This window comes from Amaricoccus tamworthensis (assembly GCF_049800875.1).
In the GTDB taxonomy this organism is placed as follows: domain Bacteria; phylum Pseudomonadota; class Alphaproteobacteria; order Rhodobacterales; family Rhodobacteraceae; genus Amaricoccus; species Amaricoccus tamworthensis.
Genome location: NZ_JBNAFV010000002.1, coordinates 463,947 through 520,063, shown reverse-complemented (window position 1 = coordinate 520,063; position 56,117 = coordinate 463,947). Strand labels below are relative to the sequence as shown.

General features: G+C 61.8%; 54 protein-coding genes and 1 tRNA gene (2 of these 55 cut by a window edge). 21 read left to right on the top strand and 34 right to left on the bottom strand.

The genetic code is table 11. The annotated features are described in order from the left end of the window. Positions 1-929 carry the 3' portion of an extracellular catalytic domain type 2 short-chain-length polyhydroxyalkanoate depolymerase gene (locus ACP15P_RS06840; RefSeq protein ID WP_424927760.1) on the top strand. It extends 85 nt beyond the left edge of the window, so 929 of the gene's 1,014 nt are visible here — the last part of the coding sequence; its start codon lies off the left edge, out of view; its stop codon occupies positions 927-929. Positions 930-932: 3 nt separating this feature from the next. Here ACP15P_RS06840 and ACP15P_RS06835 read toward each other — a convergent pair whose 3' ends face one another. Then, positions 933-3,821, bottom strand: coding sequence for an adenosylcobalamin-dependent ribonucleoside-diphosphate reductase (locus tag ACP15P_RS06835; RefSeq protein ID WP_424927759.1), 2,889 nt, complete (start codon positions 3,819-3,821; stop codon positions 933-935). A gap of 153 nt (positions 3,822-3,974) precedes the next feature. On the opposite strand from ACP15P_RS06835, the gene ACP15P_RS06830 reads away from it, so the two are divergent. Together ACP15P_RS06830 and ACP15P_RS06825 are read left to right on the top strand one after the other, a co-directional pair. Further along, a complete protein-coding gene (locus ACP15P_RS06830; RefSeq protein WP_424927758.1) occupies positions 3,975-4,415 on the top strand; it encodes a DUF1489 family protein in 441 nt (146 codons plus the stop codon). 1 nt (position 4,416) lies between these two features. Continuing rightward, positions 4,417-4,881 carry a hypothetical protein gene (locus ACP15P_RS06825; RefSeq protein WP_424927757.1) on the top strand — a complete coding sequence of 155 codons (465 nt, stop codon included), beginning with the start codon at positions 4,417-4,419 and terminating at the stop codon, positions 4,879-4,881. Positions 4,882-4,941: 60 nt separating this feature from the next. Here the strand turns inward: ACP15P_RS06825 and hisG are convergent, their stop codons facing one another. The 5 genes from hisG to ACP15P_RS06800 all read right to left on the bottom strand — a co-directional run bounded on the left by hisG (position 4,942) and on the right by ACP15P_RS06800 (position 9,441). Then, positions 4,942-5,658 (bottom strand): ATP phosphoribosyltransferase, encoded by a 717-nt coding sequence (gene hisG, locus ACP15P_RS06820; protein ID WP_424927756.1) that lies wholly within the window; start codon positions 5,656-5,658, stop codon positions 4,942-4,944. Then, positions 5,655-6,800, bottom strand: a complete 1,146-nt coding sequence (locus ACP15P_RS06815; protein ID WP_424927755.1) for an ATP phosphoribosyltransferase regulatory subunit — start codon at positions 6,798-6,800, stop codon at positions 5,655-5,657. The genes hisG and ACP15P_RS06815 overlap by 4 nt, the downstream gene beginning before the upstream one ends. 3 nt (positions 6,801-6,803) lie before the next feature. Beyond that, positions 6,804-8,300: a histidine--tRNA ligase gene (hisS, locus tag ACP15P_RS06810; RefSeq protein ID WP_424927754.1), complete on the bottom strand. Its 1,497-nt coding sequence runs from the start codon at positions 8,298-8,300 to the stop codon at positions 6,804-6,806. 121 nt (positions 8,301-8,421) lie between these two features. Next, the gene (locus ACP15P_RS06805; RefSeq protein WP_424927753.1) at positions 8,422-8,871 is read right to left on the bottom strand and encodes a hypothetical protein; all 450 of its coding nucleotides are present in this window, start codon (positions 8,869-8,871) and stop codon (positions 8,422-8,424) included. Between the two features lie 93 nt (positions 8,872-8,964). Beyond that, positions 8,965-9,441: a flavin reductase family protein gene (locus ACP15P_RS06800; protein ID WP_424927752.1), complete on the bottom strand. Its 477-nt coding sequence runs from the start codon at positions 9,439-9,441 to the stop codon at positions 8,965-8,967. A 386-nt stretch (positions 9,442-9,827) separates the two neighbouring features. On the opposite strand from ACP15P_RS06800, the gene ACP15P_RS06795 reads away from it, so the two are divergent. Next, entirely contained in the window at positions 9,828-10,013 is a 186-nt protein-coding gene (locus ACP15P_RS06795) for a hypothetical protein (RefSeq protein WP_424927751.1), read from the top strand. A gap of 54 nt (positions 10,014-10,067) precedes the next feature. Here ACP15P_RS06795 and ACP15P_RS06790 read toward each other — a convergent pair whose 3' ends face one another. After that, positions 10,068-12,002 (bottom strand): acyl-CoA synthetase, encoded by a 1,935-nt coding sequence (locus ACP15P_RS06790; protein WP_424927750.1) that lies wholly within the window; start codon positions 12,000-12,002, stop codon positions 10,068-10,070. 171 nt (positions 12,003-12,173) lie between these two features. Then, positions 12,174-12,404, bottom strand: coding sequence for a hypothetical protein (locus ACP15P_RS06785; protein ID WP_424927749.1), 231 nt, complete (start codon positions 12,402-12,404; stop codon positions 12,174-12,176). Positions 12,405-12,574: 170 nt separating this feature from the next. Between ACP15P_RS06785 and ACP15P_RS06780 the strand changes: the two genes are divergently transcribed. Then, positions 12,575-13,171 carry a hypothetical protein gene (locus tag ACP15P_RS06780; protein WP_424927748.1) on the top strand — a complete coding sequence of 199 codons (597 nt, stop codon included), beginning with the start codon at positions 12,575-12,577 and terminating at the stop codon, positions 13,169-13,171. 12 nt (positions 13,172-13,183) lie between these two features. On the opposite strand, the gene ACP15P_RS06775 is transcribed toward ACP15P_RS06780, so the two are convergent. Next, positions 13,184-14,968: an ABC transporter transmembrane domain-containing protein gene (locus tag ACP15P_RS06775; RefSeq protein ID WP_424927747.1), complete on the bottom strand. Its 1,785-nt coding sequence runs from the start codon at positions 14,966-14,968 to the stop codon at positions 13,184-13,186. 177 nt (positions 14,969-15,145) lie between these two features. Between ACP15P_RS06775 and ACP15P_RS06770 the strand changes: the two genes are divergently transcribed. Further along, a complete protein-coding gene (locus ACP15P_RS06770) occupies positions 15,146-16,390 on the top strand; it encodes a GAF domain-containing sensor histidine kinase (protein ID WP_424927746.1) in 1,245 nt (414 codons plus the stop codon). A gap of 10 nt (positions 16,391-16,400) precedes the next feature. Here the strand turns inward: ACP15P_RS06770 and ACP15P_RS06765 are convergent, their stop codons facing one another. The 10 genes from ACP15P_RS06765 to ACP15P_RS06720 form a co-directional block, all read right to left on the bottom strand. Next, the gene (locus ACP15P_RS06765; protein ID WP_424927745.1) at positions 16,401-17,069 is read right to left on the bottom strand and encodes a methyltransferase domain-containing protein; all 669 of its coding nucleotides are present in this window, start codon (positions 17,067-17,069) and stop codon (positions 16,401-16,403) included. Positions 17,070-17,303: 234 nt separating this feature from the next. Beyond that, positions 17,304-17,377, bottom strand: a tRNA-Gly gene (locus tag ACP15P_RS06760). Between the two features lie 215 nt (positions 17,378-17,592). After that, the gene (locus ACP15P_RS06755) at positions 17,593-19,860 is read right to left on the bottom strand and encodes a TRAP transporter permease (RefSeq protein WP_424927744.1); all 2,268 of its coding nucleotides are present in this window, start codon (positions 19,858-19,860) and stop codon (positions 17,593-17,595) included. A gap of 103 nt (positions 19,861-19,963) precedes the next feature. After that, positions 19,964-20,947, bottom strand: coding sequence for a TAXI family TRAP transporter solute-binding subunit (locus tag ACP15P_RS06750; protein ID WP_424927743.1), 984 nt, complete (start codon positions 20,945-20,947; stop codon positions 19,964-19,966). 197 nt (positions 20,948-21,144) lie between these two features. Continuing rightward, entirely contained in the window at positions 21,145-22,479 is a 1,335-nt protein-coding gene (locus ACP15P_RS06745) for a sigma-54-dependent transcriptional regulator (protein ID WP_424927742.1), read from the bottom strand. Further along, a complete protein-coding gene (locus ACP15P_RS06740; RefSeq protein WP_424927741.1) occupies positions 22,479-24,368 on the bottom strand; it encodes a sensor histidine kinase in 1,890 nt (629 codons plus the stop codon). The genes ACP15P_RS06745 and ACP15P_RS06740 overlap by 1 nt, the downstream gene beginning before the upstream one ends. 115 nt (positions 24,369-24,483) lie before the next feature. Continuing rightward, on the bottom strand, positions 24,484-25,158 hold the full coding sequence (locus tag ACP15P_RS06735) for a hypothetical protein (protein ID WP_424927740.1): 675 nt from the start codon (positions 25,156-25,158) through the stop codon (positions 24,484-24,486). A gap of 27 nt (positions 25,159-25,185) precedes the next feature. Further along, a complete protein-coding gene (locus ACP15P_RS06730; protein ID WP_424927739.1) occupies positions 25,186-26,757 on the bottom strand; it encodes an NHL repeat-containing protein in 1,572 nt (523 codons plus the stop codon). A 40-nt stretch (positions 26,758-26,797) separates the two neighbouring features. Further along, on the bottom strand, positions 26,798-28,072 hold the full coding sequence (locus ACP15P_RS06725) for a carbohydrate porin (RefSeq protein WP_424927738.1): 1,275 nt from the start codon (positions 28,070-28,072) through the stop codon (positions 26,798-26,800). A 259-nt stretch (positions 28,073-28,331) separates the two neighbouring features. Next, positions 28,332-29,345: a helix-turn-helix transcriptional regulator gene (locus ACP15P_RS06720; protein ID WP_424927737.1), complete on the bottom strand. Its 1,014-nt coding sequence runs from the start codon at positions 29,343-29,345 to the stop codon at positions 28,332-28,334. Between the two features lie 313 nt (positions 29,346-29,658). Between ACP15P_RS06720 and ACP15P_RS06715 the strand changes: the two genes are divergently transcribed. From ACP15P_RS06715 to ACP15P_RS06695, 5 genes are read left to right on the top strand one after another with little or no spacing between them, the layout of a single operon-like run. After that, on the top strand, positions 29,659-29,829 hold the full coding sequence (locus ACP15P_RS06715) for a hypothetical protein (RefSeq protein ID WP_424927736.1): 171 nt from the start codon (positions 29,659-29,661) through the stop codon (positions 29,827-29,829). Between the two features lie 12 nt (positions 29,830-29,841). Further along, entirely contained in the window at positions 29,842-30,483 is a 642-nt protein-coding gene (locus ACP15P_RS06710) for an NAD(P)-dependent oxidoreductase (RefSeq protein WP_424927735.1), read from the top strand. An 8-nt stretch (positions 30,484-30,491) separates the two neighbouring features. Further along, complete coding sequence (locus ACP15P_RS06705) at positions 30,492-31,748, top strand: MFS transporter (RefSeq protein WP_424927734.1); 1,257 nt, start codon at positions 30,492-30,494, stop codon at positions 31,746-31,748. A 46-nt stretch (positions 31,749-31,794) separates the two neighbouring features. After that, positions 31,795-33,171, top strand: coding sequence for an MATE family efflux transporter (locus ACP15P_RS06700; protein WP_424927733.1), 1,377 nt, complete (start codon positions 31,795-31,797; stop codon positions 33,169-33,171). 35 nt (positions 33,172-33,206) lie between these two features. Then, a complete protein-coding gene (locus ACP15P_RS06695; protein ID WP_424927732.1) occupies positions 33,207-33,692 on the top strand; it encodes a CIA30 family protein in 486 nt (161 codons plus the stop codon). Between the two features lie 23 nt (positions 33,693-33,715). On the opposite strand, the gene ACP15P_RS06690 is transcribed toward ACP15P_RS06695, so the two are convergent. From ACP15P_RS06690 to ACP15P_RS06675, 4 genes are all read right to left on the bottom strand, one after another. Continuing rightward, complete coding sequence (locus ACP15P_RS06690; RefSeq protein ID WP_424927731.1) at positions 33,716-34,324, bottom strand: protein-methionine-sulfoxide reductase heme-binding subunit MsrQ; 609 nt, start codon at positions 34,322-34,324, stop codon at positions 33,716-33,718. Between the two features lie 89 nt (positions 34,325-34,413). Then, positions 34,414-35,259: an NAD(P)H-binding protein gene (locus ACP15P_RS06685; protein ID WP_424927730.1), complete on the bottom strand. Its 846-nt coding sequence runs from the start codon at positions 35,257-35,259 to the stop codon at positions 34,414-34,416. A gap of 63 nt (positions 35,260-35,322) precedes the next feature. Then, complete coding sequence (locus ACP15P_RS06680; RefSeq protein WP_424927729.1) at positions 35,323-35,736, bottom strand: nuclear transport factor 2 family protein; 414 nt, start codon at positions 35,734-35,736, stop codon at positions 35,323-35,325. Positions 35,737-35,978: 242 nt separating this feature from the next. Further along, positions 35,979-36,275: a DUF2218 domain-containing protein gene (locus tag ACP15P_RS06675; RefSeq protein ID WP_424927728.1), complete on the bottom strand. Its 297-nt coding sequence runs from the start codon at positions 36,273-36,275 to the stop codon at positions 35,979-35,981. A gap of 106 nt (positions 36,276-36,381) precedes the next feature. Here ACP15P_RS06675 and ACP15P_RS06670 point away from each other — a divergent pair, with 106 nt between their 5' ends. After that, positions 36,382-37,284, top strand: a complete 903-nt coding sequence (locus ACP15P_RS06670) for a LysR family transcriptional regulator (RefSeq protein WP_424927838.1) — start codon at positions 36,382-36,384, stop codon at positions 37,282-37,284. Between the two features lie 179 nt (positions 37,285-37,463). Continuing rightward, the gene (locus tag ACP15P_RS06665; RefSeq protein ID WP_424927727.1) at positions 37,464-37,859 is read left to right on the top strand and encodes a (R)-mandelonitrile lyase; all 396 of its coding nucleotides are present in this window, start codon (positions 37,464-37,466) and stop codon (positions 37,857-37,859) included. Between the two features lie 45 nt (positions 37,860-37,904). On the opposite strand, the gene ACP15P_RS06660 is transcribed toward ACP15P_RS06665, so the two are convergent. After that, entirely contained in the window at positions 37,905-41,147 is a 3,243-nt protein-coding gene (locus ACP15P_RS06660; RefSeq protein ID WP_424927726.1) for a hypothetical protein, read from the bottom strand. Between the two features lie 2 nt (positions 41,148-41,149). Continuing rightward, the gene (locus tag ACP15P_RS06655; RefSeq protein WP_424927725.1) at positions 41,150-41,416 is read right to left on the bottom strand and encodes a hypothetical protein; all 267 of its coding nucleotides are present in this window, start codon (positions 41,414-41,416) and stop codon (positions 41,150-41,152) included. Between the two features lie 259 nt (positions 41,417-41,675). On the opposite strand from ACP15P_RS06655, the gene ACP15P_RS06650 reads away from it, so the two are divergent. Both ACP15P_RS06650 and ACP15P_RS06645 read left to right on the top strand, forming a co-directional pair. Continuing rightward, a complete protein-coding gene (locus ACP15P_RS06650; protein ID WP_424927724.1) occupies positions 41,676-41,942 on the top strand; it encodes a hypothetical protein in 267 nt (88 codons plus the stop codon). A gap of 17 nt (positions 41,943-41,959) precedes the next feature. Continuing rightward, positions 41,960-42,418: a thiol-disulfide oxidoreductase DCC family protein gene (locus ACP15P_RS06645; protein ID WP_424927723.1), complete on the top strand. Its 459-nt coding sequence runs from the start codon at positions 41,960-41,962 to the stop codon at positions 42,416-42,418. 28 nt (positions 42,419-42,446) lie between these two features. Here the strand turns inward: ACP15P_RS06645 and ACP15P_RS06640 are convergent, their stop codons facing one another. Continuing rightward, complete coding sequence (locus tag ACP15P_RS06640; protein ID WP_424927722.1) at positions 42,447-43,262, bottom strand: metallophosphoesterase; 816 nt, start codon at positions 43,260-43,262, stop codon at positions 42,447-42,449. 29 nt (positions 43,263-43,291) lie between these two features. Next, positions 43,292-43,975, bottom strand: a complete 684-nt coding sequence (locus ACP15P_RS06635; protein WP_424927721.1) for an HAD hydrolase-like protein — start codon at positions 43,973-43,975, stop codon at positions 43,292-43,294. A gap of 154 nt (positions 43,976-44,129) precedes the next feature. Between ACP15P_RS06635 and glmU the strand changes: the two genes are divergently transcribed. The 3 genes from glmU to ACP15P_RS06620 are packed head-to-tail and all read left to right on the top strand — an operon-like array spanning position 44,130 to position 48,045. Next, on the top strand, positions 44,130-45,482 hold the full coding sequence (gene glmU / locus ACP15P_RS06630) for a bifunctional UDP-N-acetylglucosamine diphosphorylase/glucosamine-1-phosphate N-acetyltransferase GlmU (protein WP_424927720.1): 1,353 nt from the start codon (positions 44,130-44,132) through the stop codon (positions 45,480-45,482). After that, positions 45,482-47,302 carry a glutamine--fructose-6-phosphate transaminase (isomerizing) gene (gene glmS, locus ACP15P_RS06625; protein ID WP_424927719.1) on the top strand — a complete coding sequence of 607 codons (1,821 nt, stop codon included), beginning with the start codon at positions 45,482-45,484 and terminating at the stop codon, positions 47,300-47,302. The genes glmU and glmS overlap by 1 nt, the downstream gene beginning before the upstream one ends. Then, positions 47,299-48,045 carry a DNA alkylation repair protein gene (locus tag ACP15P_RS06620; protein WP_424927718.1) on the top strand — a complete coding sequence of 249 codons (747 nt, stop codon included), beginning with the start codon at positions 47,299-47,301 and terminating at the stop codon, positions 48,043-48,045. The genes glmS and ACP15P_RS06620 overlap by 4 nt, the downstream gene beginning before the upstream one ends. A 325-nt stretch (positions 48,046-48,370) precedes the next feature. Here the strand turns inward: ACP15P_RS06620 and ACP15P_RS06615 are convergent, their stop codons facing one another. Together ACP15P_RS06615 and ACP15P_RS06610 are read right to left on the bottom strand one after the other, a co-directional pair. Further along, positions 48,371-48,871: a hypothetical protein gene (locus ACP15P_RS06615; RefSeq protein WP_424927717.1), complete on the bottom strand. Its 501-nt coding sequence runs from the start codon at positions 48,869-48,871 to the stop codon at positions 48,371-48,373. Positions 48,872-48,876: 5 nt separating this feature from the next. After that, positions 48,877-49,209, bottom strand: coding sequence for a hypothetical protein (locus tag ACP15P_RS06610; RefSeq protein ID WP_424927716.1), 333 nt, complete (start codon positions 49,207-49,209; stop codon positions 48,877-48,879). Positions 49,210-49,540: 331 nt separating this feature from the next. On the opposite strand from ACP15P_RS06610, the gene ACP15P_RS06605 reads away from it, so the two are divergent. Further along, on the top strand, positions 49,541-50,320 hold the full coding sequence (locus ACP15P_RS06605) for a transglutaminase-like domain-containing protein (protein WP_424927715.1): 780 nt from the start codon (positions 49,541-49,543) through the stop codon (positions 50,318-50,320). A gap of 125 nt (positions 50,321-50,445) precedes the next feature. Here ACP15P_RS06605 and ACP15P_RS06600 read toward each other — a convergent pair whose 3' ends face one another. The 4 genes from ACP15P_RS06600 to ACP15P_RS06585 are packed head-to-tail and all read right to left on the bottom strand — an operon-like array spanning position 50,446 to position 53,741. Next, positions 50,446-52,065 carry an AMP-binding protein gene (locus tag ACP15P_RS06600; protein WP_424927714.1) on the bottom strand — a complete coding sequence of 540 codons (1,620 nt, stop codon included), beginning with the start codon at positions 52,063-52,065 and terminating at the stop codon, positions 50,446-50,448. A 23-nt stretch (positions 52,066-52,088) separates the two neighbouring features. After that, entirely contained in the window at positions 52,089-52,901 is an 813-nt protein-coding gene (gene panB, locus ACP15P_RS06595; RefSeq protein WP_424927713.1) for a 3-methyl-2-oxobutanoate hydroxymethyltransferase, read from the bottom strand. Next, entirely contained in the window at positions 52,898-53,266 is a 369-nt protein-coding gene (locus ACP15P_RS06590) for a pantoate--beta-alanine ligase (RefSeq protein ID WP_424927712.1), read from the bottom strand. Before ACP15P_RS06590 ends, panB begins: the two co-directional genes overlap by 4 nt. Further along, positions 53,205-53,741: a 4-phosphopantoate--beta-alanine ligase gene (locus ACP15P_RS06585; protein WP_424927711.1), complete on the bottom strand. Its 537-nt coding sequence runs from the start codon at positions 53,739-53,741 to the stop codon at positions 53,205-53,207. The genes ACP15P_RS06590 and ACP15P_RS06585 overlap by 62 nt, the downstream gene beginning before the upstream one ends. A 199-nt stretch (positions 53,742-53,940) precedes the next feature. Between ACP15P_RS06585 and moaA the strand changes: the two genes are divergently transcribed. Then, a complete protein-coding gene (moaA, locus tag ACP15P_RS06580; protein WP_424927837.1) occupies positions 53,941-54,945 on the top strand; it encodes a GTP 3',8-cyclase MoaA in 1,005 nt (334 codons plus the stop codon). Here moaA and ACP15P_RS06575 read toward each other — a convergent pair. Then, positions 54,942-55,853 carry a DMT family transporter gene (locus ACP15P_RS06575; RefSeq protein ID WP_424927710.1) on the bottom strand — a complete coding sequence of 304 codons (912 nt, stop codon included), beginning with the start codon at positions 55,851-55,853 and terminating at the stop codon, positions 54,942-54,944. The two genes, moaA and ACP15P_RS06575, sit on opposite strands and share 4 nt — an antisense overlap. Before the next feature lie 175 nt (positions 55,854-56,028). Between ACP15P_RS06575 and hisB the strand changes: the two genes are divergently transcribed. Next, positions 56,029-56,117: the 5' end (the start) of an imidazoleglycerol-phosphate dehydratase HisB gene (hisB, locus tag ACP15P_RS06570; protein ID WP_424927709.1), read on the top strand. It continues 502 nt past the right edge of the window; 89 of the gene's 591 nt are visible here — the first part of the coding sequence; its start codon is at positions 56,029-56,031; its stop codon lies off the right edge, out of view.

Sequence of the window (56,117 nt, the reverse complement as noted above, 5' to 3'; positions counted from 1 at the left end):
AACCAGGCACGACCACGGTATCCGGCCTGTCCAGCGGCGCTTTCATGGCCGTTCAGATCCAGGTCGCCTTTTCCGGCACGATTTCCGGGGCCGGCATCGTCGCTGGCGGCCCCTATGACTGCGCGGCCGGCGCGGTCTGGCGCGCGCTCTTTGTCTGCATGGATCCGTTTCTCATTGAGCCCGACGCCGGTGCCTCGGTTTCGATGATCCAGGCCATGGCCGCGGAAAACCTCATTGATCCCGTCGACGGCATCACCCCCGATCGGCTCTACCTGTTCCACGGGCAGGCCGATGATACCGTCGCACGCGTCACCATGGATACGCTGAGCCAGACCTATACGCTGCTCGGTGTCAGCCCCGATGACATGGCCTATGTCACCTCAATCGACGCTGGACATGGCTTTGTGACCGAACGCGGCCCCGTGCCTTGCGATGAAACCCGCCCCGATTTTCTCATCGACTGTGATTTCGACCAGGCGGGTAATATCCTCAATCAACTCTACGACGACCTCCAACAACCCGTTGAACCAGGGGATGAAGGCTTCGTCACCTTCGACCAGTCGGACTACACGGAAAACGCGCCGGGTATGGACGACACCGCTTTCGCCTATATTCCCGCGAGCTGCGCGGAGGGCGAAACCTGTCGCCTGCACATTACCCTCCACGGTTGCAAACAGGGACGCGAGACCATTGGTGAGGACTATGCCCGGCTCACAGGCTACAACCGATGGGCCGAGGCCAACGGCATCGTCATCCTGTACCCGCAGGCTATCGAAATCCCGTCGCCATGGTTCAACCCGTTTGGCGGCAACCCCAACGGCTGCTGGGACTGGTGGGGCTATTCCGGCCGCGACCACCTCAGCAAATCGGCACCGCAACTTGCCGCCATTGCCAACATGGCCGCCGCCCTGGGTGCACCGCTTGACTAGGGATCATCCGCAGCTGCCGGTATAGCCGCAGGCCGTGCAGAAATCGCACCCGTCCCGCCGGATCACCGCCGCATGGCCACATTCGGGGCAGGTCCGCCCGGCCACGATCCCCAAGGGCGCCGTGCCTACGGCGGGCGCCTCTTCCGGCACCGGCGCATCGCTCCAGATGGTCGAACTGCCCGACACGGGAAACCCTTCACTGTCGAGCAGCCCAAGCATCGCATAGCGGTGGATCAGCAATCGGGCCACATAGGCGATCGTCGACGGCTGAACCGACTGCTTCGCACTCCCTGGCTGGCGGGCGAAGAAATCCCCCTGCGCCTCCGGCAGATCCTTCAGACCACGCAGCTTCTTTCCGATCCAGGCCGGATCGATCACGCGCATGTCGAGGCTCAAGCTCTTGGTCAGCCCGTTGAATTCCAACGGATACGCTCCGGACAGCCACACACTGAACGGACGCTTCGTGCCATCGGGCAGCAGACATTCCTTCACGAACATTGCGAAGTCATCGCCCGTGGTCGGGTTCAGAATATCCACCGTCCAGCTCAGCGTGCCTTCCACGCCCGATTTGGGCTCCTTGCGCGAGAACAGCGCATTCACCAGCGGCGTTTCCGCCTCCTCGTCATCAAAAACCCCAAGGCTTTCGCACCGGAATTTCACAACTTTGGCAAAGGCACTTACGTTCCCCGCCACCGGTACGAGGTTACCGTCCGGCGGCATCGGCATGTGATATGGCGCGCCCGGAGTTTTCTCCAGACTTTCCAGCTTCATGCGCAGCCAGTCCGAATCCTGCGCCCGCATGTCCATGGAAAGGTTCTTCGCCAGCGCACCCAAGCCACGCGGCGTCTGCTCGCCATTTGCCCAGACCTCAAACGGCTGATTGCGCCCGTTCTCCACGTGCCCGACGAACACCGCAAACCGGTTCCCCGGCGCTTCCACCATATAGGTCCAGGACGGCGACCCCGCCTTCAGGCTCGGCCGGTGCGGCCAGCGCAGGGCGGCGAGAGCCACCTGCGGCGCGTCGCTCACCTGAATGCGCCGATCCTCATCGGACTGGTCGAGATCCTCACCCGCCTTGCTCTCCACCGACAGAACCGACCCGAGCACGTTATTCGGCCGATAGGTCGTGATCCCTTTCAGCCCGCGCTTCCAGGCCTGAAGGTAGAGATCCTCGAAATCCTCAAACGGATAGTCCTCCGGGACGTTCACCGTCTTGGAAATTGCCGCGCAGATATAGGGCTGGATCGCCGCCTGCATTTCCATGTGGTCCATCGCGGAAATCTCAAGCGCGTTGCGAAACGCTTCCGGCAATTCGTCCGAATTGCCGCCCCGCGCCTTCCACAGCCGGTAGGCATGATCCTCAACCTGATACTCGCGGGTTGTGTTGTCGGCCTCCCGCTTCTTGCGGGTGTAGTACCAGGAAAATGCCGGCTCGATGCCGTTGGAGGCGTTGTCCGCAAAGGCGAGCGAAATCGTCCCGGTCGGTGCAATCGACAGAAGGTGACTGTTGCGGATACCATATTTGCGGATGTCCGCGCGAATATCCTCCGGCAACCGCTTCGCCATGCCCGACGCCAGATACCGCTCCGCATCGAAGAGTTTGAAAGCACCCTTCTCCTTTGCCAGCGCGACCGACGCGCGATAGGCCGCATCCCGCATGGTCCGCGTTACATCCGCCGCAAACTCCCGCGCCTCAACACTGTCGTATTTCAGCCCCATCAGGATCAGCGCATCGCCGAGCCCCGTGAATCCCAGACCCACGCGGCGCTTGTTCGCCGCCTCCGTCGCCTGCTCCGGCAAGGGCCAGACCGTCGCGGTCAACACGTTGTCGAGCATCCGGATCGCGGTCGCCACGCAATCCGCGAACGCTTCCGCCCGGAAGACCGCATCGACGCCAAAGGCATTGTCCACAAACCGCGTCAAATTGATCGACCCGAGGCAGCAGCATCCGTAATCAGGAATGGGAATCTCACCGCAGGGATTGGTCGCCTCGATCCGCTCACAGTAATGCAGGTTGTTCTCGCCATTGATCCGGTCAAGGAACAACACGCCCGGCTCGGCCGCGTCATAGGTGTTGCGGGCAATGATCTGCCACAGCTCCCGCGCCCTGATCGTGGCATAAATCCACTTGCCGTCCTCACGCTGACGCGCACCGGCCCGCAACTGAGCCGGCCCTGGCTCAGCTTCATGCACGAGGTCAAAATCCTCATCCGCGTCCACGGCTGCCATGAAGGCGTCGCTCACCCCAACGGAAATGTTGAAGTTGTTCAGCCGCCCGGCCTGGGATTTCGCGCCAACAAACTCCATGATGTCCGGGTGGTCACAGCGCAAAACGCCCATCTGCGCCCCACGCCGCGACCCGGCGGATTCCACCGTGGCGCAGGACTGGTCAAACACATGCATGTAGCTGATCGGGCCCGACGCGGAACTGTCCGTGCCATGCACCCGCGCGCCCCTTGGCCGGATCGTGGAGAAATCATAGCCCACACCGCCACCCCGGCGCATGGTTTCCGCAGCCTCCCGCAGGGCGGTATAAATTCCAGGTTTGCCGTCTGAATTACCGGAAATCGAGTCGCCCACCGGTTGCACGAAGCAGTTGATCAGCGTGACCTCGCGAATATCCGACCCCGCCGCTGAATTGATCCGCCCGCCGGGAATAAACCCGGTCTCAAGCGCGCGCAGAAACTCCGGTTCGTGTTTTGCCGGATCATCCTCGACCTTCGCCAACCCCCTGGCCACCCGCGCCCGCACGGCACGGACCATTTCGGGTGCATCGAGATCCTTCTCCGCACCTTTTGCGTATTTCTCCCGCAGGACATCCAGACTGACCTCCTGCCAGGGCATTTCATCTGACGGGGCAACGTCGAAATTCCTGCGGTCAGGCCTGTTCATCTGCGAAAATCCCTGATTGGTGTGAGAGCGTCCAGAATACGCCCGCCGCCTCTTTCGGTCAATTCATGGTTACCGCCGAATTCGCGGATGACGCCGGTTTGTTTCCACTATATTGTGTCACACCGCGTCACGTCCACAGGAGATAGCGCAAACATGACGGCAGCGGTCAACCTGGTGAAACTATGCGTCGGAGTGGAATCCGTCGATGAACTGCGGCAGTGGCAGGAGGCCCGCGCGGCGCAGCGTGCGGCTGACGGCATTGATCCCCGCCCGCGCCACATCACCCGGGCCTGGCCCAAACAGGCTGACGCCCTGCTCGACGGCGGTTCGCTCTACTGGGTCTTCAAGGGCCTGATCCTCGCCCGCCAGAAGGTCGTGGCCCTGGAGGAAAAAATCGGGGAGGACGGCATCCGCCGCTGCGCCCTGATCCTTGATCCCGAACTGATCCGCACCGTGCCACAGCCCCGTCGCCCGTTCCAGGGCTGGCGCTACCTGAACGGCCTGGATGCCCCCGCCGATCTGGACGATGACACGCAAACCGACAACATGCCCCCCGAACTCATGGCCGAATTGGCTGAAATCGGAGTGTTGTAAAATGTTTCTGCGAAAGCTCGCACCACTTGCGGTTGCGGCGGCGCTGCTTCTCCTGCCCGTCACCGCAGACGCTGAAAGCCGCTTCGGTTATGACTGGGACGCACTTGGCCAGGAATTCTGCCGACTGACGCTCGCCGGCGACACCTCCGCCATGGCTCCGGTCCTCTCAGAATCACTCGTCGCCCTGATACGGCAGGCCTCCGCCAACCCAAACATGCCATCGGGCCGCACACTGTTCCAGACCTACCAGACCAAGGTCAGCGAATGCACCGCCCGGACCATCAGTTCCGCCATCGTTGAAATCAAACGCCAGAACTTCGGTGCCGTGGGCAACCCGGCCTGGACCGAATACCTCGTCGTCGTCCCCCAGACCGACGGCACCACACGCATCGATGACGTATTGTTCGCCACCCGCCGCAGCGACACCCTCCGCGCCCGCCTGAACGGCTGGGCCAGCGGACGTTAGCGCAATTCGGCTATATCCGTGGCAGATCGAGCCGCGACAGACTTCGGATCAAAACCGCGGTCAGCCCCCCGGAATCCCCGGCACCTCAACACCAATCCGCTTACAAACCTCGGCCAGCGCAGTCCGCTCACCATCCGCCCACTCCGCCGCACCTGACAGAAACAGCGTCGCACCACTCTTCAGGATCAGACCATCATCAAGAACACGCAAATGGTTCTCACGCAGCGTCGACCCCGTAGAGGTGATATCCGCCACCACTTCCGCCGTCAGGTTGCGCACCGTCCCTTCGGTCGCGCCCTGGCTGTCCACAAGCTGATAATCCGCCACGCCGTGGCTCCGGAAAAACTCCCGCACCAGATGGTGGTACTTCGTGGCCACCCGCAGACGGTGCCCGTGCACCGCCCGAAAACGCGCTGCCGCCGCGTCCAGATCGGACATGCTCACCACATCCACCCAGAAGGCGGGCACCGCCACCACCAGATCGGCAAAGCCAAATCCCATGGGCGAGAGTTCAACCAGCCGCTCCGACCAGCGCGCGATCTCCTCACGCACGAGATCCTGCCCGGTCACGCCCAGATGCAACCTGCCGGCTGCCAGTTCACCAGGAATTTCCCCGGCGGAGATAAGCACAAGTTCGACCCCGTCGATCCCCTCAACCTGGCCCTGGTACTCCCGGCCCATCCGGCTTTTGGAAATGCGAATGCCGCGCTCGCCGAACCAGTCGATCGTGCCTTCCTGCAGACGCCCCTTGGACGGAATTCCCAGCTTCACACTCATGCGCCCGCCCTCCGAAGTGCCGCCAGCGCCTCAACGCGGATCATGCCGCCTACGGCCGTCATACCCTCGCCCTGGCTCAACGTGCGCGTCAGAGCGTCATACCGCCCACCACTGGCCACCGCAGGCAGGTCCGGCGCATCCACGGCCTCGGCTCCAAACACAAACCCGTCATAATATTCCAGCGTCGTGCGCCCAAAACTGCCTTCAAAGGCCAGTCCCTCCGGGTCAATGCCGCGTGCCTCAAACGCCGCCAGCCGCGCTTCGAGACGGTCAACAGCCCGCGTAAATCCGGCCTGCCCGTCCTGCAAATCCCGCAACCGCGCCAGGGCTTCCGTCGAACTGCCCTTCACGGCCAGCACGGCCTCCAAAAACGACACCGCGCCCGGATCGAGCGGAGCGATTTCGCACTCATCCGCCAGCGCCCGTACCCGTCGCGCAACCTCGTCAGCCGAACGCAGTCCAACCGGCTTGCCCGCATCCCGTATCGCGGCATCGAGCCCGCCGGAGTTCAGAACCTCAACCAGCTCCCGCCGTTTTTCCACATGCAGCGCATGATCCACGCCGTACCGGCGCAGGAGCGACTGAAACCGCTGCGGCCGCCACAAATGCCGACGCAGCGCCGCCTTGCGCGCGTCACTGGTATCGAGCGCGTCAATTGCCGAAATCGCCAGACCCATGTCGCCGGTCACGAACCGCACACCCGCGTCGCCAACCGCCTCCATAATCAGCGAGAGAACCTCCGCGTCCGCCGTTGCCTGATCCGACGCGCCAAACAGCTCAAACCCCGCCTGCAGGTATTCGCGCGGCCTCTCTGATCCAAACTCCTGCCGCCGCCAGACCGGCCCGCAATAGGCATAGCGGGCCTCCTCCAGTTCAGCCGCCGCATGCAGCCTTACCAACGGCACCGTGAAATCTGGCCGAAGCATCATTTCAGCCCGGTCATCACGGGTCACAAAAGCCCGCGCCCGGATGTCCTCACCATAAAGATCGAGCAGAACATCCGCCGGCTGCAAGACCTCGGGTTCCACCCGGTCCGCGCCCGACGACATCAGCACACCGAGAACCGACGAAATCTCTGCATCAAGCTGCGACAGGCCCGCACCCATGCGGGCGCCCTTCAGATAGGCGCGATCGGTTACCATGGCTCAGGCCCCGTCCCGCGACAGCATGGACTTCACATGTGCGACCAGATCACCGCGCGCAATCTCCTGCTGCGCCGGCTGCGCCTTCCAGTCCTCGTTGCTCTCGATATTCGCGGCAAGCTTCGCGCCCAGCACCAGGTCCTTAACCTGAACCACACCGCGCTCCAGTTCATTGCCGCCCTCGACAATCGCCACCGGGCTGCTGCGCTGGTCTGCGTATTTCATCTGCTTGGCCATGTTGCCACCGCCGAGGAAGACCTCCGCACGAATACCGGCATTGCGCAACTCCGCCGCCATCGCCTGGTAATCGGCCATGCGGCCCTTGTCCATCACGGTCACGACCACCGGCCCGGCGCCCTGGTCCGCAAGACGACCCTTCGCCTTCAATGCGGCCAGCAAACGGTCCACGCCAACCGACACACCCGTTCCCGGCACCTTCTCGCCGGTAAACCGCGTGATCAGATCGTCATAGCGACCCCCACCAGCCACAGAACCAAACTGCTGCTTACGGCCCTTGTCGTCGAGTACCTCAAAGGTCAGCTCCGCCTCGAACACCGGACCGGTGTAATAGCCCAGCCCACGCACGACGGAGGGATCGATCATAAACCCGGTCTGTCCCCGCGCTGTCAGCAGATCGCCAATGGTCTCAAGCTCCTGAACACCCTCAAGCCCCGTGATCGACCCGGACACAAGTTCACGCAGCCGCGTACAGGTCGCCGCACCGTCATCGCGCCGCGCGCCCATGAATTCCACGATCAGAGACGCCTGCTCATCCGCCAGACCCGCACCTTTCGTGAAATCTCCGCTTTCATCCTTGCGCCCCTCACCGAGCAGCGCCCGCACACCATCGAGGCCAAGACGGTCAAGCTTGTCGACCGCCCGCATGACAATGCCCCGTTCGTGGGCCTTTGCCTCGGGATTGGCACTGTCGAGCAGCCCGGCCACTTCGAGAACGCCATTCATGACCTTACGGTTGTTGATCCGGATCGAATAATCCGCAGCATCAATCCCCGCCGCCGTCAGAGCGGACCCCAACATGCCGCAGATCTCCGCATCCGCGGCAACACTGGCCGAGCCGACCGTATCCGCATCGCACTGGTAAAACTGCCGAAACCGCCCCGGCCCTGGCTTCTCATTGCGCCAGACCGGCCCGACCGCATAGCGCCGGTAAGGATTGGGCAGATCCCGCCGGTGCTGCGCAAACGCGCGCGCCAGGGGGGCCGTCAGGTCATAGCGCAGGGCCATCCAGCCCTCGTCGCCATCCTCCCAGGCAAACACGCCCTCATTCGGCCGGTCCACATCCGGCAGGAACTTTCCAAGAGCCTCCACGGTCTCAACCGCGCTCGTTTCCAGTGGATCGAACCCATGGGCGTAGTAAACCTCCGTGATCCGCGACAGCATTTCCGAGCGCGCCACCACGTCCTGACCAAAATAGTCACGGAACCCGCGCGGAGTTTCCGCACGTGCCCTGCGTGGTTTTTTCACTTTGTTTTTCGCCATAATCCGATCCGGGGTTAACAGTTGCGCGTCCTCGTACCCCAAAGCCCCGCCAGGGGGCAAGATCAGTCATGGAAGGGTCACAAACCGCGCGGTGCCTTTCGGATGGCCATTGACCTTTGGCTCACCGAAAATAGGCGTCGTACACGCTCTCATGCCCCAGATCGCGCACAAAAACCATGAGCGAGGTATAGGTGAACACCAGAATGGCGAGCCACATCTGAACCACCCCAAAATGGCTCCAGTCAAACGCCTGCACATCCGCTGCAACACCTGCGTCAAACCCTTCCGAACTCCGGCTGGCCGAAAATGCCCGCTCCGCCACATGCAGGACAGTAGTCAGAATGTAGTAGAGAAACGACTTCCACAGGATCAAGACAAACCGCGACCGCCCGTTGAAGCGGTTGAAGAAAGGCAGCATCTCCGCCCCGATCACCGCTTTCGCCACCAGCAAAGCCCCCACACAGGCGGTCAGATGGGAAATCGGAGTGGCCCCCTTATCCGGCGACAGCCCGTCAATGGTCAGCACAAGCGCATTGAAGCCAATCCCGAAATACACCACCGGCGGCAACATCTGACACAATTCATGCGTTACCGTTTTTGCAAGAGACCGCGCCAAGTTTCCCCCTACCTGTTACTCTACCAGCTCCGCGCCGCGGACCCCGTCTTAATCCCTCGACAGCCTGGCATAGCTTCCGCGATGGTAGAGCAGCGGCAGCCCCCCTGGCACATCGAAGCGCAGAACCTCGCCCACAACGATCAGGTGATCCCCACCGTCATACCCTGCGGCATGGCGACACTCGAAGCGAGCGGCGCAATCCTCAAAGAGCGGCGCATCCCCCGCTCCCTTCGAAAAATCCAGCCCGTCGAAATTCGTCCCGGTCGTCGCAAACCGCATCGACAGATCGGCCTGGTCCTCGTTCAGTACGTGGATGGCAAAATGGGACGCGGCCTCAAAAGCCGGAAAGCGGTCCGAGTGCCGGGCCGGCGACCACAGAACCAGCGGCGGGTCCAGCGACACGCTCGCGAAGCTGTTCACCGTCATGCCAAGCGGCCCGTCCTCCGTCATGGTGGTGACAACGGTGACGCCCGTCGTGAAATGGCCAAGAGCGTCCCGAAACGCCCTGTCATCAAAATCCCGCATTCCCGTTCCGCTCTCTTGCCCGCATTCAGCGCCTGTCTCCGCTATACCGGCACCGTTGGTGGAATGATACCAGGCTCGAGCCATTCTCACGCCATTTTTTGGCTCCGGATTATTCGCATCAAACCCGGCTCCCGTACCCGCAACGTATTGATTCCCGGCAAAGCGTGAATGTCCGGCGAAACTCTTGGCCGCGACAAAACAGGGACCGTATTTATCGCAAATACCAGACAGATTTACTCACATTGCGATCAGTTTTGTTAACCTTTCGGCCGAAATCAGCCATTTTGCGGCGATTTTGGGGATTTTTCCTAACTGTTCGGTCAAAAAAACGTCTAGACAGGATCATCCGACGCCTCACGGTTTCGGACCAGTAAATTGAGGCGACCATGTATCTACCAGAAAACAACGACCAGATGTTCGACATACTTGCGGAACTCCGCGTGTATGCCGCGATGAACTCCATGCATGGACTGGCCGAGGAACTGGACGATGCCCTGATACGCCTTGAGACGGAAATCCGCCGCGGCAACCGTGGCTGCAACACCCGTCACAGCGTCAGGGACAAGTCCTGATCCTTGAAATCCGGCCCGCAACCCGCGGCCCGGGTCAATACCGACATAGCGATATCACCCGGCCTGCTCCTCCGTGGACGCAGCAGCCTCTTCCGCCGTCTGGCGACGCCACGGAACGGTGAAGGAGTTCAGAATGTGCTCCGCCGCCTCGTCGTCGGCCGCATCGGCACCGCCTGACACCACGGCAACAAGCCCAAGCCTCGTGTCCTCCTCCACGCCCAGAACCCGGACTTTCGAGCCCTCCTTCTTCAGGGCGTAATCAAAGGTTCGTGCAATGGCGAGACGCCGCAACGCCGGCTTGAATATCTTGCCCACCGCCGTCTTCGGCAGTTCATCCAGTATCTCCACATGCCGGGGAAACGCCGCACGCTCCTGGACCTCGCCATTTGCGTGCTGGATCAGTTCATCCACCGTCGCATTCGCCCCGTCCGACAGTTCCACATAAACCGCCGGCACTTCACCGGAATGCCGGTCCGGCTGACCAATCGCGCCGGCAAACGCCACATCCGGGTGCTTCATGAAAGCCTCCTCGATCGTCGCCGGGTCAATGTTGTGCCCACCCCTTATGATCAGATCCTTGGCCCGCCCGGTGATCCAGATGTAATTGTCACTGTCGATCCGGCCCAGATCGCCGGTGCGCAGATACCCGTCCTCGGTCAGAACCTCGCGGTTTCGAACGGGATCGGTGTAGACCTGCTCATTCACCCCGGGGTTTTTCACACAGATCTCGCCAACCTCATCCGTACCGCACTCGCGCTGGATCTTACCGCCGGATTCGCAATGCAAAATCCGCACATCCGTATAGGGGAACGAAAAGCCGACACTGCCCACCTTGCGGGTCCCGAACGGCGGATTGATCGACACGAGGCAGGTGGCCTCGGTCATGCCATAGCCTTCAAGGATCTTGACGCCGGTGGCCTCCTCAAAGCGCGAGAACACCTCTTGCGGCATCGCGGCCGACCCGCTGATGGCAAGCCGCAATGTCGATACATCCGCATTGACCGGCCGCTGCAGCAACGCCGCCGCCGCCGTCGGGACCGTAATCATGAAGGTGGCCCGGTAGCGCTCAACCAGCTTCCAGAAATTGTCCATTACCCCCTCGCCGCGATACCCCTGTGGCGTGGGAAACACGACATGGCATCCGGACATCAGAGCCGACATGTAGGCCGGATAGGCCGCGAGTACATGAAACATCGGTAACGGACACAGCATCGTGTCGTCCTCGGTGAACAGATGCGATGACCCGATCCAGCCATTGTACAATATCCCGCTCGCCCGGTGCTGCGCCACCTTGGGCAGGCCCGTGGTCCCGCCCGTGTGGAAATAGGCGCACATACGGTCATCGAGGGTTTCCTTGAAATCCAGAAACTCGTGATTGTACCGCGCCATCTCCGCGTAGAGGTCCAGAACCTTCGCCTTGTGCCTCACATCGATCTTCGGCCGGATAAACGGCACGATCCATCCCAACGGCGCGCCAAGATACCGCGCCAGATCCACCTGCAAAACCGTCTCCACATCCGGTGCCATCGCAACCGCATCGGCCACCGTCTGCGCCAGATCGGTCTTCGGGAAAGGCGCCAGCGTCACGACAACCTTGGCCCGCGTCTCACGCAGAATACCGGCGATATGCTCCGATGAAATGATCGGGTTGATCGGATTGACGATCCCCGCCGTGGCCCCGGCCAGCATCACAAACGGCGCCTCGATCCCGTTGGGCAGAAGATACGCCACAACATCTTTTGGGCCGATCCCCAGATTGTGGAACAGATTGGCCGCCCGCGTCACATCGGCCTTCAACTCGCGCCAGGTCAGCGTGACCTTTTTGTCCTTCGGGCCGGATTTCAGCTGAAAACTGACCGCAGGCCGCGCCCCGTGCATGTCAACGGTCTGTGCAAGCTGCTCATAAAGCGAACGGGCCGTCCACCGGTCGCCGACCGGCATCTCCTCCTCCACGGCCACCTTGTCCGCGAATACCGCCGTTTTTTGCATGGCGCTCTTCCCCTGTCTCTGTCCCGTTTCAGCCTGGGCATCTCATATTGATGAATCAATAATGCGGGCGAACGCCCATCCGGACAAGGGATTACGCAAAGGAAGGTTCAGGTAATCCGGTCCTGGCACGGCTTTTCGACCCGCACGGGGCCAAAACCCGAGCAAACGAGGTCAGTGCAGGCTGAGCAGCACTTCGATGTCGCGAATGGTCAGCGGTTCCAGAAGCTTGCGTTCGTCCGCGTTGAGCCTGCCGCTGTCGATCTGCGCATGTACCAGCCGCGCAACCTCGCTGGTCGACTGGTAGTAGAATTCCGGGGACTCCCGGCTCAGGTCTTCCATGATCCGCTGCAGAAGAACCTTGCGCTTTTCCCCGTCAGTTTCGGATTTCTTTTCCTGAAGCATATGGCCCCCCGCGAATGGCTTCACAACTAAGAGATAAAGCCGGGAACCAACGGATCAACCACACCGGCGCCGGATTGCAGCCGAAAACCGCCCGACATCGACACAATGACGTGTAAGGCACTGGACATGCGCCCCCCGCGCCACATCATAACCCCATGAGTTTTCGCCTGATGAAACTGCTGAAACCAGTGGCCAAAACCGCACCCGCCACCGAGGCCACGACGCCCTTCGCGGAGCGTGTCATGGTACTCAACGCGGATCCATATCTGATTGTTGCGGACACGCATCTCCGGCTGATTTCGGTCTTTGACGATCTGCGCTATGACCGGTCCGACCTCGACATGCTCTGCGCTCCCATGCGCGACCGGGCGCTGCGCCGCCTTAAACCGATGGGCTTTTCGCAAAAGTCCGGCACCGTCATAGAAAACCGGGCGGAGGACATCCGCATACACATGCCGAAATTTCGTGCCCTCGGTGCGTCGCCGTTCGATGCCCTCCGCGACACGGACCAGCGCCCACAGGACTACGTTCTGCTCACGCCAACTCAAACCGCCGCCCGGATCATCGAGGGCCACGACCCCGACCCGGCCATGGACCTGCTCGAAGCACTGGTCGCCCGCCACCCGGTCAACCTGCTGCGCATTTTCGACTTTTTGGACTCCAGCCCGCGGCATGCGGCGTTCAAAAAACCGCTGGGCTATCTCGTCCACGTGCAGCGCCAGGCAATCGCCAAAGAGCCGCTCAAAACCCGTCGCGCCCTGCGCTGACCGCCTTGCCCGTTACGCCGCGCCATCTGTGAACTGCAACCGCGCCAGCCGCGCATAAAGGCCGTCCTGCTCCACCAGCGTCTCGTGATTGCCATCGGCCACAATGCGGCCTTCCTCGAAGACGATAATCCGGTCCGCCCGTTTCACCGTGGCCAGCCTGTGCGCAATGATCAGCGTCGTACGTCCCTCGGACAGGGTCTCAACCGCCTGCTGCACCGCCCGTTCACTCTCCGCGTCCAGCGCACTCGTGGCCTCATCGAGCAGCAGAACCGGCGCATCCCGCAAAATCGCCCGCGCCAGCGCAACCCGTTGCTTTTGCCCGCCGGAGAGCATCACGCCGCGCTCACCGACAAAGGTGTCATACCCGTCCGGCAGCTTCTCAATAAACCGGTGCGCATCCGCTGCCCGCGCGGCTTCCCGCACCTCGTCATCCGTCGCATCGGGCCTTCCGAACCGGATGTTCTCCAGCGCCGAGGTCGCAAAAATCACCGGCTCCTGCGGCACGGAGGCAAACTGCGACCGCAAATCCGTCAAATCCAGATCACGCAACGGCACCCCATCAAGGGTAATCCCGCCCGACATCGGATCAAAAAACCGCAGCAGCAACTGGAACACCGTCGATTTACCCGCCCCGGACGGGCCGACCAGAGCCACGGTCTGTCCCGGTTTTAAGTCAAACGACACCAGATCCAGCGCCGCGATCTCCGGCCGCGCCGGATAGTGGAACGTCACATTGGAAAACCCGATCCGACCCTTCACGGGGTTCGGAAGCGCCTTCGGTGTGTCCGTTACGACAATCGGGTCCTCCGCCTGGATCAGTTCCACCATACGTTCCGTCGCACCCGCCGCCCGCTGCAACTCGCCCCAGATCTCCGACAGCGACCCAACGGCCCCCGCGACCAGCACCGCGTAAATCACAAACTGCACCAGCGCCCCGGGCGACATGGTCTCCGCCCGCACATCACGCGCCCCGATCCACAACACCGCCACAATTGAGGTAAAGACGAGGAAAATCACAATCGCCGTCATCACCGCCCGCGTCAGAATACGCTTCTTCGCGGTCGAAAACGCGTCCTCGGTCAGCCGTCCAAAGGCATCACGGCTGATCCGCTCATGTGTATTCGCCTGAATGGTTTGCGCCGCCTGCAACGCCTCCGATGCCTGCGCGCTCGATTCCGCAATCCGGTCCTGACTGGCCCGCGACAAAGCCCGCAGCTTGCGCCCAAGCGTCAGAATGGGAAACACCACCAGCGGCACACCCACCAGAACCAGCAGCGTCAGCTTCGCGCTGGTGATAAACAACAGCACCAGCCCGCCCACCAGCATCAGAACATTGCGCAACGCCACCGAGACCGACGAGCCGATCACCGACAGAACCAGCGTCGTATCCGTCGTCAGCCGCGACAGAACCTCACCGGTCATGATGCGCTCATAAAACGCCGGGCTCATCCCGATCACCCGGTCATAAATCGCCCGCCGGATATCCGCGATCACCCGCTCTCCCAGCCGCGTGACCAGATAAAACCTCAGCGCCGTGCCGAGCGCGAGAAGACCCGCAATCCCAATGGCGGCGGCAAAGTACAGATCCATTTGCGGCAGAGACTCCGCAAAGAACCCGTCGATCACCCGCCGCACCGCAATCGGCAGCGTCAGCGACAGCCCCGCCGTTACAATCAGCGCCAGACCCGCGCCAACAACCAGTGTCGTATAGGGGCGCAAAAACGGCCCGAGTGCCCTGAGAGGTGCCAGCGACCGGGACTTCGCCCGCGCCTCCGCCGCACTGTCCATTCGCGCCATGTCTTTCCCGACCCCGTAAATCCGTGTTTGCGGTCACTTACCAACGCCACCGACGAGGCTCAAGCAAATGCGCCATCCCCCTTTCGCATTTGCCAAAAAACCGACAAACAGCTTTCGACTGGATTCGCTTCGCGCGCCCGCTATGATCCCTCCCGTAATATCTCGGAATACCGGACAATGGACGATACACCTTCGAACGACACCGCCGTTCAGGACCACGCCGCCTTTCTGGCTGGCCTGCACGACTTTCAGGCCGATATCGAGATCCTGTCCGGCAGCCAACTGATCGGCACCATTCTCGAAACCATCATGCTGGCCACAAACATGCGCTTCGCCGCCGTGGCCCGTGTCACCGCCGACCGCTGGGTGGCCTGCCGCACGGTGGACGAGGTCAATTTCGGGCTGCTCGCCGGCGACGAAATCGAAATCCGCTCCACCTTTTGCCAGTCCGTCCGCGACACCGGCGACCGCGTGATGTTCAACGACGCAGCTACGGACGAGGTCTACCGCGACCACCCGATCGCCGCCAAATTCGGCATCGTCAGCTACGCCTCAATTCCCATCTACCGCAGCAACGGCGCCTTTTTCGGCACGCTCTGCGCCATCGACACGGAACCAAGGGACGTCAAGCACCCCCGCGTCGTCGCCATGCTGGAGATGTTCGCAGGCGTCATCAGCAGCGCACTTGAAACCGAGGAACAGCTTGAGGCGCAGTCCATGCAGGTCGAGCGCGAACGCGAACTCACCCGCATCCAGGAGGAGTTCATCGCCGTTCTCGGCCACGACCTGCGCAATCCGGTCGCAGCATTCGGCGCGGGCCTGCGCCAACTCTCCCTCGAACCGCAAAGCGACCGCGCCCTGAGCCTCATCCCCATGATGCGCCGCTCACTCCACCGCATGAATGAGCTGATCGACAACATCATGATGCACGCCCGCTCCCGGCTTGGCGGCGGCATCCAGATCACGCCCGTCGCCGGGGCCCCGCTCGCCCAGGCCATCGCCGGCGTCGTCGAGGAAATCCGTGCAACCGGCCCCGAACAGGACATCCGCCTCGACCTCGCCCTTCGCGACGACATCCGCTGCGACGCCCCCCGCATCGCACAGGCCGTCTCCAACATGATATCGAACGCCATCAGCCACGGAAAACCAGGCACGACCATCGACATCCGCGGCACCTCCACTGGCGATCAGGTCACCATCAGCGTCTCAAACACCGGCGACCCAATCCCGGAAAGCATCCGCGCCGCCCTCTTCATGCCCTTCCAGCGCGGACAAAATGCCGCCGCGGAGGGCCTCGGCCTCGGCCTCGGCCTGTTCATCGCCTCCTCCATCGCCACGTCCCATGGCGGCGGCATCGGAGTGCAATGTCAGAACGGTCTGACCACCTTCACCCTGTCCGTCCCCCAACAGTCAGCGCCCTGATCCGTCCGCGCTATCCCGACCGCCGGTACGCTACCCAGCCGCGAAACGAAAACGCGGCATAAAACATTTCGACACTTTCAAACCCGGCCTCGCGCAACAACGCCTCATCTTCCGCCGGAGACAGCGCGGGCAGACGTTCGGCAATTACCTCCGCCATTTTGGTCGACTGCTCCACCGGTATCCCCGAGGCCTGCTGATACCGGGCATACCGCCGCAGCCACGGACCATCCTCATCAAAGCTGTGATGCATCACGACCAGAGGCGCCCCCGGCGCCAGCCGCTCCGCCATGGACCGCAACGTCCGAAGCCGCTCTTCCCGCTTCAGAAAATGCAGCACCAACAGGCACACCGCCCCATCAAACGGCCCGGCCCCGGCATCATCCACGTAGCCCTCAACCAATTCCACCCGCGAGACCAGCTCTCCCAGCGTCTCCCGCGCCAGCCCCAGCATTTCCCGTGACGGATCCACTCCCTCGAACCGCCACCCCGGCCACCCTTCGGCCAAAGCCCGCACCTCCAGCCCGCCACCTGCACCCACAACCAGCACACGCCCAGACTCCGGAACCCGTTCCGCAAGCAGCACCCCCACCATCCGGCGCAAATCCCCCATTCCCGGCACCTGCCGCGCCAGGTTCTCCCGATAGGTTTGAGTGTCATAGGCGATGTCAGGTTGGGGCATGGGTTTGTGTCCTCGGTCGGGCAACAGCGTTGCAAATTATGTTACAACATAACGCCGAAAGCGACTACAGGACCAAACCTGTTTCACTTGGCCAGGCCAGCATCTTGCCAAACACCGGTCGGATTCCAAAACACGCCACCGAACTGGAAGCGGTCAGTTCCGCTCACACCTTGTAAACGCAAAAAATCGCCGACAAAATCGGCACTTCGCGTCTCTCACAATGTCAGGAAAATTTGGAGCGGGCGGCGGGAATCGAACCCGCGTCATCAGCTTGGAAGGCTGAGGTCTTACCACTACACAACGCCCGCTCAATGATTGCGTACGTATTTCATGGAGTTTTTGGGGTCAAGGGGTAAGTCGGCTTTTTGGGAAACGGACTTCCACAATGTCGGTGCCCATGTACGCCAAACCTCCCCGCCTCCAATCCTGGGCGTCTCCAGCAGCGCTGGAGTACGCAAAAGTCCTGCGGAGCATGGAGCATACCCAGCAGGACTTTCAAATCGTAAGTATCACTCCAGCTTTATCAATCGGCGCCGCTGACGGGGATCGGGGCGCCCGGATCGGGCCGGAAGGTTTTTTGAATAAACCAGGCCCCGGCCGCCAGTCCAAGCCCGACCAGGTCGGTAATTCCGCCGCCCTCAATCATGAACAGCGCCGCGAGGATCAGGGCCAGCCTGATGAACCAGGCCGAGCGTCCGCCCATGAACCAGCCCTGCACGCCGCCCGACAGAAGGAACACGCCGACGATCGCGGTGGCCCCGGCCCGAAGGACCTCGAACCAGCTGCCTTCCATCAGCAGCGCCCCGTTGTAGAAGAACATGAAGGGTACGATGAAGGCCGCGATACCGATCTTGAAACTGGCGACCGAGGTTTCCATCGGGTTGGCCCCGGATATGCCCGCAGCTGCGTAACTGGCCAGTGCCACAGGTGGCGTGATGGCCGAGAGCACCGCGAAGTAGAAGACGAAGAAATGCGCCGTCAGCTGCGGAATGCCGAGCTGCACGAGGCCCGGCGCAACCACCGACGCGGCCACCGCATAGGCCGCCGTGGTCGGCATGCCCATGCCAAGCAGGATCGCGATACACATGGCGAAGAAGAGCGCGAGAAGCTGCGAGGCCTCGGCCAGGCCCAGAAGCAGGGCCGAGAACCGTGCGCCCACGCCGGTCAGGCTGATCACGCCAACGATGATACCGGCACAGGCACAGACCGCGATGATCTGGATCGACATGATGCCGGCCAGCTCAAACGCCTTGAAAATGCCCTTTGGGCCCATGCGGAAAGGCGTGAGCCAGGACACAACAGCGGCGGCGATGGTGGCCAGCGTGCCTGCGCGGATTACCGAGTAGCCCATGAAAAGCGCGGCAATCAGAATGATGATCGGGATGAACAGGTACACCTGCCGGACCATGCGGTTCAGCTTCGGCAGTTCCTCCTGCTTCATGCCGCGCATGCCCAGCTTGGCCGCCTCGAAATCGACCATGAAATAGACACTGACGAAGTAGAGCACCGCCGGAATGATCGCGGCAATCGCAATCTCCTGGTACGGGATGCCGGTAATCTCGGCCATGATGAAGGCGCCGGCGCCCATGATCGGCGGCATGATCTGGCCGCCGGTGGAGGCCGCGGCCTCAACCGCGCCGGAGGTCTTCCTGTGATAGCCGACCTTCTTCATCAGCGGGATGGTCAGCGAACCGGTAGCCACAACGTTGCCCGCCGAGGTCCCGTTGATCATGCCCATCAGGCCGGAGGCGAAAATCGCCACCTTGGCCGGACCACCACGCGCACGACCGGCGGCCGCAAAGGCGAAGTTGACGAAGTAGTCGCCCACCTTCGAGGCCTGAAGGAAAGCCGCGAAGATGATGAACAGGATGATGTAGGTCGAGGAAACCGCCGTCGTCGGCCCGAGAATTCCGGAGTCCGAATAGACGTGGCCAAAGAACCGCTTCCACGAATAGGGCTGATCGACCGCGAGAATGCCGGGCAACATATGCGCGGTGAAGGTGTAGACGAGAAAGATGCCGGTGATGATCACAAGAGCAAGTCCCGCGACGCGGCGCGTCAGCTCAAGGATCATCGCGGCTCCGGCCGTGGCAGCGAAGGCCACCCCGATCGGCACAAAAGGCGTCCCGACGGAGTTCCGCGCTGCGGTGGCGTAGATCGGGATCAGGTAACACGCCACGGTGACGCTGCAGACCACCAGCAGCATGTCGGAAGCCCGAAACCGCGTACGCGGGGCCTGTTCCATCCAGCCCAGCACAATGCCGCCGAAGGAAGCAACCAGCAGCGGCACACCGAAAAACCAGATCTCCTGTCGGTAAACCGGGGTCCCCTCAAAGGCGGGCCAGGTGGTGAGCCCGCCCATCTCCGGCAGATCGCCGCCCGTCACCTGGAGGGCAAAATAAAACGTCGTTCCAAGTGCCAGCAGCGCCGGCAGCATCAGCGCAAACGCCGCCTTCTGAACAAACCCGCCGTCGCTTTCCACCGGTTCGTCACGGAACGCGGCGGCGTGGAACAGCAGGAACCCAAGGCCAAGCGCGCCCGCAATATGCACTATGCGGAAGTTCCATGTCTCCATCGGGAAGGTCGGCAGCAACGGGATCTCAATACCGGTCCAGTCCGAGATCGACACACCGTTGAGCGCCGCCATGTGAAACAGCGCATAAAGCGCGGCCAGGGTCGCAATGACACGGAAGCGCCAGCCCTCAAACAGGCGACGGTTTGCCTCGGTGAGTTCCTCGTCGACACCCTCGGCGATCAGGTGTTCGTCTTCAGCCGCTGTCTCTTTGGTCATCCGGCCTTCTCCCCAAATGCGCTGGATTTTCTTATTTATTGGTCGTGTGGTCCGGAGGCGCAGGCCCCCGGACCGTCGCGGCGCCGTGACGCCGCAATCTGGCTTACATGCCGTGGATCATGTCATCCGCGATATCGGCACCGGCGTTTTCCTTGAACCACTTGGCCGCACCCGGGTGCCATTTCAGGACACCATTTTTGTCCCAGTTCTCGGGAACGGTCGATGCGGCGGCCTTGTGAATGCCAACCATGCGCTCGTTGTCGGACATGATGACATCGACAACCGCCTCAACGAAGCTTTCCGGCAGTTCACAGTTCGCGATGGCAAAGTTCCACATCGACACCGACCGTGCCGGGGCTTCCAGCGTGGTGTAGGTCGAAGCGTCAATGTCAAATTCCGACACCGGATAGGCTTCCATGATGGCAGCCTGCTCTTCCTCGGTAAACTCGATGATGTTCACGTCGGTCTGAACCTCAAGCTGGCTGACCGCGGGAACCGGCACACCGGCTGCAAAGGCGATCACGTCCAGCAGACCGTCCTGCAGCTGTCCGCCCAGGTCCGACCAGCCGCCATTGCGGCGCTCGAAATTGACGCCCAGCGTCTCCATCATACGCGGAAAATAGGTGTCCGAGGTCGAACCGGCGGGGCCGAAGCCAATCCGCGCGCCCTCAGGAATTTCCGAGATCGAGGTGATGCCCGACGACGACAGGGTCGTCACGCTGAACGGGGTCTGGTACATCGGGAACATCGCGCAGGCATTGGTCATCTGCAGTCCGGGCGCGATCGGGTTGGTTCCGTTCGCGGACTCCGCAGCCGGACCCATCGTCGTCATGCCGAACTGTGCGTCGCCGGTGTGGACCAGCGCCATGTTCTGCATCGGGCCACCGGTTACTTCGCCGCCGCCGGAGATGCCAAGCTCTTCGGCAACAAGGTTGGCCCAGCCCGAACCATAGGCAAAGTAGGTGCCGCCCTGCGACGCGGTGCCGACCGTAAAGCTGTCCGGCCAGCCGCTCCTGTCCTCGTCCTGCGCGAACACGGGCGCGGCAAGGCTCGCCGCAACGATGGCGGTGATTGAAAGTGCTTTCATGATTTCCTCCCAAAAAGACGGGGCATCCCCGCTCACTCAAAACGCTCACTCAGGCAAACGTTGGCGTCGGAGATACACCTCACAAACTATTGCAAAACCGAAAACACCCTGAAACCGAAAATTTTCAGCGGCACAGGCGGCACCCCTGGGTGATGTATGTGACAGGCCCGCGGATTTGTGTGTCACCTCCGACCCACTCACTCGTCGATATTGAAGTCTTCCCGGTTCAGACCGTATTTCTGCATTTTGTCGTAGAGTGTCTTGCGGCCGATCCCCAGCGATTCGTAGACGTCCTTGACCCGACCGTCATGGGCCGCCATGGCCGCTGAGATCAGGGCTTTTTCATGGGCCGCCATCAGGTCCGCCAGAGTTTCATCCGGTGTCGCATCGACATCCGGCGATGTGGGCAGGCCCAGAACAAAGCGTTCCGCCGCATTGCGCAACTCACGCACATTGCCCGGCCAGTCACGTGCGGCCAGCGAGGCCAGCAGATTGCCGGGCAGATCGGGGGGCGTCACCTTGTAGCGCGCGCCGGCTTCAGCCACGAGAATGGGAAAGAGCCGTGGAATGTCCTCGCGCCGCTCGGCCAGCGCGGGAATGCGGATGGTGATGACGTTCAGCCGGTAGAGCAGATCCGCGCGAAACCGGCCCTGCTCCACCGCGCCTTCGAGGTCGGACTTGGCCAGGGCAATCACCCGGATATCCAGCGGTATGGCATCGTTCGAGCCCAGCCTGGTTACGGTCCTGTTATGCAGGACATCGAGAAACTTGGCTTGAAGGTGCAGGGGCATACTGTCGATCTCGTCAAGGCACAGGATGCCGCGGCGGGCATGTTCCAGTTTGCCGTAACGGGCACGCGTGGCCCCTGGAAAAGCGCCCGCCTCGTGGCCGAACAGCTCGGCCTCAATGGTCGTTTCCGGCAGCGCCGCGCAGTTGATATGCACGAAATTGCCATTCGACCGTTCGCTGATGCGATGGATGGCGCGCGCCGCGACCTCCTTGCCGGTGCCGGTTTCCCCGGTGATCAGCACGTCGGCATCGGTCGCGGCAATCGCTCGGATCTGATCTTGAAGGCGCGCCATCGGGCGGCTCCGACCCACGAGGCGCGCCTCAACAATGTCCGACGACCCGACCTGACGACGCAGGGCGCGGTTCTCCAGTGTCAGGCGCCGCGCCTCCAGAGCCCGGCGCACCGAGGCGACAAGACGGGACGGCTCGTACGGCTTTTCCAGGAAATCATAGGCCCCCTCCTTGATACAGGACACCGCGAGATCAACATCACCATGCCCGGTCACCAGAATGATGGGCAGGGCCGCATCGATCTCGAGCACCCGGCGCATGAGCGTAAGTCCGTCCATACCCGGCATGCGGATGTCCGAGACGATGACGCCCTCGAAGGACCGGTCGAGTTTCTCCAGCACCTCCTCTGCCTCGGAAAAACAGTCACACCCGATATCCGCCAGCTCAAATGTCTGCGAAGCGGCATTCCGAAGATGGTCTTCGTCATCAACAAACAGAACCCTGGGCGCCATCACTCAGCCACCAGTCCGGCGGGTGCATACGCCTTCTTCAGTGTCACGAGGAATTCAGCACCGCCGTCCGGATGGTTGGCCGCGCTCAGCGATCCGCCGAAATCCCGGATGATGTTAAACGAGATCGACAGCCCCAGACCCATGCCGCTGCCGACCTGCTTGGTGGTGAAAAACGGCTCGAAAATCAACTCCTCCTCATTTTCCGGCAATCCGGTGCCGGTGTCGCGCACCCGCACCTCGACATACTCCCCGCGGTCGGATGCCGTAATCTCGACAACGCGCCGCGCCTGATCGCGCATTGCGTCGATGGCGTTGGTGAGCACGTTGACCATCACCTGCTGCAACCGAAGCCGCCCGCCAATGGCCCAGACCTCCTGATCCGGACGGACAAAGACAATCTCGGCCTCATTGCGCCGCGTGTGCGGCCGCACCAGTTCCACCGACTCGGCGATCACCTCGCTGACGGGAATGGCACTTAGCTGGTCGCCGGGACGACGGGCAAAGTTCCTCAGATGCGCCGATATGCGCGCGACCCGGTCGATCATTTTCGAGATGTGCGAAATGTTGGTGCCGACCTCGTCATAGCGCTTCCGCTCAAGATACTGCGCGGCATTCTCGGCATAGGATTTGATACCCGCCAGCGGCTGGTTGATCTCATGGGACAGGGCAGCCGACATCTGCCCCAGGGCCGCCAGCTTGCCGGCCTGCACCAGCTCGGCCTGGGTCTTGCGCAGCCGGGTTTCGGCGGCCTTGCGCTCCTCAATCTCGCTTCGCAGGCTGGTGTTGGCCGCGTCCAGATCGGCGGTCCGCTCCCGCACCATGACTTCCAGCGTTTCCCTCTGGCTGCGTTCGTGTTCCATCCGCTCCGCCAGCCGCGCGCGCCACTGGATGATCGTCAGCATGGCAAGCGTCAGCACCAGGACGACAAGCCCCCAGGTCGCCAATGCGAAGAGGGTTCTGGTCTGGATAAGCCGCATGGGCTGCAAAACGGTCGCGTGCCATCCCGGCAGGACAAGGGACGCACTGTCGGACAGGAACCGCCGCTCCTCGCCGGGCTCACCCAACAGGACCTCCACCGGGTCCTCCCCGCCCCCGGTGACTGAAAACGACAGGGACTCCAGGACCGACAGGGGAAACTGGCGCGTCTCCTCAATCCGTTGCCTGACCCCACTCGTAAGAGGTTCAAGCGTCCGAAAGAGCAGACTGCTGTCCGTGGACAGGAATATGACGCCGTTGAGATCGGAGACGAAGATCTCCCGGTCATTGGCCCGCCACAGGTCCTCAAGCGGATCAACCGGAATTTTCACCGCCAGCACACCAGCGACCTCGAGACCGTCCAGGATCGGGGCGGAGAAAAAGAACCCGCGTTCACCCGACGTCGTGCCCAGCGCATGATACCGTGTCGCCTCGCCCGCCGCGGCGTGCAGGAAATACGGCCTGTAGTCGAACCTTTCTCCGATAAAGCTGCGCTCCTCGCGGTAATTGCTGGCCGCGATGGTCCGGCCCGACCGGTCCATCACATAGATGTCGGATGCGCCAACGTCGCGGGCCAGATGCCGGAGTTTTTCGTTGATCAACGGCACCATGTCCGCACGCGACGGGTCTTTCAGAAGCTCCCAAAACTCCGGATCGCCCGCAATCAGCGCCGGAATGGGATCATATCGGCCGATCAACTGTTCAATCGTGACCGAAACCAGCCGCAGATCAGCCACGCCCTCGTCATTTGCGCGGCTCATGAAAAAAGACTGAACCCGTGAGTAGGATGCCAGGCCCAGCATGAGGCACAGCACACACAGCGTCAAAACGACCGCTGTCGCCTTCGGCACACCTGCCAGACTGGTCCCGGTTTTCATCATGGCACCGGAGCCTATCGCCATGTCCCGGGTCATGGAAGTGGCGTCGAGCGGGCCGACTAGGGTTTTCGCTTATTTCAGAACAGCCGAAAGCCCCCCGCGTTACAGAAAAAATATTCCCGGAAAACCCGGATGAAGCCGTTCCCGGCACTCATTCCATACGGGTGTAATACTGGTGCATGTCATCCCCCACCATATCGACCGGAGTGTCGGATGTGCCTTCAATTGTCAGGTCCTCCTCCGGCACGCTCACCTGAAACTGCCAGCCATCGGCTGGTGAAAGCTGCTCGGCGAGGTTGGCGGGATCACCGTCGGTCACCTCCTCCCCGTAGGCGTTTAGGACGTAGACACCCCCATCAGGTCCCACAAGCTGGTAGATCGGTTCGCCAGCCCTGAACACCATGGTCTGAAGTTTGGCGCTGACATACGGGCTGTAGGGATCGGCGCCCTTGCCGGAACCAAGCGCCGCGAGCGGCAGCGTTGCCGCATAGCCTGCCCTGATACCGCCAAACGTCCTGGTCTCGCCCAGCCCGAGGGTCTGCTGATCCATCGCCCAAAAATGCGGGCCGTTGAGTTGCGCGGCACCGGCTCCGTGATTGGCCGCGATGCTGTCCGTGTCCATGGCCATCCATTTGTCTTCGGGACATCCGTCAGCATTGGACGTATTGTAGATATCGATGTGATCATCAAAGATCAGAAGAAACTCGCAGAACCGCATGCCACGAATGTCGGTCAGCGTAACGGGCGAAACGCCCTGCTGCGCCGAAGTGGTGGGGGCTGACATGCCCCAAACCACCACGGCAACCGCTGCAAGTGAGCCTTTCATGGTACCCTCCCTTTGCAAATTCCGCGCTCAGCGCGCCGGCATGGGCTGCAACACGATGAACCCCTGATCCCACATGTAATAGAACCTGCCCCCGTATCCGGGGCTGAGCAGCGTGTTGAAGTTCATCGGTTCGAAGAAATCGGATTCGGCCAAAACGTCGCCCGTCCGTGCATTCAGCCACAGCGCCTGCTGCCTGTAGGGCGGGTTCGACGTCTGATTGAGTTCCTCCAGCGTGGTTCCCGGCTCTGCGCGGGCGGTCCCCAGAACCCGGGCCTCCGTCGGACCGTAAAGCGCCTGCAGAGCCGTGGTCGCGCCATCGAGGGTCCAGGCCGTCGACATCTCACTCGTTTCCTGGTCGAAACTGATCCCGGCGATTTTCATCATGTTCTGGTCGGCGGAGAAGACCATGCTCAGTTCCGGGTCCACCGCACCCTTGGGCGGGGCCCAGCTCATGCCGGTCGGCAGGTCGGTTCCAAAGGGGTAGATCCGCGTGATCTTCGACGGATCGGACTGGCTGATCGCCACCATGGCGGAGGCCGCTTTCGTCGTCGGCAGCCCGTTGACCTGCACCACGACCCAGTCGCCGAGAATTCCTGGCGCATCGCCTACGGTCTGACCCGGGTCAAGGTAATCATCAATGACCCAGTCCGCATCATGGGACAGTTCCTGAGCCTCGGGGTCCCAAAAGAACCGGTGGAACCGGGCCACGGTCGGCGCATAGATCGCGATCCTGCCGTCATGCTCCGTGATCGTGTGTGGCGTGACGGCATTTTCCGGTACGGCGATCCGGTCGAGGATCTCGAAACTTTCGGGATCGATGGCGAGGATCGTCGATCCGGGCGATTTCGCGGCCCCGCCCGGGCATTGGAAGGCCGCCAATGTCCCCTGAATGTTGCAGGGGGTCGCGCGCGTCTGGTTCTTGATGATCAGTGTTCCATCCGGAGCGATCGTGACGTGTTTGAAATTGCTGCCCTCGGGGGGTGCGTCGGCCGGCAGGGTAATGTGTTTGAGGATCAGCCCGGTATCGCCATCAAGTTTCACGAGGTGGTTGCCGAAGGCCACGGGGATGTTGCCATCCGGCAGGATGTTCAGATTAGCCGCCCCAACCCATTCGCCCGAGACGTTGCCATTCTGCAGAACGGTCCGCCAAATCTGCTTTCCCGTCGTCGCATCCACCCTGGCAACATAAGGCCCCACGGGCACCACGCCCTGGGCCGGTGGGTTGTTGCCGCCCGTGAGATACAGCTCGCCCGGCCGGCGGTTGTTCATGAAAAGCACACCCTGGTAGCTGTCCTCACTGCGCCAGGCATAGACCTCGTTCGGCCCATCCATTGAGCCCAGAAAACTGGCACAGGGATAGAACTGGCTGCGCGTCGCGTCCGACACCTCGGCACCGTTAAGTGATTTGAAATAGCCCGGAGTGTCCCGCTCCTGCGAACAGGCCCATTCAGCCTCAATACTGGCGAGATTTCCCGGCGATGGCCCGTTGGCCGCCGCAAATCCATCGAAATCCGGTCCGTCGTCTGTTTGCGCCGCCACGGCGGAAGCCAGGAGGGTCGCACCTGTCGCTAAGAACCTTTGCATGCTGCGTTTCATCATCGGGTTACTCCAAATTTTTCATTTTTGTCCAAAGCGGAATTCAGAACTGGATCCGGGTTCTCAGCCCCGAGAGAACGACCTGATCGGTTCCTGGATTGGCGGCGGGATTGCGTACAACCTGCACCGATGGCGTGATTGCGAAGGAAGACAGCAGCTGCAGCCGGTAGAACATCTCGGCGGTGTACTGGTCCTGCAGCGCGTCGCTGGCCGGGCTGCCCCAGCCCGCCGCAATTCCGAACATGTCGTTTGAGGCGCGGCGGCGCGTATCGAGCTTGACGCCGAGACCGGCCACAAGATCATGCTCGAATATCGAAGCATCGCCATCCGACCACCCGCCAAAGGCAAACGGATACCAGCGGTCGTCGAAAAGATACCCCGCCTGCAGGGCCACACCATTTGCCGCATCCAGGCCCTTCTCATCGAGGGCGTCCTGGTACCAGACCTGAAGCTTGACCGCGTCCCACATCTGTTTTCTGAGACCATTCGGCAGGTAGCGGAACTCAGCGGAATAGAAGTGTTCCCCGTGTTCGATCGTATCAAACGGGCTCCTGGTCGCCGTACCGTTCGCGTCATGCACGCCCGCGACCATCACGGTGTTCGGCGTAAACTCATACCCAAAACCAAAGCCAAGCCCGCGTCCCGGAGACGCCTTCGACAGGCTCGATTGCATTCCGGTGTTCTGGAACCCCATCAGCGAGGAGGACATGGCCGTCGTATTGTACCACGAGATCGCGCTGATGACCCCGCCTATGGCGCGCAACCGGCCCCCCTGGAACGACTGACGCCAGGCAAGTTCCGTCAGGTCCCAGCCCGCATCGCTGAAGCCGGTTCCCGAATTCACAACACTTCCGAACTGATAGGCCAGTCTCGACGGCGCCAGCTCCCCGTTCCAGCTCTCCCGGTTACGGATCCGGAACGTCAGCTTGCCGGGATTGCTACCGCCCCGGTCAAACAGCGTCCACGCCCCCTGTATCTGGCTGCGGGTGGCCGCAGCATCCGATATGCCTGTCAGGGTCTCATCAGCGGACTGATAGAGGCTCTGGAGGCTGATACTGAACTGCAGCCCGTAATCCTCATTCAATCGGCGTTTAAAAGCGTACCACGGATCGAATGCCGCAAGTGTTCCGTCCGGCGACAGCAGCCCGCCCTGAATGGCGTCATCCTCCGAGAGCTGGGTCGTTACACCGCTCGGCCCTTCCAGTGACGGCGTCCGGGAATATCCTGATTTCGTCCCGCCCTGACCGGTGACCCCAACGGCGCCAATGCCTGATTGAGCAACACCGATCGCGGGCGTTCCCAGCAGGATTACCGACATCAGCAGCGCCGTACCTGGGCCGGCCAACAAGGCGGAAATACGTTTGCGCCCTCCGTTGGGGTGAGGCCGACCCTTTCGCAACTTCTTCAATGCCATTGGCTGTCCTGACGACCGGTTGGTTTTCCAATGACAGCAGTATATCTCCCGCAAATCCCAGCACTTCGCTTTACGCGCCACGAATTTTCGCCCTGCCGATATAAGTTTCTATGCTACTGGCGTGCCGCTGGGTTGCGGTCAGGATCAGATGACAGACCGGTCGCTACCCGCTTTTGCGATAGGCCGTCGGACTTTGCCCCGTCCACCGCAGCATGGAGCGATGCAGCGACGACTGCTTCGAATAACCAAGACGCCCCGCGACGGCTGAAATCGGTTCGTCCCCATGGGAAACCAACCGCGTCGCCTGCTCGCGTCGCGCGTCGTCGAGAATGGCCTTGAAGCTGGTCCCCTCGTCCTTCAGCCAGCGCTGCGCCGTCCGTGCGCTGATACCGGCCGAGTCCGCCAGTTGCCCAATTTCCGGCACGCCATCGCCATCATCAAGCATCGCCCCAACCAGGGTTCGAACCGAATCCGCAAACCCTCCGCCAGTCCGCAGCGGTTTCAGGCCAAAACGCGCAAGCTCGGCACTTCGGTCCCGCGAAAATTTCGGGAAGTGCCTCAGAGCAACGGTGTTCGGAATGGTCGCCATAAGCGCACCCGAGGTTGATGCGGCAACCCGCCCTTCGCTAAACCACGGCTCAAGATGGGAGACCCCAAATTCCGGATGGGGCGGCAGGGCCGCCCGCGTGATCCGCGGCGCCGCGGCCCCGCTCATCGCACAGATCCGGTCAAGCACGGCCAGCGCGTACTGGGACATCAAATGCAGAGTCTCAGCGTCAAACCTCGCGCCATAGGCATGACGCACCACGCACCCAGTCTCACCGGCCTCAATGTTCAGCAGTTCGTGCGAGCAGAAAAAGGGCAGTGCAGCGGATATTCGGCCCAGCGCCTCGGCGGGCGTCGTCGTGCCCAGCGCGACCCGGCCAACCTGAACGAGTTCAAGGTCTCCGGTGTCCGACACGATCCGACAGGGCGCATCCGGCCCGACCCTTGCGGAAATATCCCGCAGCAGCGCACCGGCCTTCAGCAACGGGATGGGACGCATCGGATCAAAATATGGCGCGCCCGCCATCCCGTTGTTCCCGAGTATCTCTTTCGACTGCAGGCCCTGCCGTTCCAGCCACCGAAGAGCGGGAAGGAGCGAAATCGCCCGCACCAATGGGATTGCATGCGCCATCTAGCCTCCAGTGCAGGCCAGGCCGGCACCATGGCCGAACACCATGTCCGCACCGTCTATTTGCCCGCTGCCCTGTTTTGCCATCCGACACCCCCCGATAATCCGACGCTACTATTGGCGATATTGCGCAGCGCTTCAACGACTTGCTTGAATGACAACAGTCCCACTCACTGCCAAAACCCGTATGATCACACCAGGAGCGTCCTCCAATTCCGGCACCTCCAGCGCAGGGCAAAACGCGCCGATATTGATCCAGTCATCTCCGCCGGGCGTAATCCGGATAACAAACAAAACGGACAGCGGAGAAGTTAAGATGACCACGAGGGACGAAAACGGCCCCGTAACGCCCACGCGCCCGGAGCGCGTTGCACAGGCCAAAGCAGTCGCGACGACTACCGCGGCGCAAAACGTCCAGTACCTGCTTCTCTCCACCGGCATTGGCCTTTCCGCCCTGCTGGCGTTCCTCGTCCTGAACACGGTTTGAGGCGGAACCGGCATGAGCAAACCAATTCTCATCATGGGCGCCACCTCCGGCATCGGACAGTGCGCCGTCAACGAGGCCCTGTCGCGGAACCTGCCCGTGCGGGCGTTTGCGCGCAGCGCGGCTGACATGGAGCCCGCCACGGGACTGGAGCCTTACCCGGGCGACGCACTTGACCATCAAGACGTCGCGGGCGCCCTCAAAGGCGCACGGGCCGTGATCCATGCGCTGGGGATCCGCGAGCGTCCGGCCATGCTCTGGCAGGAGGAAACCCTGTTCTCCAAATCCACCGGCATTCTGCTTCAGGAAATGAATACCGCCGGTGTCAGCCGCCTGTTGGCGGTCACCGGGATCGGCGCGGGCCGCAGCAAAAGCGCGCTGAGTTTCATCGAACGCGCGGCCCACAAGGCGGTCTTCCGCAAGCCCTATGAGGACAAGGACCGTCAGGAGGAAATGATCATCCAAAGCGACACGGACTGGACCATCGTGCGCCCGGTCATCCTGACGAACGGAGCCAAAAGCGGAAAATACCGTGTCCTGCGTAAGCCCGAGGAGTGGAGGATGGGTCTGATTTCACGCAACGATGTCGCGTCCTACCTGATTGACGCCATCGAGGCGGACAGCGACGTTAAGTCGGATGTTGTCCTGGCGAACTGAGCGGGAAAATGAACAAATCCTATCGCATACACCTGACGTCCCTTGCGCTCACCAAGACCGCGGATGGCCTGATCGACCCCAAACTTGTGTTGGCGTGGCTGCTGAATGCCATCGGATCGCCGGGATATCTGGTTGGCATGCTTGTCCCTGTAAGGGAGTCGGGCGCACTGCTTCCGCAACTCCTGCTGGCCCGCGTCATTCAAAGACGCGAAATCAGAAAGTACTTCTGGGCCGGTGGCGCCGCCCTTCAGGGTCTGGCGGCCCTCGGCATGGCGGTGGCCGCCCTGACATTGCCCGGTGCCGTCGCGGGATGGGTCATTCTCCTGCTGCTCGCGGTGCTGGCCATCGCCCGCTCGGCATGTTCAGCCAGTTACAAGGACGTGCTCTCACGCACCGTGGAAAAAGGTAATCGCGGCAAGGTATCGGGAACGGCAGGCACCGTGGCGGCCGTCGCGGTTCTGGTCTTCGCGCTTCTTCTCAGCACCGGAATACTGCCCCGCGAACCCCTCTTTGTGTCCGCAGCCATCGCAGTTGCGGGCGGTCTGTGGCTGCTCGCCGCAGGCGTCTTTTCCCGCCTGGAGGAACCTGAGGACAACAGCGCCTCGGACGCCGATGTTTCGCTATCGGGCCTGCTCAATCCGTTGCAGGAAGACAGTGAGTTTCGCAATTACATCGCCACCCGCGCCCTGCTGATCTCGACCGCACTGGCCCCGCCCTTCCTGGTCATGCTCGGCAGCACGGATACCGGGTTTGGAAATCTCGGTCTTCTTGTTCTAGCATCCTCCATCGCATCCATCGTCTCCTCGTATCTGTGGGGCGCGTTGTCGGACTGGTCCAGCCGGCAGTCCCTGATGCTGGCCGGCGCCATCTCGGGCGTTGTCTTGGCCATCGCGTCCGCAACCGGGTTCCTCGATCTGATCGATGAGGCCGGTCTGCTGATCGCGGTTTACGTCTTCGTCTCACAAATCGCCTACCAGGGTGTGCGCGCGGCTCGGAAGACGCATCTGACCGACATGGACAGTCACGGTCAAAAATCGATCTACACCGCGCTGTCGAATACCCTTATCGGCGTTCTACTGGTGCTCGGCGGTCTCTTCGGCGCCCTTGCCGACCTCGCGGGCCCCGAAACCGTCCTCGCCGTTCTGGCCGCCCTGAGCCTGGCCGCCATCGTAGCGGCCTCGCGCCTGTCGGAAGTTCAGCGTGACGCGGGATCCGAGGATGATGCACAAACGTCGACCAACACGGACGGAAGCCAACAGACATGACGGCTGCATTCCACATCGCTAAAGCCACACCCGCAGGTCCCGCCTGATGGCAGATCAGGACCTCACACAGGGCCCGATCTGGAAGGCCCTCGCACGCATCTCCGCGCCCGTGTCGTTCGGGATCTTCTCCGTTCTCAGCGTGGGCGTGGCCGATGCCTGGTTCCTGGGGCAGCTCGGCGCCACACCCCTGGCGGCGATCGGGTTCATCTTCCCGGTAACCGCGGCCTTCACCTCTCTGGCCATCGGCCTTTCGGCCGGAGCGAACGCGACCGTCTCACAAAGCATTGGCGGCAGCGATTCCAGGGAAACGACGGCGCGCTACGGGCTTCACGCTTTTGGCCTCGGCGTCATCATGGCGACGGTAACGGCACTGGTGGTATGGCTCACCTTCCCGATGCTCTTCGGTCTGATGGGCGCGAAATCCGGCGTGCTCGACGAAATAGCGCTCTACATGCCGTTCTGGGCGCTGTCATTCCCGCTGCTTGTCACAATGATGATCGTCAACGCCATCTTTCGCGCCTATGGCAGCGGAACTGTCTCTGCACTGCTCATGGTCCTGGCCGCCGTCATCAACATCGCCCTGAACCCCGTTCTCATATTCGGCTGGGGCCCGGTGCCCGGCCTTGGAACCGAGGGCGCAGCCATCGCTTCGGCAATTGGTCGGGGCACCGCGGCGATCATCGGGATCACTTACGCACTGCGCTGCGGATATCTCGACTTCACCGTCAGTATTTTCACCGGCATTCGCGACTCGCTGGGCCAGCTCCTGCGCGTCAGCGTTCCGGCGGCCCTGTCGAACGCGATCAACCCGGCCGGAATGGCCTTTGTGACGGCAGCCGTCGCAACCCTCGGTGACGCGGCGGTCGCCGGTTTTGGTGCCGCAACACGGGTGCAATCCGTAGCACTCGTACCGCTTCTCGCCCTCTCGGCGGGCATCGGACCGGTCGTCGGCCAAAACTGGGGCGCCGGGTCCGAAGACCGCGCGCGCGCCGCCGTGCGACAGTCCTGGCTGATGTGTCTGGGGTATGGAGCCCTGCTCGGCGCATCGCTTTTCCTGCTTGCGGAGCCCATCGCGTCGGCCATCGCATCTGACGCTGAGGCCGCACAGTTCACGCGCGACTATCTGACCTTCGTCGGCTGGAGCCTGTTTGGCTACGGCATCCTCGTCACCGCCAATGCGGCAATGAACGCGCGCTCAAAAGCGGTTCACTCCATGTCGCTCAGCCTCAGCCGCATTCTCCTCGTATACCTGCCACTTGCCTGGGCGGGCGTCTGGCTCTTCGGCTATCCCGGCATTCTCTTCGCCGCCATAGTCGCCAATCTGTTTAGCGCCGCCGGGTCGCTGGTGACGGTGCAATCCGTCGGACTTCTGAAGACCGACCACCCGGCAATAACAAAGACCGCACGTCTGGTTCCCTCGTGACACAAACCGGGGAAACCACCGAAGGAACACCTCACATGAACACAACCAGGCAACTGTCTCCCCAATGGCAATTCGTCGCCGACACGGTGATGGACGGTGTGTCCACGGGCTCCGTGGTCGCCACAACCATCCGGGGCCGCCCCGCCCATCGCCTCATCGGGAACGTATCGCTCGAAAACGATGGCGGCTTTGTCCAAATGGCCTTCGATTTGGACGACGCCAGCGAAGGCGAAACCGATCCAGGCAACTGGACAGGTTTGGTGATGGACGTCTCCGGCAACGGAGAGACCTACGAGGTCCGCCTCCGGACCAGCCAGCTCACCAAGCCATGGCAGTCCTTCAGGGCTGAATTCGTGGCCGACAATAACTGGACCACCATACACCTGCCGTTCGCCGCTTTTGAGGCTCACCGGCATGACCACACCTTCGACCCGACCCAACTCCGCCGCATCGGCGTGCTGGCAATCGGTCGCGAGTTTCATGCCGATGTCTCGGTGTCCGACATCGGTTTTTATCATTAACCGGTAGAACGGCCGGAAGCCGATTAAGCGGCTTCCGGACGGGGCCGCAGATACCAGTACCAGACGCGGTACCCCTCAAGCACAGCCAGCGGACCGAAATGCACCAGCGCCGTGCCAATCCCGCCCCAGTCATGCAAAGCCGCCCAGTGCAGCAGCGTCAGAACCGCAGCGGCATAGGTCGCGCGCTGCAACGTCTTCCAGCTGCGCCCCATCCTGCGCACAAAATAATCAGAAGAGGTCACGCCCAGCGGCACGAGAATCACGAACGCAATCCAGCCCGTCCAGATGTAGAACTTTGGAATATCCACCACAATCTTCTGCACCGTGCTCAGATCAATCAGGTACAGCACCGTATGCGCCAGCGCGTAGAAAAAGGCCGCAACGCCAAAATAGCGCCGGTTTCTCTTCAGCCAGCGCGGACCGCGCCAGCCCCGGAAGACCAGCGCCAGCGGCGAGGCCAGCATCGCTATAATCATGAAACGCGCGGCAAATTCACCGGTGGGGTGCAGCGCGCCGTGGATCGCGGTACCGGTGGCCTCCGCCCCCTCCGCGGACAAAATCCCGGCCAAAACGCCAAGCCCCGGCAGCGCCAGCAGCGCCCAAAGCCAGTATGGAGAGAGTCGTGACAGCATGTCTGTTGCCTTTCCTGTGGGAACCGGTCCCGTTGGGCCGGAAGGATGGGTGTTCAATCTCACGCCGCAGCGCGTCATTTCCGTCGCCATCAGGCGCGAAGTGTCGAGAAATAATCGTCCCAGGACTGATGCGGACGGCCGGTCACCTCCGCGTACTGGCCAGGCCGGTCATACGCGCCCTGCCGGATGCCCTCGTAAATCCCGCCAATAATCGGCCCCAGAAAATCTCCCAGTTCCGCACTGCGGTCAGCCACGAAGTCCTCTGACGTCATCTCGCGATACCCCAGATCCGTGCCAAAGGTCCGGTTGATATATCCCGCCAGTTCGGCCTGGGTGATCGGCGCACCGTTCAGATCAAACGTGCCGCCATTCAAATCATCGCGGGTCAGCAGCGCCGCATAGGCATGGGCAAGTTCCGAACGCGTGGTATAGCCACAGCGGCCCTCTCCCGCGCTGTTGGCAATCTCCCCGCGTGACCGGTAGCCGTCGAGATACTCGATATCCGGCTCAATATAGATGCCGTTCCGCCCAATGGCCCAGTCAAGCCCGCTCGCGCGAATATCCGCCTCGGTCTGTCGGTTGCTCTGCACCACCGGCGAAAAGCGCGTGCCCTCCTCCGGCCCGATAATGCTGGTATAGACAAGCTTTTTCACACCGGCCGCACGGGCCGCATCAATCACGTTGCGATGCTGCTGAATACGATCCTCCGGCGCGGCCATGCCCGACACGATCACCAGCGCATCCACCCCGGCCAGAGAGGCTTTCAGCTGCTCCGGCTCATCATAATCCCCGGGCCGCACCTCGATCCCGAGGTCAACAACTTTGGAGGGCGTCCGGGCCAGCCCGATCACGGGGGTATCCCCGGGCAGCTCAACAAGCTTGCGGGCGATCTCACGGCCCAACTGGCCCGAGACGGCGGTTACGGCATAGGTCATGGTCGAAACTCCTTTCAGCAACAGGGAGGCGGCGGGAACAAACACCCGCCGCCCATTCATTCCCTACCGGCCGTGATAGGCCTGACTGACGGCAAAACTGTCCTCAAACCAGTGCCACAGGACGACCTGGCCATCGCGGACCTTCGCGCGCAGGGCAAAGGTGAACTCCCCGGTTTCCTGCCCCGAATGGGGCGTAACCGCGTTCATTTTGCCAAACACCGCCACCGTGTCGCCCGAGGCAAAGGCATCGGTGTTTTCCCACATCGTTGTCTGCAGGTTCTCCGAAAACACGCCGAGGAACTCAAAAATATTCGCCTTGCCTTCCGCGCCGCCAATCCAGGGCAGGCTTTCATCACCCTCATTGTGCCAGACCATGTCATCGGCCATCAGCCGGTCCACGGTCTCCATGTCGCCCGATCCCATCGCGCCCATAAACGCCATGACCGTGTCAAAGCTCGCCTGGGTTTGTTCGTCCATTGTCCGTGCTCCTGCGTGTTGTGCCAAAATGATTGCGAGCGATGCGCCCAGCGAAGTTCTCAAAAGGGTTCTGCGGTTCATGTCTCATGCTCCCGTGTTGGTGCGCCCGTTTAGGCGCGGATGGTCAGAATTTGCCGGCCTTGTCCGCGCGGCATCGCACATGCCCTCTCCTGCCGCGCCCCTGCCCCGGAGCGCGTTCCGGCATGTCGATCAGGTGGTGAAGTGCCGCCGACGGCGGGCTGTCAGGCGCCGGTGCCTTCAGTGATCTCCCAGCTCAGCTCCGGGTTCTCGCGGAAGGCAAACCGGTCCAGATGACTCGAAATGACCTCAACAGCCCTGTCGAGCCCCGGCCGGTCCTCCGCCGAAACGCTCAGGCCCAGCCCCGTGGCATCGGCGCTCAGCAGGCACAGCCCAAAGGGCAGTTCGATCCGCCCGGACCCGGCCTCATGGCTGGTCGGCACCTTGTGACCGAAATGCTTGCAGAGTGTGCCCAGATAGCGTTGGGCGTGTTCGGTTGTGAAAAACGTTGTCGCCTGCATTAATTCGTTCCTTCGTGTTGCACCGAACATCTATCCCCGCTGCATTGATCGGGGTATTCCCTGATTTCAGAAGTCATAATTCGGGTAGGCGGAACAATGATCGAGCATCTGCGCCACATGGCGATCTTCGCGCGTCGTCGACGAGGGCTCCTTTCGGGCCGCCGCGAAGGCCATCGGCCTCGCCCCGTCGCGGGTGAGCGAAACCGTGTCGGAGCTTGAGACGTATCTCGGCGTCACGCTCCTCTACCGCACCACGCGCCGCATCGCCCTGACCAACGAGGGGCGCATGTTCTACGTTCGCGTTACCGAAATGCTGCGCAGCGCCGAAACCGGCCTCAACGAGTTGAATGCCCTGTCGCTCGAACCCGTCGGCGCCCTGCGCGTCTCCATGCCCGCCTTCATGTCCTCATCGGCGCTCGCCACGGCCATGGCCGAATTCACCCGCCGCCACCCCCAGGTCGCGCTCTCCCTCACCTTCACCGACGCCCGCACCGATCTGCTGGAGGACGGGTTCGACGTGAACATCCGCGTCGGGTGGCTCGATGACAGCTCAATGATGTCCCGCAAACTGGGCGAGAGCGACCGGGCGCTTGTTGCGGGAACCGGATACGCCGCCACACGCCCGCGCCCCACGCACCCCTCCGATATGGAGGACTGGGACTGGCTGCGCTACAGACACCGCTCCGAATACACCACGCTCTACGGCCCCGATGGCGGTTCGGAAAAAGTCCTGGGCCAGGCGCGGCTGGAGGTCGACAGCGTCGACGCGCTCTATCACTTCACACTGCAAAACCTCGGCGCCACCGTCCTGCCCGAGCATCTCGCGGCACGCGGCGAGGCCGAGGGCAAACTCACCCGCCTCCTGCCCGGCTGGCGTCTGCTCCCGTTAGGCTACTTCGCCGTCTGGCCGGACACCTCCCGCCGCGAGAGCCTCACCCTGCTCTTCGTACGCTTCATCTCCGAATGGCACAGCGCCGCCGCCAATCCCATTCCTGATCACAGGTCATGACCACCACGTCCGCAAACGGTCGATCAAAAGCCGCAGTGCCGGGTGCATCTTGCCTTTTACGCCGGATGGCCCAGTGTGTTCTCAGCCATGCCCGTAGCGCGCGACGTCCTTGAGAACCGCGCCGACTGAAAATTTGCGGCGGGGTCTGTCCCCCGCCACACCATAAGAGGAAACCGCCCATGAAAATCACCCGAGCCGGCAGCACGCCGTCAAACCCCGGCCCCGCGGACTGGTTCACCGGAACCGTGCGCATCGACCCAATGTTCCAGGCCGAGGACCCCGGCCGCACCAGCGGCGCGCATGTCACCTTTGAGCCCGGCGCCCGCACGGCGTGGCACACCCACCCGGCCGGGCAGGCCCTCATCATCACGTTTGGCCGCGGCCGCGTCCAGCGCGAGTGCGGCCCGGTGGAGGAGGTCACAGCGGGCGACGTCGTTTTCTTCCCCGCCGGCGAAAAACACTGGCACGGCGCCTCGCCTGACACCGCCATGTGCCACTACGCCATCCAGGAAGCCATCGATGGCACCCCCGTCACCTGGCTCGAGAAAGTCTCCGACGCCGACTACAACGGATGACACTGCGGCGCGGTGCGCAAACACCGCCCCATGACCGGGCCACACCTAAACCAGCAGCACATCAAACGCCCCGGTCACGTCCAGGTCGGCGCTTTCGTCCACGTTGAACGTAAACACATCCCGGTTGCCCGGCGAGTTGTAGACCCGCATGTCAAAGACAATATCGCCACCGGAGATCGAGACGCTGTCATTGTTCTCAAAACTCTGCGTCTGCAGGTCCGAGAAGATGAACCCGTCCGCCTCGATCCGGCCGTCGAATATTGCCGTGTTCAACCGGCTTGTCGCCGTCACCGTGACCTCGTCGCCATTCCGGTCGATCGTGAGCAGCCCCGGAAAATTCGTCGGCGGGTCTACGGGCGGATCGTCGGGATCGTCCGGCGGGTCCACCGGCGGGTCGTCGGGATCATCGGGCGGATCACCCGGATCAACCGGCACGCTGTCGATCACCACATCAAACGCCCCAGTCACATCGAGCGTGGCATTGGCATCGACGTTGAAGCTGAAGACATCCCGGTTGCCCGGCGAGTTATAGACCCGCATGTTGAAAACAATGTCACCGCCGGAGATCGAGACGCTGTCATTATTCTCAAAACTCTGCGTCTGAAGATTCGAGAACCCAAACCCGTCCGCCTCAATCCGACCCTGAAATATCGCCGTATTCAGCCGGCTGGTCGCCGTCACCGTCACCTCATTGCCATCGCGGTCAATCGTCAGCAGGCCCGGGAAGTTCGTCGGTGGATCAACGGGCGGATCATCCGGATCGTCCGGCGGATCAACGGGGGGATCAGCGGGATCATCAGGCGGGTCCACTGGCGGGTCGTCCGGATCATCGGGCGGATCACCCGGATCCACCGGCACGCTGTCGATCACAACATCAAACGCCCCGGTCACGTCCAGCGTGGCATTCGCGTCGACGTTAAATGAAAACACATCCCGGTTGTTCGGCGAATTATAGACCCGCATATCAAAGACAATATCGCCCCCGACGATGGCCACGCTGTCATTGTTCTCAAAACTCTGCGTCTGCAGGTTCGAGAACCCAAATCCATCCGTCTCAATCCGGCCATCAAATATCGCCGTATTCAGCCGGCTCGTCGCCGTCACCGTCACCTGATTGCCGTTCCGGTCAATCGTCAGCAGGCCCGGGAAGTTCGTCGGCGGATCGACGGGCGGATCATCCGGATCGTCCGGCGGGTCCACCGGCGGGTCATCCGGATCATCGGGCGGATCACCCGGATCGACCGGAACGCTGTCGATCACCACGTCGAACGCCCCCGTCACATCCAGCGTGGCATTCGCTTCGACGTTGAACGAAAACACATCCCGGTTGTTCGGCGAGTTATACACCCGCATGTCAAAGACAATATCGCCTCCGACAATCGCGACGCTGTCATTATTCTCAAAACTCTGCGTCTGCAGGTTCGAGAACCCAAACCCGTCCGCCTCGATCCGGCCATCAAAGATCGCCGTATTCAACCGGCTCGTCGCGGTCACCGTCACCTGGTTTCCGTTCCGGTCAATGGTCAGCAGCCCTGGAAAATTCGTCGGCGGATCGACGGGGGGATCGTCCGGATCATCCGGCACGTCAAAGCCGAAATCCGCCGCATCCAGCGACCCGGCCGCCACACCAGCCACGCGGATCTGCCCGCCCTGATAGCTCACCAGCGCGTCACCACCGCTCGGCGTGATGGTCAGGGCCGCAAAAGACCCCACGCCTACCTCAATCGTGTCCTGACCTTTGACAAAATCCCGGATCACGTCACTGCCGTCACCGGTCGCAAAGCGGAACACGTCATTCCCCGGCCCGCCGGTCAGATCATCACTGCCCGTGCCACCGTCGATTGTGTCGTCGTCCGCCCCGCCGAAAATCGTGTCATCGCCTGCACGGCCCAGCAGGGTGTCATCGCCGCCATTGCCGAACATGCGGTTATTCTGGAAAAACGCCGAGCCCGCCCCGGCCAGCCCCGCGGCATGCAGGTCATCGCCCGGACCGCCCACATAGGTCTGATGCCCCGAAGTGCTCAGCGGCGCTTCCAGATTGCCCGTGACCGTCGTCACGGCCGAGCCCGACGAGACGTTGATCTCAATCGTCCCGATCTCAACCGCGCCGCCCACAACCGTATCCACCGCCTGGCTCGATGGCAGATGCCCCTGCCAGACCCGGTCGGAGGTGTTGTTATTGTCGTTCCGGATCGTAAACTCCCGCCCCACAATCCGGTCGGGCGTGACCTCAAACGTCATGAAATACGGGTTGGTCTGGTTCCCCAGCTCGGCCATGTTGTTGGCGCCATGGCTGATCTGAACAATGCCGCTGTCGTCATCCACGACAGTGGTGGTCGCGTGCACCTCCCCGTTCAGATACGCCCTGACCTTCCCGCCATTATTCGAGCCATGGGACTGCAAAGCCTGCCAAAACGCGGAGTTCTCCCCGTCCTCAAACGTCATCCGGCTCGACCGCACCGCATTCACCGGCGTCAGAACCGGCACATGCCCCTGAACCACAACATGATCCACCGACGCATCGGCATCCGCGGCATTGAGAACATTGCGGATCCACTGCAGATGCGTCCCGTCAACCGACGCCTCCACCCCGCCATTCGCCAGACCGCCACCGGCCGAGTATTTGAAAACATCCACCGTCAGGAACAGAACGTTTTTGTTCTGATAGACGTAGGAGCCCTCATCATACTGACCGCTGCCCTGCGGCGCGAAGGTCGATACCCCGTTCCAGGTCGCCGCAAGGCCGAGCGGATCGACCATGTGCTCGCCAAACGCCTCCTTCATCGCGGGCACGGCATTGGTCCGCTGCCCGGCCGGCCAGTTGTTGTCGCCGATCTCATGGTCCCCAATGGCCGCCACAATGGTGTTGACGCCCGCCTCCTCCCAAAGCTTGAGCTGCCACGAGGTAAACGATGCCGACGCACGGTGCAGCGTCTCGTTCAGCGTCGCCCCACCGAACAGGGCCTCGACATTCTGGTCGTGCTGCTCCCAGGACCAGCGCGAAAACGCGAGATCCCCCGCAATGGCCACCAGGTCCGGGTTCCCCCCCGCCGCATTGACCATCAGTTCGGTATTGGTCTTCCACACCTGCGCCAGCGCCGCGTTCATCGCGTTCGGCCCACCCGGCGTCCAGTTGGGCGCAGCGACCAGGCCATCGGCATAGTCTACCGAATTTCCACCAAACACCGCCGCAATCGACGCATCCTGACCACCCGACAGATCCGCATAATCCGCGTTAAAAAGGTCAGGAACGCTGATAAAACTCCACGGAGCGTCCTCGTTTTCCATGATTAATCCACTTTCACGTCAATACGGGCAAAGCCGACACCGACCGACAGGGCACCCCACACCCCGCGGACACCACCGGTTCCACGCCTCACCACTGTTGAAAATTCAGGGCAGGTTTTCGGGTTAAACACCTTCGAATAATAAAAAATTCCGGCCTGGAGCATACGGGCAAGCCCGCGATCGACCATGCCTGCAAAGCCCGCCAACCTGCGTCCGGACCCCGCGTCGTCACCAATAGAAAAATCTTTCCAACTATGGGAAACCCTCATGCCGGACACCCGGTCCGCATGAAACACCCCTCTGAGACTCATCACTCAACCGCTGAAAATGTTCCACCCAATTCTTAGTATTGCACAATAAAGACAAATTTTTAATACATTTTTTACGACAACCTCATCTGTCGCATTAAGACCAATACCTGCCCCAACTCCGCATAACGTGCAGTTGAGTTCAGTACACGTTTCCTTGAGCCCCGTGATCCAGGACACCCATACCCCCGTATTCTTCCCATCAACAATGGAGGTAACCATGTCTGCACAGAACGTGATCAAGACCGCCTGGGACGGGGTCATGAACGAGAAGAAAAACCCCCTGCAAAACCTTCCGCTGATGACCGCGCACATGATGATGCAGGTCCTCGCCTGGATGTGGAGCATCATCTTCGCGCTCGCATTCAGCAGTTATTTTGTTTTCGGTGTTTCCGTGGTAGGCCACGCCCTGATCCTCAGCGGCATCTTCGCGACCCTCGCGGTGTTCCGCGAAGCCGAACGCAACCGCACCACTGACAACGCCTGAACCGGACAGCAGCCTGAATGGTCAATCCAACCGAACATCCCCGCGCGCAATCGCTAGAACAGCCCGGCGCGGAGCCGCCCGACGGACCAACGGTCTACTACGATGGCTCCTGCCCGCTTTGCTCGGTCGAGATTGACCACTACGCCTCACGCGACGGTGCCGAGAAGCTCCGGTTTGTAGACGTCTCGCACAGCGATGCCGATCCGGGCGCGGGCCTGAACCGCACCGACGCGATGGCCCGCTTCCACGTGCGCCAGCCCGACGGCAAACTTCTCTCCGGCGCACGCGCCTTTGTCGCGGTCTGGGACACGCTCCCCGGCTGGAAATGGGCCGCGCGCCTCGCCAAAATCCCGGGCGTCACGCCGGTGCTGGAGTTGGCCTACCGCGCATTCCTGCCCTTCCGGCCGTTTCTCGCCAGAACCCTCGGCAAACGTCTGAAAGCCGCACAGGCCCGTGGCGGGTCCGCCTCAAACTGACCCGTCGCACACCGCGCCGCGCGACAGTTCAGTTATCCGGATCCCACCGGAAAAACTCCGCCGGGAGCAGGTCATTGCCATCCACGAAATTCTCGTGATGCACCACAATCCCCTCCGGGCTGGTCAAAACCACCGCCATCTGCGCGGGACCGGCCCTGCGGGGAATGTCGGGGATCGGCCCCTTCAGGCTCGGGTGGATCGTATAGTGACTGCCCGCAATCGTCGTGAATGGAATGCCCAGCCACACTCCGGCCGTCGACAGGTGCACATGCCCGCTGATGATCTGGCGAACATTGCCATAGCGCGTCAGAATCTCCGCCAGCCGCTCCTTCTGCGTGAAGCTGATGAAATCAAGCGGCGTGCCCACATTGGCAATCCCGTGATGGGACACCACCACAACCGGCGTCTCCCTCACCTCCGCAAGCCGCGCATCGAGCCACTCGAACTGCACGTCCGACATCTCGCCCGCATCGTCACCGACCTTGAGCGTGTCGAGCACAATCACCCGGCACCCGTCCAGGTCCAGCACATGATCGATCCGCCCCGTCTCTTCGTTCACATGCTGCGGATACACCTCCGCAAACAGCGCCCGGTCATCGTGATTGCCCATGGTCGGATATGACGGCATCGCCAGCCGGTCCGTCCCGCCCTTCAGAACGTCATACGCCCCCCGCGCCGCATCATCAGCCAGGTCCCCGGCAAAGACGCAGAACGCGGCATCGGGATGGGTTTCGTTGATATGGTCCACCGCCTGATGCAATCTCTTGGCCGGGTTCAGAGTACAGCTCAATTCCTCCGGGTCCGGCACAAGATGAAGGTCGGACACGACAATAAATTTAGGCATCACGGCAATCCAGGTTCGTCAAAAAGCACTTATGCGCTCCGGCGTGCCGCAGGCACCAGGCCCTCCAGCACATCCGGAAGCTCGGAATAACTGTCAACTATGGCCTCCGGGTTAAGATCCGCAACCGCCCGTCCCTCCGGCCCAAACCCAACCAGCACACAGGGCACCTCCGCCCGCCGCGCTGTTTCCCGGTCCGTCACCGTATCGCCAATCAGAACACTCGCCTCACGCCGCCCCCCGGCCCGCGCCACGGTTTCAAGCAGATGCGTGGGATCGGGCTTGCGCACCGGCAGCGTATCGGCCCCCAGCATCGCCCTGAACCGCTGCCCCAGTCCCAGCCGCTCCAGCAGATCGAGCGCCAGCGCCTCGGGCTTGTTCGTACAGACCGCCAAAATCCAGCCCCGCGCCTCCAGCGCGTCGAGCGTCCCCTCAACCCCGTCATAAAGCCTGGTATGCACACTGATTTTGTCGCGATACGCATCAAGCAGAACCGGGTAGAGCGTCTCAACCTGCCCCGCCATTTCCGGATGTTCCAGCCGCGTCAGACCCGCCGTCAGCATCGCCCGCCCCCCGGCAAAAGCGATCTTCGCATCACTCAGAGGATCCAGCTCAACCCCGTGCCCCCCATGGGCCAGCGCCGCATTCGCCGCCGCAATCAGGTCGGCGGAGGTATCCGCCAGTGTCCCGTCCAGATCGAAAACGGCCGTTCGCATGAAAACCCTCTCAAAATCCGCGTTACCGCTTAACCACATACGGACACGTTTTGAAACAGAAACTGATCCATGCGCTCTTTTGATTGCCGCGGGGCGCTGTTAACTGTCGTGACACTGATTTGACGCGTTAACCATTAAACGGAGTACACGACACATGCCAACAGCCGTAGTAATTCTGGCCGCGGGCCAGGGCACGCGCATGCAGTCGGACACCCCCAAAGTCCTCCACACCCTCGCGGGCGCCCCCCTCGTCGCCCACGCGATGGCCTCCGCCCGAACCCTCGACGCCGAACGCACCATCGTCGTCACCGGCCATGGCGGCGAGGCCGTCACCGCCGCAGTCCACGAGATCGACCCCGACGCCCAAACCGTCACCCAGGAGGAGCAACTCGGCACCGGCCATGCCCTCCTGCAATGCCTCGACGCGCTCGACGGTTTCGACGGCGACGTGCTCGTCCTCTACGGCGACACGCCCCTTATCCGCCAGGAAACCCTTGAGGCCATGCTGGAGGCCCGCGCCACAGGCACCGGCGTCATCGTCCTCGGCTTCCACGCCGCCAACCCCACCGGCTACGGCCGCCTCATTCGCGACCCGAATGGCGCGCTGCTGGAGATCGTCGAGGAAAAAGAGGCCAGCGACCTCCAGAAAGCCGAGACCTTCTGCAACTCCGGCGTGATCGCCGCGGACGCAAACCTTCTGCGCACCCTCCTGCCGCGCATCTCCAACGACAACGCCAAGGGCGAGTACTACCTCACCGACATCGTGGGCCTCGCCCGCGCCGATGGCCATTCCGCCACCGCCGTAGAATGCGACGAGGCCGAGACCCTTGGCGTCAACTCCCGCATCGACCTCGCCGCCGCCGAGCGCGCCTTCCAGTTCCGCGCCCGCATCGAGGCCATGGAAAACGGCGCCACTCTCACCGACCCCGACACGGTATTCTTCGCCCAGGACACAATCATCGGCCGCGACGTCACCATCGGCCCCAACGTGGTCTTCGGCCCCGACGTGACAATCGAGAGCGGCGTCAACATCCACCCCTTCTGCCACCTCGAAGGCTGCCATGTCAGCCGCGGCGCCGTCATCGGCCCCTTCGCCCGCCTCCGCCCCGGTGCGGAGCTGTCGGAAAACACCCGCGTCGGCAATTTCGTGGAAATCAAAAACGCCACCATCGCCGAAAACACCAAGGTCAATCACCTCAGCTACATAGGCGATGCCACGCTCGGCTCCGGCACCAATATCGGCGCGGGCACCATTACCTGCAACTATGACGGTGTTTTCAAACACCGCACCTCCATCGGCGACAACGTCTTCGTGGGCTCCAACTCCGCCCTCGTCGCCCCCGTCACTGTTGGCAACGCGGCCCTGATCGCGGCGGGCTCCACCATCACCGACGACGTCCCCGCCGGTGCCCTCGCGCTGGCCCGCTCCCGCCAGAGCACCAAAGGCGGCATCGGCAAACGCCTCATGGACCGCCTGAAATCCCTCAAGCACGGGACGCGCCACTAATGTGCGGCATCGTAGGAATTCTCGGAAAACACCAGGTCGCCCCTCTCATGGTCGAGGCGCTCAAGCGCCTCGAATACCGCGGCTATGACAGCGCGGGCATCGCCACGCTTGACGACGGCACCCTCGACCGCCGCCGCGCCACGGGCAAGCTCATCAACCTCTCCGACCTTCTGGTCACCGAACCGCTCGCGGGCCTCTCCGGCATCGGCCACACCCGCTGGGCCACCCACGGCAAACCCACCCAGGCCAATGCCCACCCCCACCAGGCGGGCCGCGTCGCCGTGGTCCATAACGGCATCATCGAAAATTTCAGCACCCTGCGCGCGGAGCTTGAGGCCGGGGGCGCAACCTTCCAGACCGAAACCGACACCGAAGTCGTTGTCCACCTCTGCGACAGCCACCTGCGCGCGGGCAAAACCCCGCTGGAGGCCGCCCGCCTGACGCTCGCGCGTCTGCACGGCGCCTTCGCGCTTGTCTTCCTCTTTGCAGGCCAGGACGACCTCCTGATCGCCGCCCGCCGCGGCTCACCGCTGGCCATCGGCTATGGCGAGGGCGAGGCATTCGTGGGCTCCGACGCGCTGGCACTCGCCCCGCTCACCAACCGCATCGCCTATCTCGAGGAAGGCGACCACGCCGTCGTCACCCGCAACGTCATCACCGTCTACGACGAAACGGATGCAGAGGTGGAGCGCAAGATCGAAACGACCGACCTCGACCACCTGCTGGTCGACAAGGGCCGCTACAAACACTTCATGGCCAAGGAGATCCACGAGCAGCCTGCCGTCCTCGCAGACGCGCTGGCCCGCTACACCGATCCCTCCACCGGCCGCATCGACATGGAAACGGGCCTCGACGTTTCCCGCTTCGACCGCGTCGTCCTTGTGGCCTGCGGCACCGCCCACTACGCCTGTCATGTGGCGAAATACTGGTTCGAGGACCTGCTGCGCCTGCCGGTGGAAATCGAGGTCGCCTCCGAATTCCGCTACCGCGAACCACCGCTGAACGAGCGCACACTGGGCATTTTTGTCAGCCAGTCCGGCGAGACCGCCGACACGCTCGCGGCCCTGCGCTATGTGCGCGCCCAGGGCGGCATGATCGTCTCCATGGTCAATGTCGACAGCTCCACCATCGCCCGCGAAAGCGACCTGGCCCTGCCCATTCTGGCCGGTCCCGAGATCGGCGTGGCCTCCACCAAAGCCTTCGCCTGTCAGCTTTTGACGCTGGCCGCCTTCGCCATCTCCACCGCCTCCCGTCGCGGCACCATCACAGGCGACCGCGAGGCCGAACTCGTCCGCGCCCTGCGCACCCTGCCCGAACTCGTCACCCGCGCCCTCGACCTGGAACCAACCATTGCCGATCTCAGCCGGGAGGTCGCCAAAGCCACCGACGTTCTGTTTCTGGGCCGCGGCACCATGTACCCCATAGCGCTGGAAGGTGCACTGAAACTAAAGGAAATCAGCTACATCCACGCCGAAGGTTACGCATCAGGCGAACTCAAACATGGCCCCATCGCACTTGTGGATGAATTCGTCCCTGTGGTCGTCCTCGCCCCCTCCGGCAATCTCCACGACAAATCAATGTCCAACATGGAAGAGGTCATGGCCCGCGACGGAAAGGTTCTGCTGGTCACCGACAGCGACGGCGCCAAAGCCGCCACCGGGGAGCCCTGGGCCGCACTGGAACTGCCCGACTGCGCCCCCATCGTGGCCCCCATCCTCTACGCCATCCCGATGCAGCTGCTCTCCTACCACTGCGCCCTGCAAAAAGGCACCGATGTCGACCAGCCCCGCAACCTCGCCAAATCCGTCACTGTCGAATGACCACCCCGGACGAGGCCATTGCCCGGCTCCGCGCCGCCGCCACCCCGGAAAACGCGGCGGGCATGGCCGACTATCACAAGGCCCCGCGCGAGTATCTCGGCTGCGCCATGCCCGACCTCGACCCGCTGGTGAAATCCTGGCGGACGGAGGCAAGCGTTGAGGAACGCATCGCCCTTGCCGCCGGTCTCTGGGACAGCAACATCCACGAGGCGATGATCGCGGCCAGCAAGCTTCTGACCCAGGCCCGCATCCCCGACCATGAGGAGGAGGTCTGGCAGGAATTTCTCCGCTGGGTGCCCGCGTTCGACGCCTGGGCCATCGCCGACCACGCCTGCAATGTCGGCAGCCGCCGCCTCACCGCGCATCCCCACCGCATTGAAACCGTCGAGGCCTGGACAACCTCGCCCGACAAATGGACCCGCCGCGCCGCGCTGGTGGTCACCCTGCCTTATGCCAAACTGACGCACCCAGCCCCGGAAGACCGCGCCATCCGCACCCGCATCCTCACCTGGGCCGAGGCCTACGTCCCCGATCCCGACTGGTTTATCCAGAAATCCATCGCCTGGTGGCTCCGTACCCTCTCCGTCCGCGAACCCCAAACCGTTCTCGATTTCATCGCCGGCCCCGGCCAGGGAATGAAGGCTTTCGCCCGCAAGGACGCGGTGCGGAAAATTCGCGGTATTTCCTGCCGCCCTCCTCAACCATCTCAGGCACTACCACCGAAAACAAACGGCCCACTGTGATGGAATAGAGCACACGGCTACCCGGCATGCGGAGGTCGCTGGAAACAGCGCGGACAAGGCACTACTTTTGTTTTGCGGCCTGGCACCAATAAAAATTTTTGTACAATTATGCTAAACGTATTGGTACACATTCAGCCTGATTTTTCTAATTCTCCGGCGTACTTGCATCTCTCCTTTTAAGCGCGGTCCAACAGCGAAATTAGTATAACTGGATATTGCCAAGATTTTTTGGAGAAAATTTAGATCATATTCGGCAGGCTGACAAAGCCGACAAGACCCTCGATCCTGTCAGTACCAAAAGACAAGTCCCATCCAGCGTCAGACGCTAACGCGAAAAATCGATAGGGCCTAGCCCACGCGACCGGCGGTATCCATTTATGGCGAACTCGATGTCGGCTTGTGTTTTAAGCCGACTAGGCTGGTATCGCAGAGCGTCTTGATAGGCTGCAAACCTGACGCGTTCGTAACTACCGATGACCGTACCAATCAACAGCATAATGGAGAAAGCGATGACGGCCGTCGCAGCGATCGGCACTTCTGCTTCCGATTTGGTGATGACGTACAACGCCACCGCTCCTATAAGACTCAATGATGCGGGCAATACCTGTCCGACAGCGACATTACGGCTCGCGCCTGTAATCATTCCAGTAACCAATGCCAGTAAACCGAAAACGAACGCAACCAGGCAGAGTAATGGCAGCCGCTCAATCTTTTTTCTGGTTATCTTTGCTGCAATCAACAGTATCAAAAATAAGATGAACGAAAAACTCGCGGCTAACAATGCTGTGACGAATCCTCGCTCTAGACTCGAAATGATATCATCCAAATACACTAGCTTTGCCTCTCGGAATTACCTAGAATGCCAGGGATATCCTTGAATTCCTCCATCTCAAAAAGATCTTGTGGTGCTTGATAAGCCTCCCAGCCTTCCACGTCATCGTTAAAATCGTAGGGCACGGAAGGAAACAAGCATGCATACAACAGATCGCCTTCTGTTGGCGTGAGGGTTTCGCCGGTCGCGTTCTTTTTTTCGACTTGCGAGCAATCCTCTTCCGACGGATCATCTATTATAGGCGGATTACTTTCAGCAAAACCTGCGCCTGTTTCCGAGAGAAGAACCAAAGTACATAGCGGTACAAAAAGCTGACGATCAAAGTTTAACAAGGCTAATTCCACCTAGTTATGATAATTTCTGAGTTTACCACATGACTGGCGTCAATACCACGTACTTATGATCGCAATCGCCTCGATTGCTTTCAAATCATTGAAGCCAACATTGAAACAGGCGGCCTGAACTGGCCCACGCCAAAAAAGCCAATGCCGACAAAGCCGCGGGAACCGGTCCCCGCCGGCGGAGTTCTCATCCCAAACCACGCAATGGATGATTGACATTATCCGCCCCGTGACCCACACGACCTCAACTCGGCTGCCCGGATGAACCGTCACCAGCCCGACCCGCAAAATCCCGGAATTTTCAGCCCGCAAAGGCATTTCAATGATCCTCGATATTGCTGTAGACCTCGACTACGAAATGCCCGAACCGACCGACCTGATCCTCCAGATCGAGGCGGCGTTTCTGCCCGACCAGCAGGTCTGGAACCCCGGCATCAGCATGAACGCCACCGAGCATTTCAACCGCATCGAGGGCGAGGATGGCATCGGCGAGCGTATCATGCTGCGCACCACCGGAAACTACAGCTGCTCCTACCGCGCCCGCGTAGAAATCAACCGCACCGAACAGGCGATCGAGCCGCTGGAATTCGTACCAATCCACCAGCTGCCCAGCGACGCGGTCCGCTACCTCATGCCGTCCCGCTACTGCCCCTCCGACCAGATGCAGAGCTTCGTCGCCGCCGAATTCGGCGACAGCATGGGCGGCGAGCGCATCGCCGCGATGCGCGACTGGATCAACACCCGCTACCAGTACGTCCCCGGCTCCAGCGGCCCGCAGACCACGGCCATCGACACCTTCATCCAGCGCCAGGGTGTCTGCCGCGACTTCGCCCATGTCCTGATCGCTCTGGCCCGCGCCTCCGCCATCCCCGCCCGCTTCGTCAGCGTCTATGCCCCTTACGTCGACCCTCAGGATTTCCATGCGGTGGTCGAGGTGTATCTCGGCGGATCGTGGCACCTGATCGACGCGACCGGCATGGCCCGCGCCAATCAGATCGTGCGCATCGGTGTCGGTCAGGACGCGGCCGAGGTGCCGTTCCTGAGCAGCTTCGGACCGGCCTTCCTGCAGACCCAGACCGTCAACGTGAACGTGGTCGGATAACGCACATTTGCCGCACAATTTCGGCCAGATTCGGCAAAACCCCGTGCAATCTGTGCCATTTGACTCACAATCTGTGCCACTTCGCTGTCAATCTGCGCCACTTCGGACACAAACTGGGACAAAAATCACCCGTCCCGCAGCGCCCGGCGCTGGATTTTCCCCGTCGCCGTCAGAGGCAGCGTCTCAACAAACTCCAGATGCCTTGGCGCAACATGCGGCGAGACCCGCACCCGCACCCGCTCTACCAGCTCGTCGCGCAGCGTCTTACTGCCAATACCCTGTTTTAAAACGATAAATGCCTTCACGGCTTCCGTACGCACCTCATCCGGAACGCCCACAACAGCAGCCATCGCAACCTGCGGATGCCCCACCAGGCAGTCCTCAATCTCCCCAGGCCCAATCCGGTACCCCGAGGACGTGATCACATCATCCGTCCGCGACCGGAACGTCACATACCCGTCCGCATCCATCTCTCCCTCATCACCGGTGAGCATCCAGTCACCAATGAATTTTTCCTGCGTTTTCAGTGTATTATTCCAGTACTTCAGGAACATCACCGGGTTCGGCGCCCGCACCGCGATCTCCCCAACCGTGTCCGGCGGCAGCACCTCACCCTCTTCCGACAGGATCGCAACCTCATGTCCAGGCGCCGCTTTTCCCGCCGATCCCGGCTTCACCGGCATCAGATCCGCGCAGTTCGCGAGCACCACATTGCATTCGGTCTGCCCGTAGAACTCGTTGATAGTTATACCAAAAACCTCCCGACCCCAGTCGAGAAGCTCCGCACCCAATGCCTCCCCGGCCGAGGCCACGGACCGAAGCCCCGGAATACTCTCAATTCCCGCCTGCCGCATCAGCTTGAGCGCCGTCGGTGGCAGAAACGTGTTCCGCACCCCGGTTTTCCGCATCAATTCAACGGCTTGCACCGGATCGAACTTCGCCATCCGATGCGCCACCACCGGCACCCCAAGATACAGCCCGGGCAGCAGAACATTCGTTAAACCACCCATCCAGGCCCAGTCCGCCGGCGTCCAGAGACAGTCGCCCTCCTGCCCTAACCCACTGTGCGCCAACGAAATTCCTGGCATGTGCCCCAGCAGAACCCGGTGCCCGTGCAGCGCCCCCTTGGGCGGTCCGGTGGTGCCGGAGGTGTAACTGATGAACGCCGGATCATCCGGCCCGGTCTCGACAATCGGACACTCATCCTCCGCCTTGCCGAGCTTCTGCCAGAACCCGTCAACCCCGGCCTCGCGCACGTCGATCGAATAAATCGTTTCAAGATCAGGGAGTTGCGCGCGGATCGACATAACCTTCGGCAGGTTCGCAGCATCCGTGACCATGGCCTTCGCCCCGGAATCGCCCAGCCGAAACAGGAGCCCGTCTTCCCCGAACAGGGTGAACAGCGGCACGACAATCGCGCCCAGACGATACGCCGCCAGATGCGTAAGCGCGGTCTCCGGCGTCTGTGGCAAAAGAACGGCCACCCTGTCACCCCGGCCAATTCCGTGTGATTTCAGTGCGTTGGCCAGACGCCGTGAGGCCCGCGCCAACTGGCCATAGGTATAGTCACGCTCACTGCCATCGGGCCTGACATAGCGCAGCGCCAGCCGCTCCGGCTCCGTCCGCGCCCAGGCGTCGCAGCAGACCTCCGCGATATTGAACCGCTCCGGCACGTCCCAGCGAAACGCAGCCTGCATGTCCTCCCAGGACCGTCCGTCCGCCGTAAGCCTCTGACCTGACGTCATTTTATCTCCACCACAAGCGGCACTCATCCGTAGGTTTCATCCTCGCCCGGAAACGCGCGACCACGCACATCGGCCGCATAGCGCGACACCGCGTCATCGATCATGGGGCCGAGATCGGAATACACCCGCACGAATTTCGGCGTCCATTCATTCAGACCGAGCATGTCCTCCAGAACCAAAATCTGCCCGTCACAGTCAACTGAAGCCCCTATCCCTATGGTAGGAATGGATATTTCCCGCGTGATCCGGGAGGCCAGTTTCTCCACCATACCCTCCAGCACCACCGCGAACGCCCCGGCATCCGCGACCGCATGGGCATCGGCCACGTGGGCATCCCAGCTGTCCTCATCGCGGCCCTGCGTTTTGAAACCGCCCATGACGTGGCTCGACTGCGGCGTCAGGCCGATATGCGCCATAACCGGAATGCCTCTTTGCACAAGGAAATCAATGGTTTCCGCCATGCGGGCGCCGCCTTCCAGCTTCACGGCTCCGCATCCGGTTTCCTTCATGATGGTCGCGGCATTTCGGAACGCCACATTGGGGCTTTCCTCATAGGTGCCGAACGGCATGTCCACCACCACCAGCGCCTTCCGCGTGCCGCGCACCACCGCTTTCCCGTGCATGATCATCAGGTCCATCGGCACGCCCACCGTGCTCTCCATCCCGTGCATCACCATGCCCAGACTGTCGCCCACCAGGATGAAATCCGCGTGGCGGTCCACGATGGCGGCGGTATGGGCGTGGTAGGAGGTCAGGGAGACAATCGGCTCACCGCCCTTGCGGGCCCGGATCTGTGGCACCGTGGTTCGGCGGATGGATTTTATCTGTTTACTCATGGGGTTACCTCCCGTTGATCGATGAGAAGAACGTCGCCGAACATGGCGGACACCATAATGCCCACCATGCCGTTTGGGCGCCCCTCCACCGGTTCGAACGTCGCCGCGTCCACAACGTCGATGGCCTGCAACCGAGCGAGTGGCTCCGCCCCTATGCGCTCCCGAATGACCCGCCGCACGGCATCGCGGTCCGCACCGCCACGAATTACACCCTCCGCTTCCGTAAGCGCCGCGTTCAGCACCCCCGCCGCCCGCCTCTGCTCCGGGGTGAGCCGCACGTTCCGCGATGACAGGGCCAGCCCGTCAGCGTCCCGGACCGTTTCCACGCCACGGATCTCCACCGGGATATGGAGGTCGCTCACCATACGCCGGATCACCGCAAGCTGCTGGTAGTCCTTTTTTTCCGAAATAGGCGCGATGGGGTTGGACGATATTGAACAGACGCGTGACGACAGTGGTCACACCACGGAAGTGACCCGGCCGAACCTCGCCGTGTAACATATTGGCAAGTCTGGTTGTTTCCACAATCGTCTCATCCCCGGGCGGATAGATTACAGACACGTCCGGCAGGAATACGGCTTCAACACCGGCCTGTTCCAGCGTGGTCAAATCCGCATCAAGGGTGTTGGGGTATTTGTCGAAATCCTCCGGATCGCCAAACTGGGTCGGGTTCACGAAGATTGAAGCCGCTACGCTGGCATTCTCGCGAACCGCCAGTTCAACCAGGGCCATATGGCCCGCGTGGAGTGCTCCCATGGTCGGCACGAACCCCAGATCACCACGGCTTTTCAGATCGGCCGCCACCTGACGCATGTCAGCTATGGTTTTGCAAACCCGCAATTTTTTGGCCCCCCGGCTTTTCGCACGCGTCGATACCCGATGAGGCACCCCGCCTCAAGACATTTTGTGATTCAAATGGCGTAGGCCACGCAACAAACGGTCGATCAGATAGGAACTCCACAGAGTCCGCACATCTTGTCAAAGCACGCTGCGGCACATAGGTTTGAGCAAAGAAATTGGGGGGCCCAAATTGACTGACATGCCACGGCTTGTAGACCCGTTTCAGCGAACGGTGGATTACCTGCGGATATCCGTGACGGACCGCTGCGATTTCCGCTGCGTCTACTGCATGTCGGAACATATGGAATTTCTGCCGAAAAAAGAGCTTCTTACGCTCGAGGAGCTTAACCGGATCTGCTCGACATTCATTGGGCTTGGCGTGAAGAAGCTGCGCATCACCGGCGGCGAGCCGCTGGTTCGGCGCGGTATCATGACGTTCTTCCGCTCCATGTCCCGGCATCTGGACTCGGGCGCGCTGAAGGAACTCACGCTGACCACAAACGGCAGTCAGCTGCGTCGCTTCGCCACGGAACTCTACGACTGCGGCGTGCGGCGCGTGAACCTGTCCATGGACACGCTCGACCCGCAGCGCTTTCGCGACATCACCCGCTGGGGCCGGTTCGACCAGGTCATGGATGGCATCGACGCAGCGGTTGAGGCCGGGCTGAAGGTCAAGATCAACGCGGTGGCCCTCAAGGGCGTCAATGACGACGAAATCCATACGATGGTCGAATGGTGCGGCGCGCGCGGCCACGACCTGACCTTTATCGAGGTCATGCCCATGGGCGATCTCGGCAACGAGGACCGGCTGGACCAGTATTATTCGCTTAAGGATCTGCGCCGCGATCTGGAGACGAAATGGACGCTGACTAACACCACCGACCGCACCGGTGGCCCGGCGCGTTATGTACGGGTCGAGGAAACCGGCGGTCGTGTCGGATTTATCACGCCGCTGACGCATAACTTCTGTGAGAGCTGCAACCGCGTGCGGCTGACCTGCACGGGGCAGCTGTTCATGTGTCTGGGTCAGGAGGATGAGGCGGATCTGCGCACCGTGGCCCGCAACAATCCCGACGATGACGCACCGCTGATCGAGGCGATTCACGCGGCAATTGCGCGCAAGCCCAAGGGCCATGACTTCGATTACAGCCGCCAGACCGTGTCGGGCCAGGTCACCCGTCACATGAGCCACACGGGCGGCTAAACACGCCCTGCGGCGGCCCTAGCTGCCGCTCTCGCCCGCCGTCCGGCGACCTGTTCGCGGTAAATCACGTAGAGCCCCGCCCCGATCGTTATGGCAATGCCCAGAGCGGCAAGTCCGTTGGGGAGATCGCCAAAAACCATCCAGCCCACGAGCGTCGCGAACGGAATTTCCAGGTACTGCATCGGGGCGACCGTAGCGGCGGGCGCGTAGCGCAGTGACATTGTCATGAAAAGATGCGCGGCTGAGCCAAGGACGCCCGCCACGAGGATCAGCATTCCGTCACGGGCGGTCGGAATATTCATTGAAAACCCGTCCCATCCGAGCGAGTTCCCAATGAGCATCAGCGGCAGAAGCACCACGGTAACCTGAACCCCGCCGAAGACCTGCATCGTCATCGGGTCGACCTCCTGCGAAATCAGACGGGTGACCAGCATAAACAGCGCAAAGCCCAGCGCGACAACGAGCGGCAGGAGAGCCACCGCACCGACCTCCGCGAAGCTGGGCTGGACGACCAGCAGCGTGCCGATGAAGCCAACACCACAGGCTGCGATCCGCCGGGGGCCGATTTCCTCATTGAGGAACCACCAGCTGAGCAGCAGCATGATGAACGGCATAACAAACGCGATGGCCACGGTATCGGCCAGTGGCATGTACTGCAGCGCCGAGAACATCGCGAACATCGCCGTACAGTGAAGAAACGACCGCAGCGACAGAAGCCAAAACACCCGACGCGTCATGGTCATGGACGACCCCGCCCACCACACCACCGGCGCCAGAAGCCCGGCCTGGACGACGAAACGCGCGAGGATCAGGAGGACAAGCGACACCGTTCCGCCGAGGAGTTTGGCAATGGCATCCGACAGCGGAACCACGGCACAAAATCCCAGCATCATGATGATACCAAGCATGGGGCGATCATTTTTCATGCGCGGACGCTAGGACTTTGCCGTGACCTGCGCAATCCCGGATATGTTGCTTCTTCGGACAAATCTGGATTGTCCCCTGCTGCCCCGTGGCCGGCACTCGACAAACATCCGCGTGCGGGTATAACGCGGGGCAGACACAAGCCGGGATTTCATCAGGATGCGTACAGCCGAAGTAAGCCGCAAAACCGCGGAAACGGATCTGTTTGTGAAGATCGACCTCGATGGCAGCGGAAAATCCGACTGCCG

Excerpts from the sequence above, each read along its gene's own strand:
- ACP15P_RS06700 (WP_424927733.1), top strand. The coding sequence starts at position 31,795 with ATGGCAGATCAGGACCTCACACAGGGCCCGATCTGGAAGGCCCTCGCA.
- ACP15P_RS06710 (WP_424927735.1), top strand. The coding sequence starts at position 29,842 with ATGAGCAAACCAATTCTCATCATGGGCGCCACCTCCGGCATCGGACAG.
- glmU (WP_424927720.1), top strand. The coding sequence starts at position 44,130 with ATGCCAACAGCCGTAGTAATTCTGGCCGCGGGCCAGGGCACGCGCATG.
- hisS (WP_424927754.1), bottom strand. The coding sequence starts at position 8,300 with ATGGCGAAAAACAAAGTGAAAAAACCACGCAGGGCACGTGCGGAAACT.
- ACP15P_RS06790 (WP_424927750.1), bottom strand. The coding sequence starts at position 12,002 with ATGCAAAAAACGGCGGTATTCGCGGACAAGGTGGCCGTGGAGGAGGAG.
- panB (WP_424927713.1), bottom strand. The coding sequence starts at position 52,901 with ATGAGTAAACAGATAAAATCCATCCGCCGAACCACGGTGCCACAGATC.
- glmS (WP_424927719.1), top strand. The coding sequence starts at position 45,482 with ATGTGCGGCATCGTAGGAATTCTCGGAAAACACCAGGTCGCCCCTCTC.
- ACP15P_RS06775 (WP_424927747.1), bottom strand. The coding sequence starts at position 14,968 with ATGGCGCGAATGGACAGTGCGGCGGAGGCGCGGGCGAAGTCCCGGTCG.
- ACP15P_RS06750 (WP_424927743.1), bottom strand. The coding sequence starts at position 20,947 with ATGAAAGCACTTTCAATCACCGCCATCGTTGCGGCGAGCCTTGCCGCG.
- ACP15P_RS06705 (WP_424927734.1), top strand. The coding sequence starts at position 30,492 with ATGAACAAATCCTATCGCATACACCTGACGTCCCTTGCGCTCACCAAG.
- ACP15P_RS06830 (WP_424927758.1), top strand. The coding sequence starts at position 3,975 with ATGACGGCAGCGGTCAACCTGGTGAAACTATGCGTCGGAGTGGAATCC.
- ACP15P_RS06635 (WP_424927721.1), bottom strand. The coding sequence starts at position 43,975 with ATGCGAACGGCCGTTTTCGATCTGGACGGGACACTGGCGGATACCTCC.
- ACP15P_RS06815 (WP_424927755.1), bottom strand. The coding sequence starts at position 6,800 with ATGGTAACCGATCGCGCCTATCTGAAGGGCGCCCGCATGGGTGCGGGC.
- ACP15P_RS06835 (WP_424927759.1), bottom strand. The coding sequence starts at position 3,821 with ATGAACAGGCCTGACCGCAGGAATTTCGACGTTGCCCCGTCAGATGAA.
- ACP15P_RS06695 (WP_424927732.1), top strand. The coding sequence starts at position 33,207 with ATGAACACAACCAGGCAACTGTCTCCCCAATGGCAATTCGTCGCCGAC.
- moaA (WP_424927837.1), top strand. The coding sequence starts at position 53,941 with ATGCCACGGCTTGTAGACCCGTTTCAGCGAACGGTGGATTACCTGCGG.
- ACP15P_RS06765 (WP_424927745.1), bottom strand. The coding sequence starts at position 17,069 with ATGCCCCAACCTGACATCGCCTATGACACTCAAACCTATCGGGAGAAC.
- ACP15P_RS06675 (WP_424927728.1), bottom strand. The coding sequence starts at position 36,275 with ATGCAGGCGACAACGTTTTTCACAACCGAACACGCCCAACGCTATCTG.
- ACP15P_RS06755 (WP_424927744.1), bottom strand. The coding sequence starts at position 19,860 with ATGACCAAAGAGACAGCGGCTGAAGACGAACACCTGATCGCCGAGGGT.
- ACP15P_RS06795 (WP_424927751.1), top strand. The coding sequence starts at position 9,828 with ATGTATCTACCAGAAAACAACGACCAGATGTTCGACATACTTGCGGAA.
- ACP15P_RS06735 (WP_424927740.1), bottom strand. The coding sequence starts at position 25,158 with ATGAAAGGCTCACTTGCAGCGGTTGCCGTGGTGGTTTGGGGCATGTCA.
- ACP15P_RS06640 (WP_424927722.1), bottom strand. The coding sequence starts at position 43,262 with ATGCCTAAATTTATTGTCGTGTCCGACCTTCATCTTGTGCCGGACCCG.
- ACP15P_RS06650 (WP_424927724.1), top strand. The coding sequence starts at position 41,676 with ATGTCTGCACAGAACGTGATCAAGACCGCCTGGGACGGGGTCATGAAC.
- ACP15P_RS06680 (WP_424927729.1), bottom strand. The coding sequence starts at position 35,736 with ATGGACGAACAAACCCAGGCGAGCTTTGACACGGTCATGGCGTTTATG.
- ACP15P_RS06590 (WP_424927712.1), bottom strand. The coding sequence starts at position 53,266 with ATGGTGAGCGACCTCCATATCCCGGTGGAGATCCGTGGCGTGGAAACG.
- ACP15P_RS06785 (WP_424927749.1), bottom strand. The coding sequence starts at position 12,404 with ATGCTTCAGGAAAAGAAATCCGAAACTGACGGGGAAAAGCGCAAGGTT.
- ACP15P_RS06720 (WP_424927737.1), bottom strand. The coding sequence starts at position 29,345 with ATGGCGCATGCAATCCCATTGGTGCGGGCGATTTCGCTCCTTCCCGCT.
- ACP15P_RS06660 (WP_424927726.1), bottom strand. The coding sequence starts at position 41,147 with ATGGAAAACGAGGACGCTCCGTGGAGTTTTATCAGCGTTCCTGACCTT.
- hisG (WP_424927756.1), bottom strand. The coding sequence starts at position 5,658 with ATGAGTGTGAAGCTGGGAATTCCGTCCAAGGGGCGTCTGCAGGAAGGC.
- ACP15P_RS06575 (WP_424927710.1), bottom strand. The coding sequence starts at position 55,853 with ATGCTTGGTATCATCATGATGCTGGGATTTTGTGCCGTGGTTCCGCTG.
- ACP15P_RS06665 (WP_424927727.1), top strand. The coding sequence starts at position 37,464 with ATGAAAATCACCCGAGCCGGCAGCACGCCGTCAAACCCCGGCCCCGCG.
- ACP15P_RS06780 (WP_424927748.1), top strand. The coding sequence starts at position 12,575 with ATGAAACTGCTGAAACCAGTGGCCAAAACCGCACCCGCCACCGAGGCC.
- ACP15P_RS06620 (WP_424927718.1), top strand. The coding sequence starts at position 47,299 with ATGACCACCCCGGACGAGGCCATTGCCCGGCTCCGCGCCGCCGCCACC.
- ACP15P_RS06805 (WP_424927753.1), bottom strand. The coding sequence starts at position 8,871 with ATGTTGCCGCCGGTGGTGTATTTCGGGATTGGCTTCAATGCGCTTGTG.
- ACP15P_RS06825 (WP_424927757.1), top strand. The coding sequence starts at position 4,417 with ATGTTTCTGCGAAAGCTCGCACCACTTGCGGTTGCGGCGGCGCTGCTT.
- ACP15P_RS06770 (WP_424927746.1), top strand. The coding sequence starts at position 15,146 with ATGGACGATACACCTTCGAACGACACCGCCGTTCAGGACCACGCCGCC.
- ACP15P_RS06600 (WP_424927714.1), bottom strand. The coding sequence starts at position 52,065 with ATGACGTCAGGTCAGAGGCTTACGGCGGACGGACGGTCCTGGGAGGAC.
- ACP15P_RS06690 (WP_424927731.1), bottom strand. The coding sequence starts at position 34,324 with ATGCTGTCACGACTCTCTCCATACTGGCTTTGGGCGCTGCTGGCGCTG.
- ACP15P_RS06645 (WP_424927723.1), top strand. The coding sequence starts at position 41,960 with ATGGTCAATCCAACCGAACATCCCCGCGCGCAATCGCTAGAACAGCCC.
- ACP15P_RS06605 (WP_424927715.1), top strand. The coding sequence starts at position 49,541 with ATGATCCTCGATATTGCTGTAGACCTCGACTACGAAATGCCCGAACCG.
- ACP15P_RS06800 (WP_424927752.1), bottom strand. The coding sequence starts at position 9,441 with ATGCGGGATTTTGATGACAGGGCGTTTCGGGACGCTCTTGGCCATTTC.
- ACP15P_RS06725 (WP_424927738.1), bottom strand. The coding sequence starts at position 28,072 with ATGTCGGTAATCCTGCTGGGAACGCCCGCGATCGGTGTTGCTCAATCA.
- ACP15P_RS06730 (WP_424927739.1), bottom strand. The coding sequence starts at position 26,757 with ATGATGAAACGCAGCATGCAAAGGTTCTTAGCGACAGGTGCGACCCTC.
- ACP15P_RS06715 (WP_424927736.1), top strand. The coding sequence starts at position 29,659 with ATGACCACGAGGGACGAAAACGGCCCCGTAACGCCCACGCGCCCGGAG.
- ACP15P_RS06655 (WP_424927725.1), bottom strand. The coding sequence starts at position 41,416 with ATGAGGGTTTCCCATAGTTGGAAAGATTTTTCTATTGGTGACGACGCG.
- ACP15P_RS06740 (WP_424927741.1), bottom strand. The coding sequence starts at position 24,368 with ATGACCCGGGACATGGCGATAGGCTCCGGTGCCATGATGAAAACCGGG.
- ACP15P_RS06745 (WP_424927742.1), bottom strand. The coding sequence starts at position 22,479 with ATGGCGCCCAGGGTTCTGTTTGTTGATGACGAAGACCATCTTCGGAAT.
- ACP15P_RS06685 (WP_424927730.1), bottom strand. The coding sequence starts at position 35,259 with ATGACCTATGCCGTAACCGCCGTCTCGGGCCAGTTGGGCCGTGAGATC.